General features: G+C 63.4%; 58 protein-coding genes and 2 pseudogenes (1 of these 60 only partly in view). 24 read left to right on the forward strand and 36 right to left on the reverse strand.

The genetic code is table 11. The features are described 5' to 3' along the window. Positions 1-116: 116 nt before the first annotated feature. The 15 genes from J2X92_RS00005 to J2X92_RS00075 form a co-directional block, all read right to left on the reverse strand. A complete protein-coding gene (locus J2X92_RS00005) occupies positions 117-989 on the reverse strand; it encodes an amidohydrolase family protein (RefSeq protein WP_307572457.1) in 873 nt (290 codons plus the stop codon). 4 nt (positions 990-993) lie between these two features. Next, positions 994-1,920 carry a VOC family protein gene (locus tag J2X92_RS00010; protein WP_307572458.1) on the reverse strand — a complete coding sequence of 309 codons (927 nt, stop codon included), beginning with the start codon at positions 1,918-1,920 and terminating at the stop codon, positions 994-996. A 12-nt stretch (positions 1,921-1,932) separates the two neighbouring features. Next, a complete protein-coding gene (locus tag J2X92_RS00015) occupies positions 1,933-2,829 on the reverse strand; it encodes a fumarylacetoacetate hydrolase family protein (RefSeq protein ID WP_307572459.1) in 897 nt (298 codons plus the stop codon). A gap of 7 nt (positions 2,830-2,836) precedes the next feature. After that, entirely contained in the window at positions 2,837-3,232 is a 396-nt protein-coding gene (locus J2X92_RS00020) for a RidA family protein (RefSeq protein WP_307572460.1), read from the reverse strand. A gap of 32 nt (positions 3,233-3,264) precedes the next feature. Further along, on the reverse strand, positions 3,265-4,317 hold the full coding sequence (locus J2X92_RS00025; protein WP_307572462.1) for an Ldh family oxidoreductase: 1,053 nt from the start codon (positions 4,315-4,317) through the stop codon (positions 3,265-3,267). A gap of 2 nt (positions 4,318-4,319) precedes the next feature. Continuing rightward, complete coding sequence (locus J2X92_RS00030) at positions 4,320-4,742, reverse strand: cupin domain-containing protein (protein WP_306882530.1); 423 nt, start codon at positions 4,740-4,742, stop codon at positions 4,320-4,322. Positions 4,743-4,771: 29 nt separating this feature from the next. Continuing rightward, positions 4,772-7,201 carry a xanthine dehydrogenase family protein molybdopterin-binding subunit gene (locus J2X92_RS00035; protein WP_307572464.1) on the reverse strand — a complete coding sequence of 810 codons (2,430 nt, stop codon included), beginning with the start codon at positions 7,199-7,201 and terminating at the stop codon, positions 4,772-4,774. Then, positions 7,198-7,788 carry a CoxG family protein gene (locus tag J2X92_RS00040; RefSeq protein WP_307572466.1) on the reverse strand — a complete coding sequence of 197 codons (591 nt, stop codon included), beginning with the start codon at positions 7,786-7,788 and terminating at the stop codon, positions 7,198-7,200. The genes J2X92_RS00035 and J2X92_RS00040 overlap by 4 nt, the downstream gene beginning before the upstream one ends. Then, positions 7,778-8,269, reverse strand: coding sequence for a (2Fe-2S)-binding protein (locus J2X92_RS00045; protein WP_307572468.1), 492 nt, complete (start codon positions 8,267-8,269; stop codon positions 7,778-7,780). Before J2X92_RS00045 ends, J2X92_RS00040 begins: the two co-directional genes overlap by 11 nt. After that, complete coding sequence (locus J2X92_RS00050; RefSeq protein WP_307572469.1) at positions 8,262-9,203, reverse strand: FAD binding domain-containing protein; 942 nt, start codon at positions 9,201-9,203, stop codon at positions 8,262-8,264. Before J2X92_RS00050 ends, J2X92_RS00045 begins: the two co-directional genes overlap by 8 nt. A gap of 67 nt (positions 9,204-9,270) precedes the next feature. Continuing rightward, complete coding sequence (locus tag J2X92_RS00055) at positions 9,271-10,290, reverse strand: XdhC family protein (protein ID WP_307572471.1); 1,020 nt, start codon at positions 10,288-10,290, stop codon at positions 9,271-9,273. A gap of 6 nt (positions 10,291-10,296) precedes the next feature. Beyond that, positions 10,297-11,832 carry a sugar ABC transporter ATP-binding protein gene (locus J2X92_RS00060; RefSeq protein WP_307572475.1) on the reverse strand — a complete coding sequence of 512 codons (1,536 nt, stop codon included), beginning with the start codon at positions 11,830-11,832 and terminating at the stop codon, positions 10,297-10,299. Then, on the reverse strand, positions 11,832-12,788 hold the full coding sequence (locus tag J2X92_RS00065) for an ABC transporter substrate-binding protein (protein ID WP_307572477.1): 957 nt from the start codon (positions 12,786-12,788) through the stop codon (positions 11,832-11,834). The genes J2X92_RS00060 and J2X92_RS00065 overlap by 1 nt, the downstream gene beginning before the upstream one ends. A 38-nt stretch (positions 12,789-12,826) precedes the next feature. After that, positions 12,827-13,828: an ABC transporter permease gene (locus tag J2X92_RS00070; RefSeq protein ID WP_307572479.1), complete on the reverse strand. Its 1,002-nt coding sequence runs from the start codon at positions 13,826-13,828 to the stop codon at positions 12,827-12,829. Positions 13,829-13,849: 21 nt separating this feature from the next. Beyond that, positions 13,850-15,283, reverse strand: a complete 1,434-nt coding sequence (locus tag J2X92_RS00075; protein ID WP_307572480.1) for an NAD(P)-binding domain-containing protein — start codon at positions 15,281-15,283, stop codon at positions 13,850-13,852. Between the two features lie 181 nt (positions 15,284-15,464). Here J2X92_RS00075 and J2X92_RS00080 point away from each other — a divergent pair, with 181 nt between their 5' ends. The 5 genes from J2X92_RS00080 to J2X92_RS00100 all read left to right on the forward strand — a co-directional run bounded on the left by J2X92_RS00080 (position 15,465) and on the right by J2X92_RS00100 (position 19,308). Next, a complete protein-coding gene (locus J2X92_RS00080; RefSeq protein ID WP_307572481.1) occupies positions 15,465-16,388 on the forward strand; it encodes a LysR family transcriptional regulator in 924 nt (307 codons plus the stop codon). Positions 16,389-16,597: 209 nt separating this feature from the next. Further along, on the forward strand, positions 16,598-16,927 hold the full coding sequence (locus J2X92_RS00085; protein ID WP_307572483.1) for an SRPBCC domain-containing protein: 330 nt from the start codon (positions 16,598-16,600) through the stop codon (positions 16,925-16,927). A gap of 698 nt (positions 16,928-17,625) precedes the next feature. Further along, on the forward strand, positions 17,626-18,132 hold the full coding sequence (locus tag J2X92_RS00090; RefSeq protein WP_307572484.1) for a DUF4902 domain-containing protein: 507 nt from the start codon (positions 17,626-17,628) through the stop codon (positions 18,130-18,132). A 316-nt stretch (positions 18,133-18,448) separates the two neighbouring features. Further along, the gene (locus J2X92_RS00095) at positions 18,449-18,766 is read left to right on the forward strand and encodes a hypothetical protein (RefSeq protein ID WP_307572486.1); all 318 of its coding nucleotides are present in this window, start codon (positions 18,449-18,451) and stop codon (positions 18,764-18,766) included. Further along, positions 18,766-19,308, forward strand: coding sequence for an alpha/beta hydrolase-fold protein (locus tag J2X92_RS00100; RefSeq protein WP_307572488.1), 543 nt, complete (start codon positions 18,766-18,768; stop codon positions 19,306-19,308). The genes J2X92_RS00095 and J2X92_RS00100 overlap by 1 nt, the downstream gene beginning before the upstream one ends. Positions 19,309-19,796: 488 nt before the next feature. Here J2X92_RS00100 and J2X92_RS00105 read toward each other — a convergent pair whose 3' ends face one another. Further along, positions 19,797-20,150, reverse strand: a complete 354-nt coding sequence (locus tag J2X92_RS00105; protein WP_307572490.1) for a LysR family transcriptional regulator — start codon at positions 20,148-20,150, stop codon at positions 19,797-19,799. Between the two features lie 268 nt (positions 20,151-20,418). Between J2X92_RS00105 and J2X92_RS00110 the strand changes: the two genes are divergently transcribed. After that, positions 20,419-20,781, forward strand: coding sequence for a hypothetical protein (locus tag J2X92_RS00110; protein ID WP_307572491.1), 363 nt, complete (start codon positions 20,419-20,421; stop codon positions 20,779-20,781). Between the two features lie 190 nt (positions 20,782-20,971). On the opposite strand, the gene J2X92_RS00115 is transcribed toward J2X92_RS00110, so the two are convergent. The 5 genes from J2X92_RS00115 to nbaC form a co-directional block, all read right to left on the reverse strand. Then, positions 20,972-21,739, reverse strand: a complete 768-nt coding sequence (locus J2X92_RS00115) for a pirin family protein (protein ID WP_307572492.1) — start codon at positions 21,737-21,739, stop codon at positions 20,972-20,974. 102 nt (positions 21,740-21,841) lie between these two features. Next, the gene (locus J2X92_RS00120; RefSeq protein WP_307572493.1) at positions 21,842-23,194 is read right to left on the reverse strand and encodes an amidase; all 1,353 of its coding nucleotides are present in this window, start codon (positions 23,192-23,194) and stop codon (positions 21,842-21,844) included. 17 nt (positions 23,195-23,211) lie between these two features. After that, positions 23,212-23,673, reverse strand: a complete 462-nt coding sequence (locus tag J2X92_RS00125; protein WP_307572495.1) for an OsmC family protein — start codon at positions 23,671-23,673, stop codon at positions 23,212-23,214. Positions 23,674-23,700: 27 nt separating this feature from the next. Next, complete coding sequence (locus tag J2X92_RS00130; protein ID WP_307572496.1) at positions 23,701-24,765, reverse strand: maleylacetate reductase; 1,065 nt, start codon at positions 24,763-24,765, stop codon at positions 23,701-23,703. A 22-nt stretch (positions 24,766-24,787) separates the two neighbouring features. Further along, positions 24,788-25,513 (reverse strand): 3-hydroxyanthranilate 3,4-dioxygenase, encoded by a 726-nt coding sequence (gene nbaC, locus J2X92_RS00135; RefSeq protein WP_307572497.1) that lies wholly within the window; start codon positions 25,511-25,513, stop codon positions 24,788-24,790. A 39-nt stretch (positions 25,514-25,552) separates the two neighbouring features. Here nbaC and J2X92_RS00140 point away from each other — a divergent pair, with 39 nt between their 5' ends. The 6 genes from J2X92_RS00140 to J2X92_RS00165 all read left to right on the forward strand — a co-directional run bounded on the left by J2X92_RS00140 (position 25,553) and on the right by J2X92_RS00165 (position 30,381). Next, positions 25,553-26,554: a LysR substrate-binding domain-containing protein gene (locus tag J2X92_RS00140; RefSeq protein WP_307572498.1), complete on the forward strand. Its 1,002-nt coding sequence runs from the start codon at positions 25,553-25,555 to the stop codon at positions 26,552-26,554. A 105-nt stretch (positions 26,555-26,659) separates the two neighbouring features. Then, positions 26,660-27,232 carry a cytochrome b gene (locus tag J2X92_RS00145; RefSeq protein WP_307572500.1) on the forward strand — a complete coding sequence of 191 codons (573 nt, stop codon included), beginning with the start codon at positions 26,660-26,662 and terminating at the stop codon, positions 27,230-27,232. Beyond that, a complete protein-coding gene (locus J2X92_RS00150) occupies positions 27,229-27,792 on the forward strand; it encodes a YceI family protein (protein WP_307572502.1) in 564 nt (187 codons plus the stop codon). The genes J2X92_RS00145 and J2X92_RS00150 overlap by 4 nt, the downstream gene beginning before the upstream one ends. A gap of 53 nt (positions 27,793-27,845) precedes the next feature. Continuing rightward, positions 27,846-28,421, forward strand: coding sequence for a YceI family protein (locus J2X92_RS00155; RefSeq protein WP_307572503.1), 576 nt, complete (start codon positions 27,846-27,848; stop codon positions 28,419-28,421). Between the two features lie 99 nt (positions 28,422-28,520). Then, positions 28,521-29,510: a Bug family tripartite tricarboxylate transporter substrate binding protein gene (locus tag J2X92_RS00160; protein ID WP_307572504.1), complete on the forward strand. Its 990-nt coding sequence runs from the start codon at positions 28,521-28,523 to the stop codon at positions 29,508-29,510. Positions 29,511-29,514: 4 nt separating this feature from the next. Further along, positions 29,515-30,381, forward strand: coding sequence for an alpha/beta hydrolase (locus tag J2X92_RS00165; protein ID WP_307572505.1), 867 nt, complete (start codon positions 29,515-29,517; stop codon positions 30,379-30,381). A gap of 668 nt (positions 30,382-31,049) precedes the next feature. Here the strand turns inward: J2X92_RS00165 and J2X92_RS00170 are convergent. The 3 genes and pseudogenes from J2X92_RS00170 to J2X92_RS00180 all read right to left on the reverse strand — a co-directional run. Then, positions 31,050-31,463: pseudogene (locus J2X92_RS00170) on the reverse strand (TerC family protein); the annotation flags it as partial. 72 nt (positions 31,464-31,535) lie between these two features. Next, positions 31,536-31,916 (reverse strand): hypothetical protein, encoded by a 381-nt coding sequence (locus J2X92_RS00175; protein ID WP_307572506.1) that lies wholly within the window; start codon positions 31,914-31,916, stop codon positions 31,536-31,538. Between the two features lie 95 nt (positions 31,917-32,011). After that, a complete protein-coding gene (locus J2X92_RS00180) occupies positions 32,012-33,001 on the reverse strand; it encodes a hypothetical protein (RefSeq protein ID WP_307572507.1) in 990 nt (329 codons plus the stop codon). Here J2X92_RS00180 and J2X92_RS00185 point away from each other — a divergent pair. Beyond that, positions 32,987-33,448 carry a LysR substrate-binding domain-containing protein gene (locus J2X92_RS00185; protein WP_307572508.1) on the forward strand — a complete coding sequence of 154 codons (462 nt, stop codon included), beginning with the start codon at positions 32,987-32,989 and terminating at the stop codon, positions 33,446-33,448. The two genes, J2X92_RS00180 and J2X92_RS00185, sit on opposite strands and share 15 nt — an antisense overlap. A gap of 16 nt (positions 33,449-33,464) precedes the next feature. Then, a complete protein-coding gene (locus tag J2X92_RS00190) occupies positions 33,465-34,358 on the forward strand; it encodes a LysR family transcriptional regulator (RefSeq protein WP_307572509.1) in 894 nt (297 codons plus the stop codon). Between the two features lie 37 nt (positions 34,359-34,395). Here J2X92_RS00190 and J2X92_RS00195 read toward each other — a convergent pair whose 3' ends face one another. Next, complete coding sequence (locus J2X92_RS00195; RefSeq protein ID WP_307572510.1) at positions 34,396-34,578, reverse strand: hypothetical protein; 183 nt, start codon at positions 34,576-34,578, stop codon at positions 34,396-34,398. Positions 34,579-34,637: 59 nt separating this feature from the next. Here J2X92_RS00195 and J2X92_RS00200 point away from each other — a divergent pair, with 59 nt between their 5' ends. Continuing rightward, complete coding sequence (locus tag J2X92_RS00200) at positions 34,638-34,871, forward strand: hypothetical protein (RefSeq protein ID WP_307572511.1); 234 nt, start codon at positions 34,638-34,640, stop codon at positions 34,869-34,871. Between the two features lie 91 nt (positions 34,872-34,962). Next, positions 34,963-35,142 (forward strand): hypothetical protein, encoded by a 180-nt coding sequence (locus tag J2X92_RS00205; protein WP_307572512.1) that lies wholly within the window; start codon positions 34,963-34,965, stop codon positions 35,140-35,142. A gap of 370 nt (positions 35,143-35,512) precedes the next feature. On the opposite strand, the gene J2X92_RS00210 is transcribed toward J2X92_RS00205, so the two are convergent. Next, the gene (locus J2X92_RS00210) at positions 35,513-35,767 is read right to left on the reverse strand and encodes a response regulator transcription factor (protein ID WP_307572513.1); all 255 of its coding nucleotides are present in this window, start codon (positions 35,765-35,767) and stop codon (positions 35,513-35,515) included. 84 nt (positions 35,768-35,851) lie between these two features. Between J2X92_RS00210 and J2X92_RS00215 the strand changes: the two are divergent. Then, positions 35,852-36,046, forward strand: a pseudogene (locus tag J2X92_RS00215) (IS3 family transposase); the annotation flags it as partial. A gap of 68 nt (positions 36,047-36,114) precedes the next feature. Here the strand turns inward: J2X92_RS00215 and J2X92_RS00220 are convergent. The 6 genes from J2X92_RS00220 to J2X92_RS00245 all read right to left on the reverse strand — a co-directional run bounded on the left by J2X92_RS00220 (position 36,115) and on the right by J2X92_RS00245 (position 41,138). Next, positions 36,115-36,870, reverse strand: coding sequence for an amino acid ABC transporter ATP-binding protein (locus J2X92_RS00220; protein WP_307572515.1), 756 nt, complete (start codon positions 36,868-36,870; stop codon positions 36,115-36,117). After that, positions 36,867-37,628: an amino acid ABC transporter permease gene (locus J2X92_RS00225; RefSeq protein ID WP_307572516.1), complete on the reverse strand. Its 762-nt coding sequence runs from the start codon at positions 37,626-37,628 to the stop codon at positions 36,867-36,869. Before J2X92_RS00225 ends, J2X92_RS00220 begins: the two co-directional genes overlap by 4 nt. Positions 37,629-37,631: 3 nt before the next feature. Then, positions 37,632-38,330, reverse strand: a complete 699-nt coding sequence (locus J2X92_RS00230; RefSeq protein WP_307572517.1) for an amino acid ABC transporter permease — start codon at positions 38,328-38,330, stop codon at positions 37,632-37,634. A gap of 27 nt (positions 38,331-38,357) precedes the next feature. Beyond that, positions 38,358-39,176, reverse strand: a complete 819-nt coding sequence (locus J2X92_RS00235; RefSeq protein WP_307572518.1) for an ABC transporter substrate-binding protein — start codon at positions 39,174-39,176, stop codon at positions 38,358-38,360. A 37-nt stretch (positions 39,177-39,213) separates the two neighbouring features. Continuing rightward, complete coding sequence (locus J2X92_RS00240; protein ID WP_307573803.1) at positions 39,214-40,410, reverse strand: aminotransferase class I/II-fold pyridoxal phosphate-dependent enzyme; 1,197 nt, start codon at positions 40,408-40,410, stop codon at positions 39,214-39,216. Positions 40,411-40,472: 62 nt separating this feature from the next. After that, positions 40,473-41,138 (reverse strand): RraA family protein, encoded by a 666-nt coding sequence (locus J2X92_RS00245; RefSeq protein ID WP_307572519.1) that lies wholly within the window; start codon positions 41,136-41,138, stop codon positions 40,473-40,475. A gap of 124 nt (positions 41,139-41,262) precedes the next feature. Here J2X92_RS00245 and J2X92_RS00250 point away from each other — a divergent pair, with 124 nt between their 5' ends. Continuing rightward, positions 41,263-42,192 carry a LysR family transcriptional regulator gene (locus J2X92_RS00250; protein WP_307573805.1) on the forward strand — a complete coding sequence of 310 codons (930 nt, stop codon included), beginning with the start codon at positions 41,263-41,265 and terminating at the stop codon, positions 42,190-42,192. 876 nt (positions 42,193-43,068) lie between these two features. Here the strand turns inward: J2X92_RS00250 and J2X92_RS00255 are convergent. Together J2X92_RS00255 and J2X92_RS00260 are read right to left on the reverse strand one after the other, a co-directional pair. Beyond that, positions 43,069-43,422, reverse strand: a complete 354-nt coding sequence (locus J2X92_RS00255; RefSeq protein WP_307572520.1) for a hypothetical protein — start codon at positions 43,420-43,422, stop codon at positions 43,069-43,071. A gap of 148 nt (positions 43,423-43,570) precedes the next feature. Continuing rightward, positions 43,571-43,789, reverse strand: coding sequence for a hypothetical protein (locus tag J2X92_RS00260; protein ID WP_307572521.1), 219 nt, complete (start codon positions 43,787-43,789; stop codon positions 43,571-43,573). 264 nt (positions 43,790-44,053) lie between these two features. On the opposite strand from J2X92_RS00260, the gene J2X92_RS00265 reads away from it, so the two are divergent. The 4 genes from J2X92_RS00265 to J2X92_RS00280 all read left to right on the forward strand — a co-directional run bounded on the left by J2X92_RS00265 (position 44,054) and on the right by J2X92_RS00280 (position 47,842). After that, positions 44,054-45,094 (forward strand): L,D-transpeptidase family protein, encoded by a 1,041-nt coding sequence (locus tag J2X92_RS00265; RefSeq protein WP_307572522.1) that lies wholly within the window; start codon positions 44,054-44,056, stop codon positions 45,092-45,094. Positions 45,095-45,126: 32 nt separating this feature from the next. Beyond that, entirely contained in the window at positions 45,127-45,645 is a 519-nt protein-coding gene (locus J2X92_RS00270) for a M23 family metallopeptidase (protein WP_307572523.1), read from the forward strand. A gap of 156 nt (positions 45,646-45,801) precedes the next feature. Continuing rightward, a complete protein-coding gene (locus tag J2X92_RS00275; protein WP_307572524.1) occupies positions 45,802-47,205 on the forward strand; it encodes a HipA domain-containing protein in 1,404 nt (467 codons plus the stop codon). A gap of 475 nt (positions 47,206-47,680) precedes the next feature. Continuing rightward, positions 47,681-47,842, forward strand: a complete 162-nt coding sequence (locus J2X92_RS00280) for a hypothetical protein (protein ID WP_307572525.1) — start codon at positions 47,681-47,683, stop codon at positions 47,840-47,842. A gap of 347 nt (positions 47,843-48,189) precedes the next feature. On the opposite strand, the gene J2X92_RS00285 is transcribed toward J2X92_RS00280, so the two are convergent. Continuing rightward, positions 48,190-50,586 carry a DNA polymerase II gene (locus tag J2X92_RS00285; protein WP_307572527.1) on the reverse strand — a complete coding sequence of 799 codons (2,397 nt, stop codon included), beginning with the start codon at positions 50,584-50,586 and terminating at the stop codon, positions 48,190-48,192. A gap of 282 nt (positions 50,587-50,868) precedes the next feature. Here J2X92_RS00285 and J2X92_RS00290 point away from each other — a divergent pair, with 282 nt between their 5' ends. Then, positions 50,869-51,327: a hypothetical protein gene (locus tag J2X92_RS00290; protein WP_307572528.1), complete on the forward strand. Its 459-nt coding sequence runs from the start codon at positions 50,869-50,871 to the stop codon at positions 51,325-51,327. A gap of 82 nt (positions 51,328-51,409) precedes the next feature. Here the strand turns inward: J2X92_RS00290 and J2X92_RS00295 are convergent, their stop codons facing one another. Continuing rightward, a complete protein-coding gene (locus J2X92_RS00295) occupies positions 51,410-55,012 on the reverse strand; it encodes an indolepyruvate ferredoxin oxidoreductase family protein (protein ID WP_307572529.1) in 3,603 nt (1,200 codons plus the stop codon). 92 nt (positions 55,013-55,104) lie between these two features. Here J2X92_RS00295 and J2X92_RS00300 point away from each other — a divergent pair, with 92 nt between their 5' ends. Next, positions 55,105-55,620: the 5' portion of an Lrp/AsnC family transcriptional regulator gene (locus tag J2X92_RS00300; protein WP_307572530.1), read on the forward strand. It continues 3 nt past the right edge of the window; 516 of the gene's 519 nt are visible here — the first part of the coding sequence; its start codon is at positions 55,105-55,107; the stop codon falls past the right edge of the window.

A 55,620-nucleotide genomic window follows, 5' to 3' on the forward strand; every position in this document is an offset into this window, starting at 1 on the left:
CAGGATATCCATGCTGCGTCCACTACTCATGTCAGTGGACGCAAGGGTGACGCGACGCCTCTGTCAACTCAAGAGGGTACTGAGGCCACGCTTACCCAGAAACTGTGCACGGCTTGCTATGTCATACCCATCGGAAACGGCCAGTCAGATCCAAACAGGACATGGTCGTCCCCGACGATGTCCTTGGCCATCTGAACCATAGCCGGATGGTGGGCGATCCCATCGACATAAAAGCGCCGAGCCGCCTGCATCGGGGCTTCTGCATTGAGATCAACGCCTGGGCGCGCCGTGTCGAATCCGCGCTGGAGGCGACCCACAAGAGCGGTAAACACACCGCCCGCGTGGGCAAGGCAAAAGCGAATCCCCGGATGGCGTGACGGTACGCTCTTCATTACAAGCATCGCTGCCGCCACACCAGTTTCGTATGGGTTTCCGACCAGATTTTCAAGATAGAACCGATCCAGTCTGGGGTCGCGACAGGTACCTGGATGAACGAACACAAAGCTCCCGCGAGCATCCATCCACGACCACATGAGCTCGTAGCACGCATCGGCGTAGTCAATCTTCGGGTGGCCCCCAGCCGCAAGAGCAATGCCCTCGAAGCCAGCGTCGCCGAACTCGTTCAGCATCGTTTCTATCAGGTCTGGGTGCTCCATCGGCAGATGCAACAAGGCGCCCAGACGCCCACCACTGCCAGTGCACGTCGCAAGCAGTTCCTCCGCGAGGTAGGTCACCCAAGGCAGCGCCTGGGAACTTGGCAGGTCTTGACGATACAGCGGCGGTGGGATCGAAACCAAGGCACGCGCGACGCCGCGTTGATCCATCCAGCGAACCAATTGCTGCGGCTCAAAAAGAGCGCGCATGCCCAGGCGGTGACCGTCGAGCACCATGACGTTCTCAGCCGGCCGCCACTCGACGCCCTGCATGCTCGCGAGTCTGGCGGCATTGATCGGTGCCAGGTGAGCATGCACGTCCACGAGATCAGTCATGGCTTCACCGCGCCTCGTGGTTGGCATTCATTTCCTTGCCCCAGAACTCCGGCGCCCACTGCGGCCAGATGTACGGCAAGTCGTTCCAGTCCTTTGGCGTCCAGGCCTCGCTGATCTTGTCCATGTCGGCGTAGTACTCGACCCAAGTCCCCCACGGATCGCGCGTGTAGTGGAAAAAGTTGGAGGCAAGCGCATGTCGGCCAACGCCGAAGCCTTCCTTGAAGCCGGCTTTGTGCATCTGCAGCCCCCCAAGCCCAACCTGGTCCACTGAAGACACATGGAAGCTTCCATGCTGAAGCCCGCGGTGCGTGCCATTGATCAGCCCGAAGCAATGATGGTCGCGCACTCCGCTGCCGCCCGACATGAACGACACCTTGCCGACGGCTCGGTCCGAGACGCGCAAGCCCAACGCCTGGGCAAAAAACTGCTCCGAGCGTTCCCACTCCGGCGTGAAGATCAGCAGATGGCCCAATTTGTCGGGGCGCACGGGCTGGCGCAGATCCTGCCAGAGATGCCGGTCGATCCGCGGCTCTGTTGTTACGGCCGAGAGCTCCAGCACATGGGGAACTGTGGGCACGAGGTTGATCCACGTGCCCCACGGATCCTGGAACCAGAGCCCCTGTCGCAGCTGGCCGAACGGTGGCGTTACCGTTCGCACGCCCATACCGTGCAGGTGTTCCTCGAAACGAGGAATATCCTCGGGCAACACCGCAAAGGAGAGATGCTGCAGTCGCTTTTGGCCAGCGCCTTTGACCACCACGATCTCGGACGGTGCGGAGTTCTTCAGAGCGGCATCGGTGCGCAAATGCATGACCTCGTCTTCGGTGCCGGCGTTCAGGCCAAAGGCAGTGTAGAAGGCCTCTGCGACTTGAATGTCGGGGACCTCCAGGCCGAAGCCTGCCAAGTGCTGCACACGGAGTGTTTTGTCCATACCAGAGTGACCTCAGTGGGTGTAGCTTGAAAGCGGCACGTGGCGCATGCGGTTGCGCAACTCGCCCAATCCGCTTGCCCGCACGATGACCTCGTCGCCGTCCTGCAGGAAGATAGGCGGCGTGCGCGCATTGCCGATCCCGCTCGGCGTACCCGTGAGCAGCACGTCACCCGGGTGCAGGGTCATTCCGAACGACAACTCCGACACAAGTTGGGCCACGTCGAATGCCATCTGCGAGACCGATGCCTGCTGCATGCGCTGGCCGTTCAGGTCCAGTTCGAGAGTGACTTGTGACAGGTCGACCGTGTCGCGCAGTGCGATCCACGGACCCAGCGGCATCGTCGCATCGATGCTCTTGCCTTTGAACCACTGGCCGCCATGGCGCCGTTGCAGGTCGCGCTGCGAAATGTCATTCGCCAGGCAGTAGCCGAACACGTGCTCGAGTGCCTGCTCTCTTGGAATGCTGCGGCCTGTCTTGCCGATCACAAGCGCAATCTCAGCCTCGTAATCCCACTTGGCCGAAACTGCGGCATCGAAGGCGATGTCGTCGGTCGGCCCGATCACGACATCGGGGGCCTTCGTGAAGAAGGTGGGCGCATCCGGTTTTGGCACATCTTGCCCTTCGCGCTTGCCTTCGCTCTCGTAAAAATGGTCCCAGTAGTTCCAGCCCGTGCACAGCACGTCTCGCCGGAAACGCCTGATCGGCGAGAGTACGCGGACCTTGTCCAGTGCAAACGGTGTGGCCTCCGAGCGTGACACTGCATGCCTGGCGGCCTCCAGCGTTGGGGCCCCACCCGAGATGATGGTCACCAGGTCGCCGAGTTCCGATGGCAGGAGGACTCCTCCGTTGTCATGCGTGAGGACGGCCACATGCTCGCGACCGCCCAATTCAATGGTTCCGAACTTCACGGCGATCTCAGTCTGCGAGCACAGCGATTGCGCTGATCTCGATCAGGTAGTCGGGCTTGACCATCTTGGCGACCTCGACCATCGTGGAGGCAGGCACCGGGCTCTCGAAGTACTCGCGCCGCACTTTGTGGATGATGTCGAAGTGCTCGATGTTGCGCACATAGACATCCACTCGGCAGATGTCCTTGAGACTGCCGCCGGCAGCCTCGCACGCGGCCTTGAGATTCTCGCAAACCTGACGGGTCTGAAGCTCGATATTGCCGACGCCGGTGATGGTGCCGTCCGCGGCTCGGGCCGTCATGCCCGAGATGAAAAGGAGGCGCCCTTTTGCATCGGCCACGGTGGCCTGCGAGAAGTGGCCATTGGGCTGTGCCAGCGCGGGAGAGCTGATCTGTTGTTTCATGTTGATCCTAATCGATGGTGTGCAAGATGGCTTCAGAGGTCTGCAGGTATGGCGGCTTTCCCTGCCAACGCCTGCAGTTGATCGGCCAGCGAGGTCGGCAGGCTGCAATGCGCCTGGCCTTGTGTTCGTCGTGCCCGTTCCAGATCGCCTGGCGCGTAGATGACGTCCATGCCTGGCGCCTTGCGTGAGTCTCGAATGGCGTCGGCGAACGCGCTGACAGTTGTGGCGATTCCCGTGCCTGCGCCGACGCGGCGAGCGTCGATCGCGATGAACGCATGGGCACAGTCGTAGGGAACCTCAGGGCGGCCGTAAAGCGGTTGCACTTCAGCGCCGACGGAGCCTCCGGACAGCGCGCCGCACAACAGGTCGACCGCGACCGCCAGACCGAAGCCTTTCGGTCCCGCTGCCGGCAGCAACATGCCTGCAATCGCGTCCGTTGCCGACGTCGTGGGCGCTCCTTCCGCGTTGGTCGCCCAGCCCGCCGGGATGGCATCTCCCTTGGCTTCGGCGAGTCGAATCTTTCCCATCGCCGTGGCGCTCATCGCCATGTCGACCACCAACGGCTCTCCGACGCGGGAAGGAAAGCCGATGGCCATCGGGTTGTTGCCCACCACACGCTCGGCGCCGCCCGGTGCAGGCATCAGCGGGCGCGTGTTCGACAACGCAAAACCCACCATGCCCGCCTCGGCGAACTGTCGCACCCAGTACGCCGCAGCGCCAAAGTGGAAGGCATGGCGCACAGCGACCACTGCCACGCCGTGCTCGCGCGCACGGGCCGAAGCGAGCTCGACGGCGACCCGGGCGGACACCTGGCCGAGCGTGTGCTCCGCGCTCATGACGACCAGGCCCCCGTAATCCTCCACGACGATGGGCTCGGCGCTCAGCGAGACGCTGCCAGCCCGCACCCGTTCAACGTACATCGGAACAAGCATGACCCCATGTGACGTTACGCCCTCCAGGTCAGCATTGACGAGGCTGTCGGCAATGCCTGCGGCCACAGACGGCGCGGCGCCGTTAACCACGAAGATCTGCTCCACAGTCTTCATCAACGCGGATGCCGGAACGGACACTTGGTTGTCGCTCATGATCAGTGCGCGTCTTTCTCGTCGGTGTACCAGTCCGGTGTCTGCGGGTAATGCGGGCCGTCATAGATCTCCACCACGACCGTCTCCTCGTGCGCCAGCGTAGGCCCGTGCACGTTGCCCTTGGGATTGCAGTAGAACGAGCCCGGCAGCAGCGTCACGCCAGTCATCGTGTACTCATATTTACCGCTCAGGCAGAACATGAACTGGTTCGACGCGTGGCTGTGAGGCTTGGGGATGCTGGCCCCCTTGGAAAAGCGAATGAGCGCAATAGACGCGCCACTGGCCTCATCTCGCCACAGCATCTTTTCGGCGACGCCGGCCAGGGATTTCTCGCGCCATGACATGCTGTCGGTCGCAATAAGAAGCTCCTCGAGCGCTGGAGCACCCGGGACATGGATCGAAACAGAGGCAGGGGTGGTGGACATCCAGGTTCCTTGTGTGGAGGGTTGATGGGTTAGGCGACCGTTTCCGTCGGGATTCGAACGTTGCAATGGACTGTCGTGAGGCCATCCTGCAGACCGTGCAGCAGGGCGTGCACATCGGATGGACTCACGTGCGACTCGGCAATGACCACTCCTCTTTCGGCCAGCGCATCCTGCAACGCGGCGGAGAGCGTATGCAGCGGACCGCCACCGCCCTCGCCCATGCCTTTCGCACCATTGAATGTGAAGGGAGAGGGGCTCTCCAGATTGCCGTAGGCCAGTCGCGGCATGTTCATCACTGTGATCGGGCAGTAGTCGCTGAAGGTCGAGGTCATCAGATTGCCGAACTCGTCATACCTGAAGGACTCCATCAGCGCTGCGCCGATGCCGTGCGCTGCTGCGCCGTGGACCTGGCCGGTAACGATCGAGTGGTTGATCACCTTGCCGCAGTCGTCCACCGCGGCGTACGCGAGGATGCTGATGTTGCAGGTGTCAGGATCGATCTCGACCACCGCGATATGGCACTGCGCGGCGTACGTCAACGTCAGGTTGCCGTACTTGCGCTGCAGGTCCGGCACCTCGAATGGCGGACGGTAGACGTGGCGGACATTCAGCGTGATGTCCTCGATCTCTTTGGGCAGATCCGCGGTCTGTGTATTGACGCGCATGGCGATGGCCGCGAATGACACGAAACGATCGGAGACCAGGTGAGAGATCACAGCAACGCCATCCCGCTCGCCGAAGGACAGTTCGTCGCCCGGCAGCCCAAGCAACTGCACCGCAACGCGACGCATCTCGCCCATCAGCTGTCCGATTGCCCCGTGGATGGCACCCAGGCTCGTGACCGCAAACTGGCTGGCGTAGGTACCCGAATGGGAGGTATGTGTGTTTCTCTGCGTGTCGAAACCGGGCTGGATGATCACGAAGTGGCTCGACACCTGCAGTTGCTCGGCGGCGACCTGGGCGGCGACCGTCTCGTGCCCCTGGCCCTGCGGCACGGAGCCGACAGCGACCACCACGCGGCCGTCCACGCCCAGCCTGGCATTGGCCACTTCGGAGTTGCCGGTCAGCGGCGACTTGGGATTGACGATGCGGGACTGGCCGAAGTTATTTGTGCCTGAGTCCAGGGTGGTCCCGATGCCGATGCCGATCAGCCGGCCAGCGCGTCTGCGACGAGGGAGCTCCGCCTGCCAGTGCGACCAGTCGACCAGATCCTTGGCCATCTGCATCATCTGTGGGTAGTCGCCCGAATCGTAGACACAACCGTTGGGCGTGGTCCAGGGAAACGATGGCACGTAGTTCCTCTGGCGAATCACGTCTGCGGCAATCCCCAGCTTGTGTCCGCACAGGTCGATCACGCGCTCCAGGAACCAGATGTGCTGCATGCGCGAGAACCCGCGGTTCGGACCGACTGGGCACTTGTTCGTGACCGCCTGCTGCATGTCGATGCGGATGTTGCGCAGCCGATACGGGCCTGGCACGACCTGCGCCCAAATCACGCAGCCCAGCGGCTCGTAGCGGGGGTAGGCACCGCAATCGTCCACATGGCGAGACCGGATGGCGAGGATCTCGCCGTCGCGCGTCAGTGCCACCTCGGTATCGAGGAAGGTACGCTCATTGCCGTGCGCACTGCCTTGCAGATGCTCCCGCCGCTGCTCAATCCACTTGACGGGACGGTGGCCGCACAGCTTGGACGCAAGCGCGCAGATCAGGATGTACGGATACAGGTTTTGCTTGATGCCGAAGCCACCACCGATGTCCGCGGTGCGCAGCCGTACGTCTTCGGCAGAGATGCCGAGCGGCGGCGCAATGAATTTCATCGCCACGCCAGGCTGGCTGATGTTGCAGAAGATGTCCAACCCGCCGTCAGCATTCCACGTGACCAGGGTGGCAAACGGTTCCAGCGGAGTGCTGGAGAAGCGGTGAAAGTGCAGCCGATCGATCGACACTGTCACATCGGACGCCGCGAAGGCCGCATCCACCTCACCCCACTCGAAAACATCACCATAGACGCGGTTGGTCCCCGCCGCCGCGTGCAGCACCGTCAAATCCTTCAGGGATTCGACGGCGTCGATCACTGCGTCCAGAGGTTCGTAGTCGACGCGCACCAGTTCGGCCGCATCCTCGGCGATCTCCGGCGTGACTGCGACGACCGCCGCGACAGGCTCACCCTGGAATCGCGCAACGTCCACAGCCATGCAATAGTCCTGTATCAGCGCGCCTGGCTCCGGTGCCATTTGGGGGAACGGTTGCGTCATGCGCAGCACATCTGCCCCCGTCAGCACGCGCACGACGCCTTCTACCGCTGAGGCTTCAGCGGAATCGATTCCCAGGACGCGTGCGTGCGCATAGGGTGAGCGAACCAGGCGGACGTGCAGATGGCGATCGCTCTGGTCATCGTCCACGAAGTGGCCGTGGCCACGCACCAGGCGCGAGTCTTCCCGTCGCTTGCCGCCGGTCATGCGCGGCCTCCTGCGCCGAAAGCCCGTGCGAACCAGGCGCTCAGGCGCGCCCACCAGCCCACCGACAGGTCCGGCCGGGATGACGGCGGCGCTGCAGACGCGCCTGCGGCGGGTGTTAGCGGAACCGCGCCCGCCTCGCTGTGTACCGCGCCAAGTTCTTCCTGGACGCTTGCGATCATCGCGTCGACGTTGCGGCGCGCGAGCGGCGCCAGAATCCCGCTGGCCAGCGATGCCAGCGTCCCGCGAACCGTGCTGCTGCAGCGCCAGCTCACCCGCGTTCCGGCGCCCTCGGGCACAAGGTCGAAGCTCATGTCGGAGTCGGCCATGCCCAGCGCATGCCGCATCGTGCTGCGCATCACCGCGCGCTGGTCGAAATGGCGCTCGACGAACACCACATTGGCTTCTGCTTTGCCGCGGATCTGAGGCATGCCCACGTCCAGTACCACGCGGAAGCGGTCGTCCTCAACCCCGCTCAACTCCTTGAACATCGGCAGAAGGGGGGCGAAACGCGAGGGATCGGTGAGAAAGCCATAGGCCTCCGAGACCGGTGCGGTGACATCGAAAGTTCCCGCGAGCTCAATTTTCACTGTGTGTTTCCTTGACCTGTTGCGCGGCGGCAAGCACGGCCGTCACGATGTTCTGATAGCCGGTGCAACGGCAGACGTTGCCGCTCAGGGCCTTGCGCACCGATGCCTCGTCGATCTCGCTGCCGCTCTCCAAGAGGGCGCAGGCAGCCATCAACATGCCCGGCGTACAGAAGCCGCACTGCAACGCGTGGTGCTCGGAGAAGGCTTCCTGGAGCGCGTGCAGATGACCGTCGTGTTCCAGCCCCTCGACGGTGCGCACGCTGCGCAAGTCGGCCTGCACGGCGATGACGTTGCACGACTTCACAGGATCACCATCCAGGTGCACGGTACAAGCGCCGCAGTAGGCGGTGTCGCATCCCACGTGCGTGCCGGTCAGCCCGCACTCAGTGCGCAGAAAGTGCACGAGCAGCTGGCGTGGTTCGATCTGGCGGCGCTGCACGCTGCCGTTGACGTTGATCGAGACGAATTGGCGTTCAGCCATAGTAGGTGTGCGTGGGTTGTGTCACCGCCGCGCCGCTGGCGCGCTCAGTGGCGATGCGGAACGCGCGGCGTACCAGGCCGCGCACGAGACTGCGCTTGTAGGCTTCGGAGCCCTTGTTGTCGGCCAGCGGCTCTGCCGCCTGCTCGGCCGCATCTTCCAGCCGGAGCATCACGTCGTCTGTGAGAAGAGCGCCGACGACATGGGACGGGATGTCCACCGCGATCGGTGTCATGCCCACGCATCCCAGTGCCAGGCTGGCATGCGCGATGCGGTCACCTTGCATTCGGAACATCAACGCGCAGCTGGCGGTGGGATAGGCAGCTGCAGCCCGTTTGAATGCCACAAAGGCACCGGCGCCGCGCAGTGCAACCAGGTCAATGAGCACCGCTGCGATCAGCTCTGCCGCGCCCAGCGCCGGGCTGTAGGCATCCTTCAGCAGTTCCCGCACACTCTGCACACGCTCGCCTTCGGGAGAGATGCAACGCACCCGCGCATCCAGCGCGATCAGCAGCGTGGGCCAGCAACTGCAGGGATCTGCCTCCGCGAGCGAACCGGCGATTGTGCCGAGCGAGCGCACCTGTGCGTCCGCAATGCCTCCCGCGCAATCCTTCAGCACAGCAAAGGTCCTGGCCTCGTCGGACTTCGCGACCGCCTGGTGGGTGGTCAACGCGCCGATCTCCAAGGTGTTGGCCGAGAGCTGCAGACCTTGTGCGGCGGCGACCCTCCCGATGTCGACGAGTTGCAGCGGCTTGAGCAGGCGCAACTTCATCATCGGAATCAGAGTCTGGCCGCCGGCGATCACTTTGGCGTCGGGGCCGAGGCGCGCGAGCAGCCGTGTGGCGTCTGCCAGGCTGTCCGCGCGATGGAATGCAAAGGGAGCCGGATAGATGATGATTCTCCTTGGATGAAGGCAGTGTCGGCCGCGCCTGTGCAACGATCAATGAGGGCTCCGGTCCAGCTTGTTGCGCAGAGCGCAATCCCGCCAAGCGTTGGGGGTTGGATCAGAAATCGGGGGCGTCCGTCAGCATGCCGCCGACATGGCGGCTGCTCGCCTCGGGGCCGATGGAAGTCCCGCCGAATGACGACGCGACACCGTTCTTCGTTGCAACAAGCTCAGTCATGACACTGAGCGCGATCTCGGCCGGACTCAGGCTGTCGAGGTAGAGCCCGATGGGACTTCTTAGACGATTTAGCACCTCCGGCGCCAAATGCACGGACGCTTCCAGCCTCGTACGCAATGACTCTGCGCTACGGTGGGACCCGATGGAACCGATGTACATCGCGTCCGTGTTTAGAGCCTCCAGCAGCGCGGCATCGAGTCGTGGCGCATCGAGCGCCATCGCGACCACAGCGCTGTTGCAATCGGGCATGAAGCGGCGCACCGCCTCATCCGGAGCGTTGCGCATCCAGTCGACACCAACCGCAGGTCCGTGATGCGGATCTTCATCGCAGACCGTTACCTTGAAACCGCACCTCAACGCAAGATGGGCCACATCGGCCGACAACGCGCCGCCACCGATCAACAGCAATCTGAACGCGGGGCCGAAACCGACGGTGATGCGCAATGGCTGCGCAAGGACCGGGAGATAGTCCTCGAGCGACAACTCCACGGTGCCGTCGGCGATGGAGATGTTGCGGCGCACGCGGAAACCTGCGTCGATCAAGCCGAGCATCTCGCCAAGTGACGCGGCAGATGGCGAAAACTCCAAAAGCACTTCCAGGATGCCGCCGCGAGGCCAGCCGAAGCTCTGCGCCTGCTCGCTGTCGATCTCGTGGCGACGCAGCTGTGGCGGGCTGCTGCGCGACAGCAGGTCGCTGCGCCGAACGTGTTTCAGAAGTTCGTCCTGGATGCCATTCAGGCCCGACCCCACGGTCTCTCCCGAGGCCGACATCGCCAGCAACGAGATCGGCTGCTTGGCGTCGCGGCCCCATGTACGCATCATCGTCGCCAGGAGCGCCGGTTTGTCCGCGACACGCCATGCGTGCAGGGTGCGCAGTACCTCAAGATCGGTCTCGTGCATGCTCGATCACCCCGGCGTGCTGGACGCGGCATGCGCGGGCCGCGCCGCACGCGAGGATCTGCTACCCACCACGTCACCGAGCAAGGCTTCCTTGTCGATCGGACGATGATGCTCCGCCACCACTTGCGATTGGTGCAGCACCTGCACCACGTCGCACATGCCGATGAGCTCGTCCACGTCGGACGACACCAGCAATATCGCGGCACCATCGGCGGCGGCGCGGTCGATCAACCGGTAAATGTCCAGGCGCGCGCCCACGTCCACCGCCTTGGTGGGATCGTTCATCAGTAGAACGGTCGCGCCGGACACCAGCCACTTGGCCAGCACCACTTTTTGACGGTTGCCACCTGACAACTCACCGGCAAGGGCCTGGGGCGACGATGCGCGTATGCCCAGCTGTGCAACGACCTCGTCCACGACGCGACGCACGGCGCGACGGTCGATGATGCCAAAGCGAGACAGGCGCCGCGCGTTCGGAAGCAGGATGTTGTCGGAGATGCTCAGCTGCGGCACCACGCCTTCCTTCAGGGCGTCACCCGGCACGAGTGCGATACCTGCAGCCACGCGACATCTGACCCCTGCCCCGTGCTGGACGATGCCATTCACGGTCAGCTTGCCCGGCGCCGGGCATACGCCGATCAACCGGTCCAGCAGGTTATCGGTGTCCGCGCCGACATAGGTCGGGACGCCCGTGACGCCATGGGCGCGCAGTTCCAGGGCGACCCCAGGGCCTTTCCCATCGGCCAGCAGGTCATCGGCGCGAAGACGTATGGCGGCCGCCGCAGGCCGCTCTTTCGGATAGGTCTCGCTCAGGACGCGGCCGATGATGAGTTCGACCAGTTGACCGCGGTCGACACGTTCGCGTTCCACCGTGGCAATCAGGCGTCCACCGCGCAGCACACTGATCCGGTCGGCCACCGACAGCACCTCCTCCAGGCTGTGGGCGATCAGGATCACGGCAGTACCGGCATCCTTGAGTCGGCGTACCAGCGCAAACAGCTGGTCGGCCTCCAGTTCGCCTAGCGACGCGGTAGGCTCGTCGAGCACCAGGACGGGCGCTTCGCGCGAAGTGGCTTTCGTGATCTCGACCAGTTGGCGCTCGGCCGTCGACAGCGCGGCGACCTTGGCATCCGCCAAAGCGCCAAGGCCGAAACGCTTGAGCAATTGCGTGGCGCGCGCGCGAATGGCCTGCCGCTTGAGCAGCCAGGCACGGGCACGCTTTGCCTCCACGAGGAACAGATTTTCGGCGACCGTCAGCGAATCGACCAGCTGAAAATGCTGGTGCACCATCGCCACCGTATCGCGCAGATCAGCTCCGGCACGCAGTCCCTCGGGGCCTTGCACGAGCACCTGTCCTGCCGCCGGCTTGATCATTCCCGCGAGAACCTTCATCAGGGTGGACTTCCCTGCGCCGTTTTCGCCGACCAGGGCATGCACCTCCCCTGCTCGTACGCTCAGGCTGACCTGATCCAGGGCCGTGAAGGATCCGAAGCGGACACTGATCTTGTCCAGGCGGACCACTTCAGGCACCGCGTCGGCCATCACTGCTTGACACCCAGCTTCTCCCGCAGCGCCGGCGGGATCAGGTCGAACGCTTCGCTCTGGCCCACCATGCGGTGCTGCATCGGGATGAAGCGCGGCGGCGTCTGTTTGTTCTGCAGGTAGTCAGCCACGGTGTTGGCCGCGGTCTTGCCCCACGCAACCGGATCCAGCAGCACGGTGGCTGCCATGTCGCCCGAGTGCACCGCGGCCAGTGCCGTCGGAGAGCCATTCAGGCCCATTGTCAGCACCTTGCCCTTGAGCCCGGCCGACTTGACGGCCTGTGCAGCGCCGAGCGCCAGATCATCGTTGGAAGCGTAGATCGCGACGAGGTCGCGGTGCGCCACCAGTGCGTCCTCGGCCAGCTTGATGCCGCGCTCTCGAGTCTGCTGCGACGGTTGTGCGAACACCACCTTGAAGCCCTTCGATTCGATGACCTTGCGGAAGCCGCGCTCCTGCTCCAGCATCGGCGCAGCACCTGCCGGGCCGGTGAGCATCGCGACCTTTCCGGGACTCGCATTCGCAACAAGCCACTGCCCCTTGGCAGTGCCGACGGCGACCGCGTCCATGCCCACGAAGCTCAGCCAAAGATCCGAATACTTCTGGTCCAGCGCGCGGGCGTACATGAAAATCGGAATGCCCGCGGCCTTCGCGCGCTGCACGGCTTGCACCGCGCCTTCCTCGTCAAGTGGCGCCACCAGAATTGCGTCGACCTTGGCCGCGACCAGGTCACCGATGTTGTTCACCTGCGCGGCCACGTCCGCATTGGCGGACAGCAGCAGCGGCTCAATGTCGCGCTCTTTCAGAGTAGCCGCAATAGAGCGCGCCAGCGCAACGTGGAAGGGATTGTTGGATTCAGGGCTGGAAATGCCGACGCGCAAGGGCTTGGTCTGTGCGGAGACCGGGACTGCGAGGACCAGCAGGGAAGCGGACAGCGCCGCGAGAACCGTCTTCAACATGGGAGTTCCTTTCGTACAGGAGAACCAGGGATGAAAGATCAACGAAACTTGCGATAGGCGTCCAGCGCAGCGGCAGCGGTAAGGATCACGCCGATGACGACGCCTTTCCAGTGCGGGTGGACGCCTACGATGTTCAGGCCATTGGCGAGCACTGCCAGCAGCAGGATCGCGAGCACGGAACGCCACAGCTTGCCTTCGCCGCCGCTGAGCGCGGCACCGCCCAACACCACCGCCGCAATGGCCTCCAGCTCATAAAGCATTCCGGAACTCGGCTCCCCGCCACCGGTGCGGCTGCATAGCATCACGCCGGCAATGCCGCAGGCAGCGCCCGAGATGGCAAAGGCGGCCATCTTCACTTTGGCCACGGAGATGCCCGACAAGCCCGTGGCTGTAGCGTTCCCGCCTGTGGCATAGACATAGAGGCCGAACACCGTGTGGCGCAACAGAAATCCCACGAGTGCAAAGACCACGATCGCCACCCAGGCGAGCGCCGGGATTCCCAATAGGTTGCTGGCGCCCAGGTCCGTGAACCATCCAGGGAAACTGTAGATCGGGCCGTCGGTGGCGAGTACCAGTGCGAGCCCACGGCAGACGTTCAGCGCGCCCAACGTCACGATCAGGGGCGAGACGTTGAGGTATCCGACCAGCGCGCCATTGATCACCCCCACGGCCGTGCCCACCGTCAGTCCCGTCAGCACCCCGAGTCCGACGGAGCCGGTGTGCTCCACGGCCAGCGCCGCCGCAACGCCGGACAGCGCAACCACCGCGCCAGCCGAGAGGTCGAAGCCGCCGGAGAAGATGACGACACTCGCACCGATCGTCACCACCGCCAGGATCGAGACCTGGGTGAGGACGTTCTGCACATTGGTCTGCGAGAGGAACTTCTGGTCAATGCTGAAGAATCCCAGCATCAAGACCAGGAAGACGACAGGCAGGATGAAGTGATCCCACGAGCGGGCCGATGTAGCACGTGGCGGCGGAGCAGATGGCGTTGCCGATGGTGTCGTCGTCAAGGCTGCGGCGGTGTGTGGCTGGTTCATGCTGGGAAGACTCCGAGTGGCTCAGGACAACGCGGGAACACCGGAGTGCTCCCACTCGTCGATTGGCAGGCCGGGTCGGTAGCTTTCGATCTCGGGCAGGGCATAAGCGCGCAGCGACTGGAGGTGCCACTCAGCGTCCTGCATGAAGAGGTCACCGACGAGACCGGTGACCAACCGGCGCAGTCCGAACTTCATCCCCGAGATCGACGCCGCCGACAGCCCTTGGCTGAGCGTGGCACCAAAGTTGAACGCATGGATGTTCCGCAGGTGGGGGGCGGATCCTGGATGTCGCTCCATGAATTCGTAGTGCGCGCCAAGATAGGGTGAGCGCGCCAATGCGTCGTCCTCCTCGCCCGCGACTGGCACGTAGCGGTCGGCCCACGTCGCAATGTCCGCGGCCAGCCCCGCCAGTTCGGGGCGCTTTTGCAGGTCCTGCACAAGGCCGGTGCCGAAGATCAGGAAGTCGAAGATCATGGTCCCTTGGGGCGTCTGCACATGCATGCCCTCCGAATCGAGTTCGACCGAGTGCCACGCCGTCCCGGTGTGCAGAGTGAAGTTCGCATGCTTCGTACAACGCCACAGAGTCTCCTGTGGCGGCGGTTGGTTCATCGAGGCCACCTGGCGCGTGAATGTCCAGCGGGCTGCATCGCTCAGCGTGTAGTAGTGCCCGAGGAAGCCGTGACTTTCCATCCATTTATTCGGATTCACGCGTGGCAGCGCCGGCAGGCGAATGCAGAGGTCCACCGAACGGGCACCATGCTCGAGCGCAGTGGCCGCGTTGTCGAAAGCTGACGCACCACCGCCCAGCACGCCGATGCGCGCCCCGGCCAGCCCATGAAAGTCGATTTCATTCTCAGTGTGCGCATAGCGGTCACGTGGCAGTCCCTTCGCGATCTCCGGCAAGTACCAGCTGCCGCCGCCGACCAGCCCCGTAGCCAGCACGACCTTGCGCGCCAGCAGCGCGCTGCCTCCGGCCAGCGCCAGCCGCAGGTGCTCACCCTCGGGCATGATGCGCAGCACTTCGGCGCCATTGCGAACGGGCAGCTTTAGCACGCGCCGGTACCATTGCAGATAGGCGTGCCACACCTCGGTGGGGATCTTCTCCAGTTGTTCCCAGGCGGACTCCCCGTACCGGGCGGTGTACCAGGCCTGCGGCGTGAGTAGCGGATTGCCGAAGTCAAGGCCGCTCGCCTTTTTGTGGGTCCTAAGCGTGTGCATGCGCGCAAAATGCGGCCACACCCCTTCAGAGCCCTCGTTGGCCCGGTCCAGCACGAGAATGTTGCGGACATGCTCGCGCATCAGTCCGTGCGCGGTGGCCAACCCGCTCTGGCCAGCACCGATGATGACCACGTCGTAGGCCCCGTCCACCGTCGGCGGGGGCATCCACGACCGCAGCGGAAAGTCGATGTAGGCCAGTTCAGACTCAATGCGCTTTTCAAGTTGGTCCAGAGACATCACCAATTTTTCCTTTCCCTATTGGGGAACCCGCCTATGTTCAGTTAGCGCGTCGGCAGGAACAATGACCGGCGACGACGCATCGGATGCGCTGGACGCAACAAACGAATCGATCGCGACCAAGGAATGATTCCTGCATGCATGCATGCGTCTTAAGAGAAAAGAGAGCACGGCACCCGCTATGGAAGTCAATGACAGCCGCCTGAGATACCTTTACGAAGCGGAGCGGCGTGGCACGATGCGTGCAGCGAGCGAGCACTTCAATGTTGCCCCGTCATCGGTAAGCCGGCAGATCGCCGGACTCGAGCGTGAACTCGGCGTGTCGCTGGTGGAGAAAGGCAGGCACACAGTGAAGCTGACCGAGGCCGGTCGGCTGCTGGTCGATTACTACCGTGAGCGCAACGGCAGGTACGAGAGCCTGATGACGGCACTGGACGATGTGCGCGGCATGCGCACCGGCCATGTGCGCGTCGCCGTGGGCCAGGCCCTCGTCAACTCATTGCTGGCGCGCGTTATCGATCTGTACCGCAGAGACTGGCCGGGGATACGCATCCATGTGATGGAAGTCGCCACTCAGCAAGTGATGTCGCTAATCAGCCAGGATGAAGTGCATTTTGGCTTGCTGCTGAATCCCCCGCCCGACCCACAACTGAGGGACAGGTTCCACTTCTCCCAGCCCTTGCGCGTCGTCATGCTCAAGACCCACCCGCTGGCCGCTCGAACATCCGTGACGATGAAGGACCTGCTCAGTGTTCCTCTTGTGCTGCCCACCGGCAACTTCCGGTCGCGCCAACTGTTGGAAGAGATTGCTGTGCATGAGGGTCTCGAACTTGACCCTGTCATGACGGTGTCCAGCATCCACATGCTGATCAGCTGCATCCGCTCTGGCATCGGGGTCGGATTGCTGACCAACATTTTCCTCAGCCACGAGCCGCATACCGAGGACTTGATCGCGCTCCCGATCGAGAACGCAGTGCTGAGCTCGTTCAGCGTGCATGCCATGACGCGAATCGGACGCACCCTGCCTAAAAGCGCGCAGGTTTTGCTGGATATGGTGGAACGCGCCATCCGAGAGGACACGCGACTTGGGCGGTACGAGTTCTGAGGGCTACGCTGTTGTTTCGATGACGCCGACAGCCCATTGTCTATTCAACATGCGCGGCGCGTGTTCGTTGCCACTCGTCAGTGGAGGACGCTTCCCAGATCGCAGAGCCGCGGCCCGCTCTCGCGTGCGCCAGAGAGCATGCAGGACATGGAACATAAAAAGCGCGCACAGTGCGCGTCGCATGCATATGCCGCAGCCACGCTGCGCGAATGGGCGTGCGCGTGGGCGGCAGCTACCGCCTGGAATTCGCTCACCCGAAGGCCGCGACGCCCATGGTGTTTTTCGGCAAGTACCTCGAAGTGGTGCCGCATGGCCGCCTCGTCTGGACCAACGAGGAAAGCGACGACGGCGCCATCACGACGGTCACTTTCGAGGAGAAGGACGGCAAGACGCTGCTGGTGATGAGCGAGCTCTATCCTTCGAAGCAAGCGCTTGACAGGGCCATCGAGGGAATGGACGAGGCGATGCCCGAGACGTTCCGGCAGCTGGATGAACTCCTTGCCGCTCGTGGCGTGGGCGCGGAACATGCCTCACGGTGATCTTATTTCAGCATCGACCAGGACACGCCGCGCCACTTGCTCAATGCGGTAGGCCTCACTCGAGTGGGCGTCGCTGCATTTGATCACCAGAGGGCCGGGCTTGGGTTGGCCCCAACACTGCACGGATAGGAAGGTCGACACGCGCGCGTGCAACACATGATCGTGTTCTCACCCTCGGACAGGTTCGGCATGGGACGGCCGATGCCTGCCATGCGGTGCGCATCCTCCACCACAAATATCTCCTACGGCCCCACGGCGAATGCGGGAAGCCGTCCGAGGTGTTGCAGCACTGGACCGAGTCGCTCTGTGCGAGTCCAGTAGCTTGGGACAGCGAGAGGCCGGCGCCGCCGGGCCATCAGGTCATAGAGCGCCACGTTGCCGCGGCTCCAATGAAGGCGCGGGTGCTTAGCGCGGACTGCGCGATGCTCTCGCGCTCGACCACACGCGCAATCGATCCCGCGCGCGGCGGAGACGAACATCATGGGTGACCGCGCCCGCGGAGATGGCTCTTGACCTTGGCCTTTTTTGCCCATCGGATTCGCACGAATCTGTGCTCAAGCGGCAGGTTTGGGAGCCACCGCACAACCGCCACCCCTATGAAAAGTGGCAGTTGATTCAACAGCTTGGGGAATGCAAGCTTGAGGCCAAGGCGTGCTGACCGGTAACGCGCCCAACGCCATAGGGCACAGGATCAACCCATGAACCATTCGTTCAACGATGGCCTGCTACGACTGCGGCTGCAGGGTCTGCGCAACGTCGAACTGCTGCACCTCATTTCGGGCATCGATGACGACCTCGCCGATCCAGGCGTGTCGCGCTGCGGTGCGAGCACAACGCTCTCCGGCTACACCGAGTGGATCAGCCCTCAAGAGGCCAGGCTTACGCTGGGCTGGGACTGGCAGCTGAAGGTCAGCACCGCGGCATCACGGATTGTCCGTCTGGGGCTGCCGCGCACCAACGTGCTGATCGTGCGCAGCGTGCGGGATCCGTTGCCGTGGGAGCAGAGCCTCGGCGTTCTGGCCTCCTTCATCGACGCATTCGACTGGAGCGCGCCCGCCTTCAACGCTGTCTGCGAGCGCTACGAACGCTGGCCCGCCCAAGAGGTCGCCACCGCCATGCAGCAACTTGTCACGGCGCCGTTCGCCGCGCCGCGCCTGCTATCGGCCCGCTCGCGGCGGTCGCTGGATCCGGCCTCGGCCGATTGAAAGCTTGCCGGACGGCCACGGAAGGCTATCGCCGCAGTCAACGCGGTCAGCGCCGCGCTCCCTGACGCTCCTGCCTCTGACAGCGCTGGCCGGTCTCGATGCAGGTGTGCCCACCGCGACAGCGCGGGAAAGCGGGAAAGCGGGAAAGCGGGAAAGCGGGAGAGCGGGAGAGCGGGAGAGCGGGAGAGCGGGAGAGCTTGAAAGCTTGAGAGCTTGAGAGCGGCCAGATTCGTCCGTGCGCGCATTGACCACTGACTTATCCCGCAACGATGATCTGAAGCGATGCGCGATGCATCGCTAAAAGACGGGACGTTTCATGCAATTCGGACGAAATCTTCGCGCGCTCATGTCCACATTGGGCTATGCGCTTCTGGTCGCGTTGTCGGCTTGCGGAGGCGGAGGTGGCGGCGGTGGCGCCGTCTTGCCCATACTGCCGGTAACGAGCGCGCCTGCACCACCCTCGACCGGCCGCACCGTCCACGACAGCATCAGTTCAACCCGAACCGGCGCAACCTACACGCTCGACATCTACCTGCCGCCCTCGTACGACGGCAGCTCCGCCGCATTCCCGGTCATCTACGCGATGGACGGCGACGCCAACTTCAATCCACCCGGAGGCGCTTCGACAATCTGATGGCCACCCTCGTGCGCCGGCGCGTCGAAGCGATCCTCGTGGGCATTGGCGGCACTGGACGTCGGAGCACCGACTACACCTTTCCCGGGGCTGTTCCGTACCACGACTTCTTGACGACTGAGCTGGTTCCGTTCATCGAATCGAAGTACCGCGCCGACGCTGGCAAACGCATGCTCACCGGGCTGTCGCTCAGCGGCAGCATGACGGGTCACGCGCTCTTTCTGGAGGGTGCGAGCCCCGCCCTCACCTTCTCCTACTTCCTCTCTTTCGAAGGCTCCTACGGATTCCAGCAGGGTGAGACCGATGACCTTGAACAGAAGATGTACGACGCGAAGCAAGGCAAGACGCTGCCGGCGACGTTGATCCTTGCGCGCTGCGACGCCACGACCACCTGCAACTACGCGCCGGTCGACCGCATCTACCAGAAGCTGCTCAAGCGCGCCTACACAGGGTTCACGCTCGTGGAGAACACCTATTCGACGGCACACGTGCAAACGGATCCTCCAGCCTTCGAGGATGCCATCGCCATGATCTTCAGATAGGGTCCAAGTTGTCAACGGCTTGACACGACGCATGGCCAGCATTGCGCGCATTCCATCACTCGACCCGGCCATGACATGCGTTCGATTCCCTTCTTGGTGCGGCACGCCCTCGCGCCGCTCACCGCATCCTTAGATCGGTTTTCACCGACCAAATTGCTTACTTAGTTCAACGGGTTACAGTCGAAAGCTGTGACCCGTTTTTTGTTGGGCCTGACAAATAAATAGGCCGCCTGACAAACGCACTTGTTTTTGCGGCCCCGCACACGGCTAAGAAGGCTGCTTCAGGCCCGCCAATACATCAAGATCCGTGAATTTCCAGTCGGCAAGTGATTCAAATCCCACGATAGCGTCTCCCCTCGCAGAATCGGCCAAGTCAATGATGCGGGGGTAGCAGCGCATCCTAGTCGGAAGGTCAAAGAAGATCTTCACTCGTGGCAAAAGAAGATTGACACTGTTTTGATCGACAACTACGGCAAGGCGTTCCGACTTCAGGCGGACCAAGGAGCCGGTTGGGTATATGCCGACAGTCCGAACGAAGGCCTGGAAAACTTTCTGATCACAATGCCCTTTCCATTGAACCATCTGACGTAGCGACTCTGCAGGGCTCCAGCTGCGCTTGTAGGGTCGGTCTGATGTGAATCTCCTTCCTGGGCGGAGAGACTGCCATTGACTGCAGACTCGGCATCTTTCAGGTCGGCCAGGATGTTTTTGGCCCGGCTAAGAAATTCCCGACCGGTGTCGGTGAGGTAGCGCCGGGGGGTGTTGCGCTCCGCCAGCCGCGCGCCCAAGCGCGTCTCCAAAGCGGAAAGATGTCGGCTCGCCGCAGCGTTGGACAGGTCCAATTGGGCGACGGTCTTCTTACCTTAGGAGCGGCGTTAAGGACTGATTGGCAGCGCCCCGGCTGGAAGTCAACGCCGACGGACGTCCTGGTTGCCGAGGCGGCGGAAATCCGCAAGCTCGGCCTGCCCCTGACCATGCATGTGGGCGGTCCGGCCGTGATCAGCGGCGTCGTCGCGGTGGGGTTGTCCGGACCGGACATGCTCCTGGTCCATCCTCAAGGTATGTCCGACCCTGAGCTCAGCCGCCAAGGATTCCTAGTCGAGTTTCAGTATGTCGCCGATCATCGAGATGGCGCATTCAGGCGTCAGAAACGGCCGGACCCAGTTTGCCGAACTCGACCAACTCGGCGTGCAGCTCTGCCTTTCGATCGACAGTTCCGGCGCATCTGCGAACGCGGACTTCTTTGCGGTGATGCGTGCATTGCTATGGTCGCACAAGCAACGAGCGGACACCAAGCATGGCATCACACCCAGACGCCGTTCAGTTTGCAAACATATCCGCCTCTGTAAAGGGGAGGCTATCCAGATGCGTCGGCTGACGGTAGGTCTTGCGCGCTTGCCGCGTCAGCCTAACCACATGCCTCATTTCACATTGATTCATGTGCGGACCTTCGCACTTGCGCCAGGGCTGTAGCCGGCTGACCGTGAGCCATGGACTTCCCCCGGTGTCCCGGACACATCGAATGACATGATGTGTTTAGGAGGCAAACATGCCAACGACGAGAAGAGCGTTTACGGACGGGTTCAAACGGAAGCGGTGAAGCTGCTGAATGAAGGCAACGCTCACGGACTTCTGCTGACGGCAGGCAGCTATTTCTTCGGCCTCAGAATTGCGCTTCGCCCGATCTTGGACCGGCTAACATCACGAAGTGTGCATCCTCTTTGGCAGTGACGCGGGCCGACCATGCTTCGGAACCTTTGCGTAAAACTAATGCAAAGCCTTGCGCTAAAGGAAGTGTTTTCCCCGCGACCTCGAATTGGATGGTACCGCGGACAGCGTAGAACCATCCTTCCCAAGCGCGCGGAATCGGGATAACGATGGATGCGCCCATGGCAATGTGACCATCGAAGAAGGAGAAAGGCTGAGGCAGCGCCACGGGCGAGACTACATCGAGAAATTTGCCTGCAACCACGCGCACGCGCGCGCCCTCTTGGAGGTATTGCGGGACATCAGCGGAATCGAGATGCATCGCGTAGGGCTCAACCTCTTTCTTGAGGGAGGGCAGGTCGACGAAGATTTGCAGCGCGTGCACGACGGTATCGTCAACCTCGGGTTTCTCGTTGTGCTCCGCGCCCCGGCCGGCCACCATCCAATGCAGGTCGCCAGGACGGATGGGCAAATTGTTTCCCATCGTGTCTTCGTTCATGTGCGCGCTCTGCGAGTCCTCGAACACGTAGGTGATGGCCGAGATGCCTTCGTGGCGATGCAGACCGAAGGTCTGCCTCTTCATCCAAAAGTGATCGACCATCAGCACAGGGCCCATGGGTTCACCGAAGGCGTTCGGACGAAAGCTGTAAGCGAAGAAGTGCTCGCCGATCACCAGGGGTGCCCCACGTCGAGGGGTGGAAACTGTGGATGCGAGCGAGCTCATGGGGCCCTCCCGATCGCGGCCAGCGTGTGCGGCCTCATGAGGTTGGCCGGGTGGCCTTTGGCGAAGGCTTGGACGACGTTGAGCGTAGTGATGGTGTGCATGTCAGGTCATCGCTAACAGGTGGCGTGCCAGCAGGCTCTCGACCGCCAGGGCGATCGAGAGCACCTGATGGTCAGCCATCCCGCCAGCGCCAATCATCAATCCCACCGGAGCGGTGTGGCTGACGTGGCAGGGGATCGAGACGGCGCAGCCTTCGAGCAGATTGAACAATTTTGCATTGCGCATTGCGCGCAGGTTCGTCGCATGGTAGAGCTCGTCGCACGCCTCCAGCGGCGCGAGGGCCGGCGCGACCATCGGCGTCGTGGGCATGATGAGTGCTGCGCAGTCGGCCATCGCTGTGCCGATGTGGGCGGCCCACTTCGCCCGGCCGAGTTGCAGATCCAGATGCGTACGTTCTGAAATCGCTGCACCCCCTTCGACGCGTATGCGGACCCGCGGATCGTAAGCGGCGGTGTGCGCCGCCAGCACGGGTTGGTGGTGCAGCCAGGCTTCCCGCGTATAGATGCCGCCGAAAGCCATGCTTTCGGCCAGCGTCGGCAGCGGGCGCTCGACGATGATGGCGCCCGCCTGCGAAAGCAGAGTCAGCACGCGCTCGAAACTGTGCGCAACAACGGATTCCACGCCGTCGAGGACGAAATTTGCGGGCAGTAGTAGACGCAGGCCGCGCAGATCGGCCGCGGCCAGTTCGCGCTCCGGATGGCCGGCCATGACGCTGTCCAGTGTGGCGCAGCATGTCACGCTGCGGGCGATGCTGCCGACTGAGTCCAGCGACGGCGCCAGCGGAAAGACGCCCGCGTGCGGGATCCGCTTCGCGGTCGGCTTGAAGCCGACCAGGCCGCAGAAAGCGGCAGGGATGCGGACAGACCCGCCGGTGTCGGTACCGATCGCCGCGACGGCCATGCCATCGCTGACCGATACCGCCGCGCCCGCCGACGAACCGCCGGGAATGCGGCCCGTCTCGCGGTCGTAGGGACTCAATGGCGTGCCGAAGTGCGGATTCAGGCCTAGCGCCGAGAAGGCGAATTCGGTCATGTTGGTGCGGCCCGTGAAAAGCGCGCCCGCCGCGGCCAGCCGCTGCACGACGGTGGCGTCCTGGTGGGCGGGCATGGCCCAGGCCAGGGCCCGTGAGCCTGCCTTCGTGACCTGGCCGGCCTGGTCGAAACCATCCTTCAGCGACAGGGCGATGCCTTCGAGGACGCCGGACGGCTCGCGCCTTGACCGACGCAGATCCGATAGCCGGGCCTGGTGCCGCAGTTGCGTGTTGACGCTGATGTAGGTCCGGCTGCCCTGGCCGTGCGGTGCCGCGATGGCCGACTCGATACGCTGTGCCAGCGCCACGGCGCTCAGCGTACCGCGCGCCAGCGCCGCGCGCGTGTTTGACAAGGTGTCCAGCATGGTTCGCCGTTCGACCTCTAGGCTGGCTGCGCGGCAACGCTTTGCCACTGCACGTCGAGCCGGGCCGCGGTGGCCTTCAGGAGGTTGTAGACCGGACTGCGCACGAGCGTCTCGCGCGCCGCGGCTTCCAGCACCTCGGCCGGCTCGCCGGTCGTCACAGACGCCGTGACGACCACGTAGTTGAAATACGGAAGCACGCCTGGCACGCCGAGCCGACCGCGAATGTCGATCGCGAACTCCGCGTCCAGCGCGACGCCCGTGTACGCGAAGCCCCGATCGGAGGCGACGCGGCGAAAGGTGATGGCGAGGCAACCGCAGAGTGCGCCCAATACGGCTTGCAGTGGCGACGGGCCGGTGCCGGTGCCGGCAGGCGCGGCCTCGTCGATGGCCATCTCGCCGAAATCCCCGTTGATTACCGTTCGGATGATGGCCTCGCTGTGGGCCCGCACCGACTTGCGGCGCACGATGGGGGCTTTCATTTCTTGCTCAGAAAACATGCGAAGGTCTCAGCTTGTAGGTTGTTTGCCCAGGAAGGCATCTTCCAGAAGTCCGCGGATGGCGATTTGCTCCACGGGGCGGGGACTGTAGTACGGCGATTTCATCGCGAGTTCGGCGGCTCGGTCCAGGTCTTCGCGCCGCATGCCGATCTCCTGCAGCGACGTAGGGCCACCCAGTCGCTTGACCAAGGACCACAATCCGCGGGCCGCGCCTTCCTGGCTGCCCAGAGCCCGCGCGACGCGCGCCATCGCCTGGGGCGCGGCCTCGGCGTTGTAGTCCACCGCATAGGGCAGCACGACCGTGTGCGTTTCGGCGTGCGGCAGGCCGAAACTGCCGCCCAGGGTATGGCACAGCTTGTGGTGCAGCGACATGCCGACCCCGGCGAGCGACATTCCGGCGAGCCAGGAGCCATAGAACGAGCCCTGACGCGCGTCGATATTGCCCGGGCGCTCTACCACCGCCGGCAGACTTTGCGCCAGTGCCCGGATGCTTTCCTCGGCCATCAGCGAGATGATGGGATTCGCATCCTGCGCGTACAGCGCCTCCACGCTGTGCGCCATGGCATTCATCCCGCTAGTGAGCGACAGCATGGGCGGCATCGACACAATGAGTTCCGGATCGTAGAGCACCGTTTTCGGCAGGCTTGCGGGATCGCGGTGTCCATGCTTGACACCGTTCTCTGTCATGCCGTAGACCGGCGTGACCTCCGAGCCGGAGTATGTCGTCGGGATCGCGATGATCGGCAAATGCTGGTCCACCGCCACCGCTTTGGCCAGCCCGATGGTCGAGCCACCGCCCAGCGCGATGATGCTGTCCGCGCCGCTGGAGCGGGCGAGTCCGCGCACAACCTCGGCGATTTCGATCCGCACGTGCGGCGCTTCCTGGTCGAAATGCCCCACCAGGCGCTGGCCCACCGCTGCGGCGATGGTGGCGGCCTCGTCGTGCTTGCTGGGCGTGCTGATGAGCAGGACGCGTCTGGCGCCCAGCCGCTCGAGTTCCTCGCCCGCCTTGAATAAGGCCTTGCGCTCGAAGATCACGCGCAGGGGCAAGGCGCCATAGATGAATGGATTCATACCTCGTATCGCGTTCTGCGGGTCAACGCGGCTTGTCGCAATCCCGCAGGGGATTGCCTTGTTCGTCCCAATGCGCGAAGGTGCGAGGATCGGGCAGCACCGATGCGCAGTGCTTGCAGGTGCGCTGCTCCAGGTTGTCGTTGAAGGCGAAGATGATTTCCTTGATGCCTTTCTCGATGTCGTCGCACCAGAAGTCGACCCGGTGCAGCAGGTTGCCGCAGTTCTCGCAGAACCAGGCGGCGGAATCCTTCTCGTCCGGCTTGCGCGGCAGCTCGATGACCAAACCGACGCTGCCCGGCGGGCGTCGCGGGGAATGCGGCACATGCTTGGGCAACAGGAAGAGCTCGCCCTCGTTGATGCGCTGGACCTGCGTCTGGCCGTGCTCGTCAATGTAGTTGACGAAAATGTGTCCCTTGAGCTGGAAGAAGATTTCGTCCCACGGATCGATGTGGAAATCGTTGCGCGCATTGGGGCCGCAGATGATCTGATAGACGAAGTCGGTATTCTTGAAGACTTCCTTGTTGCCGATCGCCCCTTGCACGGCGGGCATGTGCTGGTCGATCCACGCTTGTTGACTGAAGGCAGGTTTGACGTTGCCGGGAGAGGGATACATATTCGAGATACTCCAAGATAGAACCGGAAGCAGCTTCCTCCATGGAAAAAGCTCCCCGGTGGCGATGCGATGTGCAAATGGTGGTGCATGAAGGTTAGCGATCCGCGGCGCGTGAAGAAAGCCTGATGGCTTCAACGCACCGTTCCATATTCAGAACGCCGGAGGCCTGTTTTTTTGGACCTGCGCAGTAAAGTGCCCGACCGGGCTGCGAACGCGGGCGATGTGCAAGTTGTGCTGGCCCGCTTCAAGAAGGAATGGGCCCAGATGGAAGATCTCGACGATCTGTATTACTTTGCCTGCGTAGTTGAGAGGCGTGGATTCGCGGCGGCTTCGCGCGCGCTCGGCGTGCCCAAATCGCGCCTGTCGCGCCGCCTCTCGGAGCTGGAGCGGCGCCTGGGCGTGCGTCTGCTGCAGCGCACCTCGCGCGCCTTCGCAGTCACAGACCTGGGGGCGGAGTTCTACAAGCACTGCCAGGCCGTGGTGGCCGAGGCGAGCCGCGCGTATGCACTGGCCAACGACAGCAGGTCTGAACCGACGGGAGCCGTGCGCATTTCCTGCCCCACGGGGCTGGGACGCATGCTGGTGGTCGACATGCTGCCCGCCCTGTGCCGCAGTTATCCTCGGCTGCAGCCCGTGGTGCGCATCAGCGGGCACTTCGTCAACCTTCTCGAGGAAGGCATCGACATCGCGCTGCGCGCCAGCACTGTGCCCCTGGAGTCCTCGGGCATGGTGTGCCGCACGGTCTGCGCCATCTCCTACGTCGTGGTGGCCAGTCCCGCCTACCTTGCGCAGCGCGGCGCACCCACCAAACCGGATGACCTGCCAAGGCTGAACCATCTGGCGCGCGACTGCTCGGAACAGCCCATGTACTACCAAATGTCCGGCGCTGCGGGCAGGAAGGACATCTACGTTCAGCCTTCGCTGCGTTGTGACGACCTACTCATGCTGCGGGCCCTGGCCATCTCCGGCATCGGCATCACGACGCTGCCGACCTACCTGTGCCACGAGGCATTGGCCTCGGGCCAACTGGTCAGGGTGTTACCCGAGTGGACCGTGCCCGAGGCTACGCTCTATCTGCTGTTCCCCTCGCGCGAGGGCTTGGCCATCGCCATACGCACCTGCATCGACTACCTGCTCGCGCATCTTCCAAAGGCACTGGAGCCCGCACGGACCTAGCATCGCGCGTTCCAAAAATGGAACTCACCGGTGCAGATCACGCCACGCAGAGCCGGCGTCTGAATCCTAAGATGGGCGCATGCTAGACATCCCCTTCCTGTGCACATGAGGCCCGGCGCCACCCGATATGGTGCGGTGGCGATCACCTTTCACTGGCTCATCGCCCTGTTGATCATCGTGAATTTCGGCCTGGGCCTGTACTTCGTGCAGTTGCGCCTGAGCCCGGGCAAGCTGGCGCTGATCTCTCAGCACAAATGGATCGGCGTCACGGTGTTCGTGTTGTGCGCGGCACGTCTTCTCTGGCGATGCACGCATCCGGCGCCGGCACTCGCACCGTCGTTGCCGACATGGCAGAGGCACGCCGCCCACGCGGTACATGCCGTGCTCTACATCCTGATGGTGGCTGCACCTCTTTCGGGATGGCTCTATTCCTCGGCAGCGGGGGTGCCCACGGTCTATCTCGGCATCTCGGCGCTGCGTCTGCCGGACCTGCTGGGCAAGGACGCGGCGATCGCCGCCACACTGAAGCTGGTCCACCGAGTCATCAACTACAGCCTGGCCACGCTAGTCGTGGCCCATCTGGCCGCCGCGCTGAAGCACCAACTCGTCGATCGAGATGGCACGCTGGCCCGCATGCTTCCGTTTTTCAAAACCTCTTCCGTGATGGGAAAAACATGATTCGCGCCACCTTTGCACTTGCTCTAACCACCGTGGTGACGTTGGGAGCGCATGCCGCGCCGGCAGCGCGCGCAGTTGACTACGGGAAAAGCCGCATCACGGTGATCACCCGTCAGCTGAACGTGCCGCTGGAGGGAGAGTTTCGCCGCTTCAACGCGCAGGTCTTGTGGGATGCCAGTGCGCCGCAGACCAGCCAGGCCCAACTCGATATCGACGTGAGTAGCCTCGATTTCGGAGAGAAGACCATGAACGACGAGGCAACCGCCAAATCCTTCTTCGACGCGCGCACGCATCCCAATGCGCGTTTCGTCTCGAAGCAGGTCAAGGCGGCGGGGGCTGGACGTTATGACGTCGCCGGCACCCTCACCATCAAGGGCGTGAGCAAGGACATCACGGTGCCCATGGCGCTCAAGCAGGAAGGTGGCAGCGAGCTCCTCGAGGGCGCGACCACGATTCGCAGGCTCGACTACCGCATCGGAGAGGGCGAGTGGGCGGACACGGCCACGCTTGCCGATGCGGTCGGCATCAAATTTCGCTTAGTGCTGGGCGCCGCACGCTAGAAAAATCACCGGCCTTCATCTTCCCCCTACAACTCCGACAAACGAGGATCGTCATGCAGCTCAAACATTGGATCGTCTTGGTCGCCTCCGGACTCATCGCCGCCGCGGCTTCGGCCCAGTCCTACACCCTGGATCCGGAACACACGTATCCGCACTGGTCGGTCAATCATTTCGGGCTCACCACCTTCCAGGGGAAGTTCACGCGCACCAGCGGGAAGGTGCGGCTCGATCCGGCCGGGCAGACGGGCAACATCGAGATCACCATCGATCCAGCGTCGACGCTCTCCGGCGCAGCCCGCCTCGACAAGATGATGCTTGGCGAGGACTTCTTCAACGTCGAGAAGTTTCCTACCGCCGTCTTCAAATCGACGGCCCTGCGCTGGAATGGCAATCAACTCGCTTCCGTCGACGGCCAACTGGCGATGGTCGGCCAGACCCGTCCCGTCATGCTGACTGTGACGTCGATGCGTTGCACCATGCACTTCCGGCTGAAGCGCGAGGTGTGCGGCATCGAGGCGCGCACCATGCTCAATCGCGAAGAGTGGGGCCTGGGTTCGCGGTTCCCAGTCTCCGTGGTTGGCAACGACATCGCACTCTACATCCAGGCCGAAGGCGTTCGGGACGACTGAGCCGTGACGCCCGCAGCCGGCAGCCGGCATGCCCGCCAACGCTCGGCTTGCGCCTGGACCGGACGTGAGCATATTTCGACCCACTCCACAGGAAATAGCATGAAAACGATATCCGTCAGCCGACACCTGCTGGGCGCCGCCGCCGCAGTGACCTTCGCCGCATCGAGTGCCGGCGCGCAGACCCCTGCGTCGCCATGGCCGAACCAACCGGTGCGCATGATTCTGCCCGTGCCCGCGGGATCTGCGCCCGATGTGCTGGCCCGTCTCGTCGGCGTCAAGCTCACCGAGAAGTGGGGGCAGTCTGTGATCGTCGACAATCGCCCCGGCGGCAGCGGGGTGATCGGCATGAACGCCCTTCTCAGCGGCCCGACCGATGGCAGCACTTTCGGCTTCGTGCAAGGATCCGCCATTTCGGTGGCGCCCAGTACCATCAAAGGCGTCGCCTACGATTTCGACCGAGATTTTGTGCCGGTGACCCTGGCGGCGGTCGCGCCTTTCGTGCTGTCTGTGCCGACCAACTCACCTTACAAGACGCTGGCCGACTTCATTGCAGCCGCCAAGTCCAAACCCGAGAGTATCGAAGTGGCCGACACCGGCCGCGGTACTCTCCCGCATCTGGTCACGGCCAAACTCGGCCTGCTCACCGGTGCGCAGTTCCTCGAAGTCCATTACCCGGGCGGCGCACAATCGATGCACGCCACCCTCGGCGGCCAGACTAAGATGGTGATCGACACCTACAACGTGGTGGCCGGCAACGTGCAGGGAGGCAAGCTGCGCGTTCTGGCCTCCACCGGCGACCGCGCCTACCCGGGACTGGAGCAGGTGCCCCTGGCGAACCAGACCGCCCCGGGCGCGGTGGCCTACGGCTGGTTCGCGATCATCGCCAAGAAAGGCGTGCCTCCGGCGGTGCTGGTCAAGTTCAACAAGGACCTCAACGAAGTGCTGAACCTGCCCGAGGTGGTCGCCAAGTCGCAGGAGCTCGGCGTGTATCCGCGCCCCGGCACACCGGAGCAGCTCACCAAATACATCGCCGAGGACCGCAAGAACTGGCAGCACGTGCTGGACGCACGCGACATCAAGCCGGACTGATGAAGTGTCCAGAAGCCATGGCAACCATGCCGGAAATCATCCTGTGACTTCCGCCCCTATTCAGCCGCGCCGCCTGGTGTTTCACGGGCGCGATCACGTCCCCATCACGGGGGATTTCTATGCGCCCAGCCAACACGGCGATGCCGGTGCCCCGGCGCTGGTGGCCGTGCACGGTGGCGGATGGAAGCTCGGAACGGCCGACTTCTACCGCCACTGGGGTTCCTATCTGGCCGAGAACGGTATCGCAATGCTGGCCATCAATTACCGGCTCGTGGAGTCGTCGAAGCATCTGCATCCGACGGGGCTGGATGACGTCTGCAGCGCCCTGGACTTTCTCTCGACCAATGCCGCCGGGCTGGGCGTGGATGCCCAGCGCATCGGGCTGATGGGGGACTCGGCGGGCGCCCACCTCGCAGCGCTGGCCGCGCTGTCGAAATCGGAGCAGGGCGCACCCGGCCACCATGGCGTGCCCGTGCGGGTGATGGTCGGCGTCTACGGTGTGTACGACATGCTGGCGCAATGGGAGCACGACCAACTGGCCCGCCCCGAAGACCAGATCACCGAAGCTGTTCTGGGTGTGAGTCCGCTGGTAGACAAAATGCGCTTCTACCAGGCTTCACCACTGACGTACACCACCACGCGGGCCCGCGGCACGGCCTTCCTGATCAGTTGGGGTATGGAGGACGATACGGTCGACTGCAACCAGTCGCGCCGCTTTGTCACGGCCCTTAAGCAAGCCGGCTGCTTTGTGCGGACGCTGCCGGTGCCGGGCGCCCCGCATTTCTGGATATCCGAGCCTTTGTCCGATCCACATGGCTACGCGGCTCGGCTAGCGCCTGTACTGCTCCGCTTTCTCGACGAACGACTGTAGCCCGCTCTGTAGACTTTTAGAGGAGCGGCAAGCAGCGTCAAGTTGCCGGTGTGAGCTGTGCGGCGTCAGCGTGCACGAATTCGAGAACTGCCATCCAGCACGTCAACTCAGAGAAGAGGACTAAGTCAGTTTCGATGTGATTCCATCGGGTCAAAACTGCTTAAGACTGGATTGGATGTCCATACGTGAGCCCCAGCTCCCATGCCCACGCCAAAGATGTGACTGGGCTAGTGTCCTTATCCCACCGGGGCTGTAAGCCTCGTGGTTCCGGCCCCTCCGGGCGATGGCTCCGATGTGCTTGCGCGCCTGCTGGCACAGGAGCTGAGCCGCAGTATGGGCCAGCCTTTCACAGTCGAGGGCGTCCCGGAAAAATTTTGCAACCTTGTCGGTCCTTCGAGCTGGGAAGCCGCATGAATAGCAAGCGGATATGAGACCGGGGAACAACTTCTTGAAAATGAGCAAAAAGCTTGAAAGCTAGCGGGCTATGGCGGATCATTGGATCGGTTTCACACGACCAGTATTGACGGGGGTTAGCAGCTTGATGGTTGCTAACCCCTTTGTCATTTCTGAGGCGGAGGTTCCAGCCCACAGCACATGCAGCGTGCGGCGTGCGGCGTGCAGCGTGCGCATGGCACTGCCGTGTGGGTGCATGGCGCATGCCCAGCCTTTCAGTCCCCCGGTATGTGAGGCGGGCGCAGTTCAACCGGCTTGGCCGACTTCTTGCGCATCCTGATGTTGAGCATCTCCACTGCCACGGAGAACGCCATGGCGAAGCACACGTAGCCCTTGGGCACATGATGGTCGAAGCCTTCCGCGACCAGAACCACGCCCACCACCACCAGGAAGGACAGTGCCAGCATCTTGATGGTGGGATGGTTGGAGACGAAGCGGCCGATCGGACCCGCGAACAGCATCATCAGGAGCACGGAGACGATCACCGCGGCAATCATGACCCGCACGTCGTCCACTATCCCGACGGCCGTGATGATCGAGTCCAGCGAGAACACGAGATCGATCACCATGATCTGGAGCAGGACGGAGGCGAAGGTGGCCTTGACGGCACTGGACTTCTGCTCGTGCCCGCCTTGATCTGGCGGATGCAACTCCTCCTCGGGAAAGACGCGCCCAGGCTCAGCGGACAGCCGGACAATCAATCAAGGAGGCGCAGGGTGAGAGCCGCCGAGGCGATCACCAAGTTTCTGCGCGCCCTGCGCCAATGCCTCCAGTTCCCGCCGGCATCCCTCATTTTCCGCGAGCGCGCGCTCGAGCTGGCGGGCATAGGCATCGGTCAGCGCCATCCAGCGCCGAAAAATCGTTTCCAAGCGCTCCCTTGGAACATGCGATCCCTTGCGTGTACCGCAAGTCTTGCGCACCGGCGCATATCGTTGCTTACAGGTAGCGAGTAGGTTGTGCGACTGATTGCGTAAACCATAGTGGCCAAACATCGTTGAGATACCACGAGTCCGGCACGCCATCGCGATGCAGATGAGGTCGTGGGTGTACTTCGGGATCGCCGGAACAGCAGCGGATCGCACGAGGCGGCTCAGCCGTAGTCTTCGAACGCGCATTGCGAGGTGTCGATGCGAGGCGGAGGCCGTCGGCGCTCTCGCCTGACGCCGCGCTTGTGGGTTCAGGCGGTTAGCCCGGCCTTGCGCAGGCCCGCCACAAACTGCGCAAGAGGCGCGGGGCTGCTGTAGGGCAGGACGCGCAGCGTGAGTTCGATTGCATATTCGGGATGGATGTCCATTAGTTCGCTCCAGATCTGTTGCGCCTCCTCATGGCGACCGGTGTGACCGTAGAGCGAGGCTAGGTAGGCACGGGTAACGTCCGAACCCGGCATGTGGATTAGGCGACGCTTAAAGCTCGCTTCGGCTTCTGCATATCGCGCAATGACGAATTGAGCCCGCCCCTGCGCATGCAGCCAAAGGCTGAACTGCGGGTCGAGGCGCAACGCCTTCGCGAGCGATTCGATCGCCTCCTCGTGGCGCCCGGCGAAATCCAGGATGACGCCGAGCGTCCCATAGCTCTGGGAGGAGTTCGGGTCGAGCGCGACCGAGCGACGTGCGGCGCTCTCGGCCCCGTCCAACCTGCGCAGCCACATCAGCGCGTTGGAAAGCGCATGGTGTGCCATGGGCTCAAGGGGGTCGCACTCGCACGCCTTGCCTACCAACGCCAGGTTCTCTTGCAGATCGTCGGCTGTCCGGCCATTCCAGGCGTTGGCGTATTCGATGCCGCAGGCGATCGCCAGGTAGGCACAGCCCAGCGCCATGCTCGGGTCGATCGCCAGTGCGCGCTCTAGCATCTCTCGCGTCTCGGCCAGCGCCGGCGCCGTGAACTGAACGATGCAGCTCTTGGCGCGAATCAGGTAGTCGTAGGCCTCGCCGTTGACCTTGCCGCGTTCCTGCCGGCGGGCTTCCTCGTTGCCGGTGAGCCTGACCTCGAGCGTCTCGACGATCTTGCGAGTGACCTCGTCCTGCACCAGGAAGATGTCCTCGATCTCACGGTCATAGCGGTCGGCCCGGATGTGCCCGCCCGACTCGGCATCGATGAGCTGCACGTTGATACGCACTCTCATGCCGGCGCGGCGCGTCGCTATGACGCTGGTGTGCGTTTCGGCCAAGAGCTGGCGCTGGACATGATTTCAGTGCGAATCGGCCCTGATGTTCGCAACATGGTGGTGGGGTCGAAGTCCTACTTCGCGGGACGGTCAACGCCTAGAACGCCACGCGATCTCACCGAGCACGTCTGCATCAATCTACGCACGTCCACCTATGGAAGCCTCTACGAATGGGAGTTCGTCAAGGGCAAGCGCGCCACGAACGCACGGGTGGATGGAACGGTCACCTTCAACAATGCCTACGACATCTTCGAGGCGGCCAAGGCCGGCTTCGGTCTTGCCTACCTGCCGGAGGAGATGGTTCGCCCTCAGCTGTTGAAGGGACAGCTCATTTCCGTGCTGGAGGACTGGTGCCCGGTGTGGCCGGGATTCCACCTCTACTATCCCAATAGACGCCAGCCTTCGCGTGCGATGACCCTGCTGGTCGAAGCTTTGCGTTACAGAGCCTAGCTTCGGAGCAGCTTGCATGTCTGGTGAGAGCTTTCGCGACATCCTGGCCTTTCTTGCTGTTGCGCGCGAGCGAAGCTTTACCCGCGCAGCGGCACAACTGGGCGTTTCTCAGTCTGCACTCAGCCACACCATTCGCACATTGGAAACGAGGCTGGGCTTGCGTCTGCTGACCCGCACGACCCGCAGTGTGTCGCCGACGGAGGCAGGTGAGCGTCTTATCCAAAGAGTGGCTCCTCGATTCGAGGCCATCACCGAGGAATTGGCCGTATTCGACGAACTTCGCGACAAGCCCGCGGGGACCGTGCGCATCACAGCCTCCGATTTCGCGGCGAACACGATTCTCTGGCCCAAGCTCTCCAAGCTCCAACCGAAATATCCCGACGTCAAGATCGAGGTGGCCATCGAACCGGGACTGACCGACATCGTGGCGGAACGCTTTGATGCAGGGGTGCGTTTCGGCGACCAGATCGCCAAGGACATGACGGCAGTCCGGATTTCGCCGGACATCCGCATGGCAATCGTCGGTGCGCCGTCCTACCTGAAAAGGCACCCCCCGCCCAAGTCCCCGTCCGACCTGACTGAGCACGAGTGCATCAACATGCGCATCTCAATGCGCGACGGCGTGGAGGCATGGAAACTCAAGAAGGGCAAACGCAATCTGCAAGTCCGGGTTGAGGGTTCGTGGACATTCAACGGCATCTACCCGGTGGTGGCGGCCGCACTGTCCGGATTTGGCTTGGCATACATGCCGGAAGAACTGGCACGCCCCCATATCAAGAGCGGTCGGCTTCAAGCCGTGCTCGGGGACTGGTGCCCGACCGTCCCTGGGCTCCATATCTTCTTCGCCAGTCGGCGGCGATCGTCGTCCGCACTATCGCTGATCGTCGAGGCACTGCGCCACCGGCGCTAGTTGCATGCACGCCATGTCGAGTTCCGCTGCCGCACCATCACGCGGTGATGGGCCGCAGCCAGTCGATGGCCGCCAGATCCGGCGGCATCGCTCGCAGTCGCTCGTCGTGCCACAGATCGCGCGCGACCTCCTCCAGTTCGAGCGGATCCACCGTGTGCCACTGCTGCTGAAGCCGGTGCGCACAGGCGGCGATCCAGAGGGCGGCAGGCACGTCTTCCATGGGCCAATTATGGCAACACACTGTATGCTTGTACAGTACCAAAGTGTGAAGACCCGACCATGCCTGAGCCTCCCATTGAAGAAGAGATCGCCGAGATGGCGCGGCGGGCCGGTGAACTCGCCCAGGGTGAGCCGCTCCGCCCGACGCTGCTGGTGTTCGCCGACCTGGTGTCCGGCCGATGCGCCAGGATCGGCGACGCGTACGGCGACTGGGACCGGAACGCGGGAGATCACATTCGCGCCGTGATGCACGCCATCCCCGGGCTGCTGCCGAAGCCCCGGCCGGATGCTTGAGGCCGCCCATGCGAGTGAAGATGAAACCGCGCTACCGCGGCGGCCGCCGCTGAGCAGGCGGGAGTTTGTGGATCAGCCCTGGCTATGCGGCATGCTGACGCTGCGCACCATCGAAGGACGGCTGCAGCTTGGTCTGTGGGAGTCCGTGCCAGGCTATGCGACCGGTCAGCTGGGCCTCCTGTGGCGCCCTGAATTGGCCGCCTGTGCCTTTGACACCATCAGCTTTGCGGGGGTGGAACGGGTGGGAGGACGCTGGTGCTACCAGGTCTAGTATTGCGAGACCCACAGCCTGCCCGGCCCGCTCTCCCTGCAACTGCTACAGAACGCCGCGGAAATGAACCTTGACCCAAGCTGAGCTTTTTCATCCGACAGAGGCCGCCCCGGCGCAGACCGCGTTACCGGAGGCACCGGAGGAAGATGCGCCGTTTCATTTCGAAGGCATCGCGCGGGAGCCGCGGACCCCCTACATCGTGCCCTCGCGTACTACGTCTCCGAATTCAAACTCACCGATCCCGAAGGCATCAAGCACCAGAGTGCGCGTGCGCCGTGATCGGCGCGGTTGCTGCTCCTTGTGCCCATCGGCGTAGACCAAGACGCCGTCAGTGACTGGCCTCAAGTTAGCCTTCGCGCGCGAAAGCTCATCAGGCCGCCAGCGGAATCTCCTGCGGTCCCGTGCGTGCACCGGCGCGGCGGCCGAGCAGCGCCGCAAACAGCTCTCGACGCGTGCTGACGCCGATCTTCTCGCAAGCGCGCGTGCGGTAGGTCATTACCGTGGTGGGCCGGATCGTCAGCTCGTCGGCGATGCGCTCGGTGGTTGCGCCGTCGAGGATGCGCTGCACCACCTCGCGCTCGCGCAGCGTGAGGCATGGGTAGAGGTCGGCGAGCTCATTCGTCACCGCGCCGCGATAGGCCGACAGCTCTTCGCGATCGAGCGCGTAGTGCCGACTCGCGCATGCCGCCAGCAGCGGCGCGAGGCCGATCGGGCGTGCGAAGGCTTCTTCGGCCGGCTGAAAGCGGAAATGTTCTACCCTCGGGACTGGACGGCCACGACCATTGAGCAATTCATCGAGGTAGTTGATTCCTACATCCGTTGGTACAACGAGAAGCGGATCAAGATATCCCCTGGCTCTCGCGGCCCCATCGAATACCGACAAAGTCTCGGACTCGCGACATAAAACCAGTCCAAGCTTTTATCCGCACCCCCTTGGTTCACAGCGAACCGTGGGTCGGGTTCCTGCCGCCGCTAGTGCGAGCGCAGATCCGCCAGAAACTTTTGTGCACGTTCACTGCGTGGATTGGAGAAGAACTCACCAGGGAGACCGGTTTCGACCAAGCAGCCTTGGTCCATGAACCAGACGCGGTCTGCCACTTCGCGCGCGAAGTTCATCTCATGGGTCACGCACATCATCGTCATGCCGTCGCGTGCCAGCGATTTCATCACCTGCAGCACTTCGCCGACCATCTCGGGATCGAGCGCGCTCGTCGGTTCATCAAACAGCATGGCCGGCGGATCCATGGCGAGCGCCCGCGCGATCGCCACGCGCTGCTGTTGCCCGCCCGACAACTGACCCGGAAATGCGTCGGCCTTCGAAGCCAGACCCACGCGATCGAGCAATTCAAGCGCGCGGGCTCGCGCTTGCGCCCGCTTTTGCTTGCGAACGGTCACGGGGCCCAACATGATGTTCTGGGAGACAGACAGATGCGGAAACAGGTTGAAGCTCTGAAACACGAAGCCAACCTGGCTTCGAAACATGTTGACGTTGATCGACGGCGCATACACGTCTTGGCCATCGAAACGGATGGTCCCGCCCTGAATGTTCTCCAAGCGATTGACAGTGCGTATCAGCGTCGATTTGCCGGAACCCGAGGGTCCGCACACGACGACGACCTCTCCCTTGCGCACCTCGGCACTGATGTCATTCAAAGCGCGGTACTCGCCATACCACTTGTTCACAAGGTCGAAGGCAATGAGAGGGGTTGGGCTGGACGACATGTTCATGCGGCTTGCTTTGGAACGGGGGGCTGGTTTGCGACGATCGCGGAGCTGGTCGTTATCCGAAGGGTGCCATCGCGCCGATCAGAGATTCGGCGCTCCAGGAATCGTGCCAGCCGCGTCAGCGAGAAGCACAGGCAAAAGTAGATCGCCGCAAGAATGAAGTACACCTGAAACGGCTGAGTCATTAGCGAACTGTTGATCTGGTTGGCCGCAAACGTCACTTCGTTCACGCTGATCACATAGCCGAGCGAGGTCTCCTTGATAGTGGAAACAAACTGGCTGACCAGCGCCGGCACCATGTTGTAGAGCGCCTGCGGGAGGACAACCTTCGTCATCGTCTGCGTGTAGCTCAGACCCATGGCGCGCGCCGCTTCGGTCTGTCCGCCGGGTAGCCCCTCGATGCCGGCACGGACGATCTCTGCCAAGTAGGCGGCCTGGTAGATCACCAACGTGATGACCATCGTCGTGAAGCCGCTGACGGTACGACCGGTCAGCACAGGTACGAAGAAGTAGACCCAGAAAATGAACATGAGCAGGGGCACACCACGCACCCCGTAGATCACGGCCGCAGCAGGCATGCGCAGCCAGCGGAACGGACTGATGCGCGCCAACGCGATAGCGACGCCGAGGGGGAAGGCGAGCAGCAATCCCAGCACGGAGAGAGCCAGGGTGATCGCCAGCCCTCCCAGTGGCCCGTTCGGGTACTGGCCGACAAGAAGCAGGGTGCCGTAGTCGCGCAAGATGAGGAGAACGCTGTCCACGGCTTACCTCGTCCGGATGCGGTAGCGGCTCTCGAGGCCGGCTCCCGCCATCATGATCAGAAGGGAAACGCCCAGGTAGATCACTGTCGAGAGCAGATATACCTCGATGGTCTTGAACGACTGGCTCTCGATTTCCCGTGTTGCATAAGTCAACTCCGCCACACCGATGGTCATGGCGAGGCTGGTGTTCTTGAACAGCAACACCGAGTGGCTCACCAAGGCGGGCAGCGCAATTCGAAGTGCCTGCGGTAGCACCACCAGGCGCGAGGCTTGCAAGTAGGAAAGACCCATCGCGCGCGCCGCTTCCAGTTGCGACTTCGGAATCGACCGGATGCCGCCACGCAAGCCTTCGGAGACATAGGCTGCCATGCACAGGCCGATGGCGATGAACGCCAGCAGGAACTCACTGTTGTGTCCATTGAGCCACTGCTGTGCCGCACGTGGCAGAAGCGCCGGCATGCCGAAGTACCAGAGGAAGATCTGCACGAGCATGGGGACGTTCTGGTGGTACTCGACGTAGCTCGCCACGAAGGCCTTTGCCAAGCGGCTGTCTGCCATGCGCACCACCGCCAGTACCGTGCCCAGCACGATGGCAAACAGCCATGCCGCCAGCGTGAGCTCAAACATCGTGAGCACGCCGTGCCATATCCACTGCGGATATTCGCCTCGCGCCAGGACCGAGAAGTCGAGCTTGCTACCCATGGCATGAGCCCTGTTGCATCGTACCGATCAGCCCTTGATCGGCTCGATCTTGAAGCCGCGCTGCATCTTGTAGGGAGTTCCGGTGCCCAGCCACTTGTTGAAGATCTGCAATGCTTCGCCGGATTTTTCCATCGCTTCCAGGGTGGAGTTCACATGCTTGATAAAGCCCACCTCTTCCCTGCGCATGCCGATGCCCCAAGGCTCCAGCACCAGGGAGGGTTCGAGCATGACGATGGGAACGGTGCTTTCGGATTGCTGGCGGAATTTCACGAGATTGAGTTCGGACACGGCGAAGCCATCGGCCTTGCCCTGCTGCATGGCGAGAAAGGCATTCGGCGGATCCTGGAAGGTGATGGTGGTTGCGCCCGGAATCACCTTGCGCACCAGCATCTCCGAGCTGGAGCCTTTGACCGCGCTGACTCGCTTGCCCGTCAGATCCTTGACAGAGGTGAACCCACTGTCCTTGCGCGCAGCAACCTTCTGCTCGCTGGCAAAGTACTGATTGCTGAAGGCGATCTGCTCGGCGCGCTCCGCGCTCCACCCCAGATTGGCGATCACGGCGTCCACGCGCCCCTGCTGCAACTCGGGGATGCGAGCTGCCACGGAAATGAGCTTCAGCTCCAGCTTGACTCCCAGCGACTTGGACAGTGCCTTGCAGAAGTCCACGTCGTAGCCTTCGACTTCGCGCGTCTGGGCATTGGAGAAGCTGAACGGCTCGGCCGTACCCAAGGTGCCGCAGACGAAGGTTCCCTTTGCCTTGATATCGGCGAGCTGGTCGGCGCGTGCCAGGTTGGCCAGCAATGCCAGGCAGGCACCGGCAATGAGGATCGATGCAGTCTTTTTCATGGGACGACTCCAGGAAGTTGAACGAAACGGAAAACCGTCAGGAAAGATCGCGCACGGCGTCTTGCAGGAAGCTGCAGCCTTGCTCGATCACATCGATACCGGTGGCAAAGGACATGCGCAGATGGTTGGGCATGCCGTAAGAAGTGCCGTCGATGGTGGCCACACTGGCGTGCTCCAGAAAGTAATGCACCACGTCGATATCAGAAGAAAGAACGCTCCCCTCCGGCGTGGCCCGCCCGATCAATCCGGTCACGCTGGGAAAGACATAGAACGCTCCGTCCGGTGGGGCGCACTCGAGGCCCGGTACCTCCCGCAGCAACTGCACCATGCGGTCTCTGCGTTCGCTGAACAAGGCAGCGGCTTGGCCAACCGAGTCCTGCGAGCCTTCGAGTGCGACCACCGCGGCAGCCTGGCCCATCGAGCTCGGACAGGAGGTGCTTTGCGACAGCAGCATGGTGATGGCCTTGATCAACGGCACGGGACCGGCGCCGTAGCCGATGCGCCACCCCGTCATGGCATAGGCTTTCGAGACGCCGTTGATCACCAGCGTGCGCTCGGCCAATTCGGGCGTCGCACTCAAGGGAGACACGTGTGCGGCATTGCCGTAGACGAAGTGTTCGTAAATCTCATCGGTCATCAGCCAGACATGCGGGTGCCGCTTCAGGACCTCGCCGAGCGCCACCAGTTCGTCGCGGGTGTAGACCGCGCCCGTAGGATTGTTGGGCGTGTTGAGGACCAGCCACCTCGTCCGAGGGGTGATGGCTGCGCCCAGGGCCGCTGGCGTGAGCTTGAACCCCCCGCTCTGGGAGCTCGGTACCACGACAGCTGTTCCGCCGTGCAGCGCCACCATGTCGGGATAGGAAACCCAATACGGCGCGGGCACGATCACCTCATCGCCCGCGTTCAGCGTCGCGGCGAAGGCGTTGTAGATGATGTGCTTTGCCCCATTGCCAACGGCGATGTTCTCCGGCTTGAACGCCAGCGCGTTCTCGCGTTGCAGCTTGTCGGCGATGGCTCGTCGCAGGGCGGGCGTACCGTTGGATGCCGTGTAGCGCGTCTGCCCGGCCAAGAGGGCCGCCACCCCGCCGTCGACGATGTGGCGCGGCGTCGGGAAGTCGGGCTCGCCGATAGTGAAGTCGACGATGCGACGGCCAGCCGCGCGCATCGCATCGACGCGGGTCTTGGCGGCCATGCTGGGCGAAGGTTTGACGCCGACAAGTCGTTGGGCCAACAAGGTGTGCACAGAAGTCTCCTGATAATTTGAACGAACGGGGCGTGGCGTGGCGGCCGTGGTATTCAGAGCCCGTGAGGCGCAAATGCCTTGGTGAGCCACGATTGCTCGACCTTCCCGTTCGCGATCTCCGTCTTGATCGCGGCTTCGAAGCGGGCAGTCTGTTCGATCGCGTCCAATACCCGCGCAGCCTCGTTCTGCGAGAAAGTCACGATCCCATCGTCATCGGCCACCACAAGGTCGCCAGGTTGCACGATCTGCCCGCCCAGGCTCACCGGCACATTGACGGCGCCGGGCCCGTTCTTGTAGGGCCCCCGGTGAATAGCGGCACGTGCATAGCACGGGAAGTCGGCCTCGCGAAAGGCCGCTGAATCACGGATGGCGCCATCGAGAACGATGCCGGTGCAGCCGCGCTGCTGCGCGTAAAGCATGATGAGTTCGCCCACCAGTGCGTTGGTGGTGTCTCCGCCGCCATCGATGACCAGAACATGGCCTGGAGTAGCCATCATCAGGGCCTTGTAGATCAGCAGGTTGTCGCCCGGACGGGTCTTGACGGTGATCGCCGTTCCCACCAGTTTCTTGTGCCGGTGAAAGCGTTGCAGGCCGACGATGCCGCTCAGGCGCTGCAGGTTGTCGCTGATGTGCGGGGTGGCCACGTCCCGAAAGGCAGCCAGCAGATTTGCCGGTGCAACTGGCGGTGCGGGGTGAACGGCAAAACTGGAAGCAACCATGACATACGCCTCAACATCAATCTGATGGCGTAATTGTGAAAGTTGCCTAAAATTTCAAAAAGCGAAATTTTTCGCGCAGTTCAGTTGAACAAAAGGAAACCGTTCAGGGTTTTACCGGGCCATGATGACCTTCAAGCAGCTGGAGGCTCTTTACTGGGTCGTGCAGCTGGGCGGCTTCTCCCAAGCCGCCCAAAAACTGCACACATCGACATCTGCAGTGTCGAAACGGGTGCACGAGTTGGAAGCAAGCTTCGACCTGGAGCTTTTCGACCGATCTCAGCGCACGGCGCGCCTGACCGAAAAAGGCGAGGAAATGTTCGTGTTGGCCAAGAAGCTTCTTGAGCATCGGGACGCCGCCATCGACCAGATCGGCAAGTCGGAAGTTATTGAACGCCGCGTACGCATTGGTGTGACCGAGTTCACCGCCATGACCTGGTTGCACCGGCTGGTGGACGCTATCCAGCGCTACTACCCCAAGGTCACGATCGAGCCTGACGTGGACACGAGTGGCAATCTCAAGGAGAAACTTCTGACGGACGAACTGGACCTGGTGCTGGTTCCCGACGTGTTCGCGGAAGCGCACCTGCCGAGCCATGTGGTTGGCGAGTTCTCAAGTGTCTGGATGTGCAAGCCGGGGTTTGTCGAGCCGGGAAAGACCTTCCGGCTGCATGAATTGGCATCACGCCGACTGTTGCTTCAGGGCAGTAGGTCCGGCGCAGGCATGGCTCACAACAGCTGGATGAAGTCGCTGGGCGTTCAGCCGTCCAACGTGATCATCGTCAACAACCTCGTAGCCATGATCGGTCTCACCGCATCGGGTCTCGGCATCGGCTGCATGCCGGAGAAGTGCCTGGCCCCTATGGTGACCAACGGATCATTGATGGTCGTTCCGTGCACGCCGGCGCCCCCAGTGATGAAGTACGTCGCAATGTACAAAGGAGATCAACGAAGTACGTTGATCTCTTCGATCGTGATGCTGTCTCAGGAATGCTGCGACTTCAGTCGAATGTTCGAGATTTCTTCTCCTGGGCCCTCTGCCGATCCTGTCGGATGAGGGGCGAAGATCATGGGCCGTCGACGCCCCGGTTGGACGAGCCAACGGAACGCGTGCAAAGCGGTTGACGCGAAAGCCACGGCCCGAAATTTGGGTACGTCTCCAGGGTTTCTCCTCACCGAATCCACCCCCTTTTTTCCCCGCCGCCGCGGCGCTCGCTCTGACAATCGCCAGCGAGAGCTCAACAGACAGGTATTCGGGCTTGCTGAAAGTGGGGAAAAGATATGAGGTCTGTTTTTCTAGCCATTGCTATCGGTGGCTCCGTGCCAGCGCTTGCTCAAACTCCGGCGATTCTCTTGGAGGCTTGCAATGCGACGGAGCCTGCAAGCAAGCGACTCGAGTGCCTAAGGGCTGCCGCTGGACGTCCTGCTCCGCCCACGGCCTATAGCGGAACGCCTTCGGCCCCACACGCAGCCCCGTCTACATCCCTCCCCCACATCGCGAACGCGTACAAGCAGACCGCGCCACGCACCACCAGCCAAACTTGCTACACCGGGCCGCGAGGCGGCACCTACACGATCACGGCCAGCGGTCGGAAGAATTACAGCGGTTGCTAGGACAACCCCATGATGAGATTCGCGACGACGGTTGCGAGCCTAATATTGACGGTGGCTGCACCGACGCTCAGGGCCAACCCCGCTCACGACCAACTCACAGGAATGTCGATCACCCATCGCGCCTCCGCACTTGCTTCCCTTCTGCGCACGAGCGATGAAACGTGTCTGTCGGCCAAGCGCACCTTCTATCAGGGCAGCGACCCCGAAAGCGCGATCCCCGGCTCCGGCGTTCATCCGAGCTTGGCAGCCCGAAGCCGAAGCCGAAAACGGGGCCGCTCTTTTTCGCTTTTACGCCCACTTTGTGTTTCGGGGCGCTGCTTTAGGCAGCGCTGCGCCGCGTTCGGTGGGTCGCTCGCGCCAATGCCACTTCCAGCCGAGAAATCCTCATGGCCACTGCCCGAATTTCTCCAGCAAGCGTGTGCGATTCCAAGTCACCCGTGTTCACAGCTGCTCGAAGGGATTTTTGCAGCTTTGCTAGCTCGGCTGGGTCGTTGGCCTGCAGAAGCTTGGCAGCAGCATCGATCGTTTTGTCTGTGGCATTGCTCAAACTGCGCATTGCCGAACGGAGATCTGTGTCTCGCTTCAACATCGCCTCTTTGACCGTGAGCTCAGCCGGCGCTTTCCGATTCGCTTCGTTGGTGCGCTCGACTCGGTCTTCAATGCTTTTACCCATGGGCTTTTGTAAGGGCGGGGGCCACTCAGCGCTGCTGTGAAGCAGCAATGGGCGGACGGCAGAATGAGAATGTGACCACACTACCGTTCGGCGCGACTGCCAGATGTCAGACAAGAAGCGACCATCGCGTGAGGTGGCCTGCTCGCACTTACTCGAAGCTAGGCAGCCCAAACCCGAAGCCGAAGTCCGGCCCGCTCTTCTTCGCCTTCGCGCTCACTGCCTCTTCCTCGCGCGGCCCGACGTCGAGGTCATCGACCATCTTCTGCAGCTCGATCAGGCGCGCAGTTTTTATCCGACGAACACAATTTGCGAGAGCGACATCTGGCGAACGGATTGGTGAGAAGAAACTCGCGACGAAACTGTTCACTCGGAAATCCCACTTCGTTCTAAATCAACGACTTAGCGCCGATTCCCAATAAACGCATTTCTGCACATAGACCTCGAACTCCACCGCCCGGGGTTCCGACCTTACGCGGGCTTGGTGAAGCTGACGGGGCCACGCTGGACTGGGATGGCGCGCGGCTCGGATGAACGCGGTGCAGTCCGAGGCTTGATGTCTGTTTGAGACTACAGGTCGCAAGCGTCGCCCACTCTACGGTCCGGCGGACTTCACTCCGTGCCGCGCGCTCCAATGATGATTTCTTCTCGTCGAATCTTGTTCCGCAATGCGGCCTGTCTTGCTGTCAGCGTCACAGGCGCCACGTCGTGGCTTGCCCATGCGGGAGCGAAAAACGACCCGAAGAATCGGTCCGGCATATCGGGCCCCGCTGCGCTCGACAGGCTCAATGCAGCCGAGGAAACACCGGTGCTCGCGCAAGGCTCGCGCGGGGCCGCGGTCATGCGAGCGCAGATCCTGCTCGATCGCGCGTGGTTCTCGCCCGGCGAAATCGACGGCGGTTTCGGCGCCAACATGCGCCGCGTGGTGAAGGCCTACCAGCAGGCAAATGGTCTTGAGCAGAGCGGCAAGGTCGATGCTGCGACGTGGACCTCGCTAAAGGCCGACACTGCGCCATTGTTCGCCATCTATGCAATCACCGAGAAGGACGCGGCGGGTCCCTTTGCGGCGACGCCGCGGGCGATGGCCGAGCGAGCCAAGATGAAAACGTCCGGCTATGAGAATCTGAAGGAAGCCCTTTCGGAGAAACACCACATGTCTCCCAAGGCCTTGCTCGCCCTGAATGCCGGTGCCAAATTCGAGGCGCGTGAGGAAATCGTGGTTGTCAACATCACGAGCACGGCAGATGCCAGTGTCGTCAAGGCCGCTGCGTCGATCGAGATCGACAAGAGCGATCACATGCTGTTCGTGCTCGACGAGTCGGGCAAGCCGCTCGCCGGCTTTCCTATCAGCATCGGCGGGCCTCTGGACCCGCTGCCCTTGGGCAAGATGAAAATCATCAACGAAGTGAAGGACCCCACCTTCACGTACGATCCGGCGATCCTGAAGAAGGCGCCGGCCGGCGCGGCGAAGGTCGATATCCCCGCTGGTCCAAACAACCCGATCGGCAACGTCTGGATGGGGCTGTCGAAGCCGCACTGGGGCATCCACGGCACCCCGGCGCCTGAACGCGTGGGTACTGCGACAACCAATGGTTGCATCCACCTGACCAACTGGGATGCGGCACGCTTGTCGCAGCTGGCAAAAGCGGGCTTCGCAGTCAACGTGAAAGCCTGAAAAGACTGCCGATGCACGTGTCTCGAAGGCAAATGGCGATGGCTGTGGCTTGCCTCGCCGTGCCAGGCTGGGCGATTGCAGAGGCTTGTGACGACAGTGCCTGGCCAGCGACACTCGCCGCCCGCGCGCTGCAGTTTCCAGTCGACGGCATCCGGCCCGAAACCGTCCGGGACACGTTCCTGGACGGACGCCTCGGCCGCCGCCATGAGGCGCTCGACATCATGGCCCCGCGCGGGACGCCCGTGCGCGCCGTGGAAGACGGCAAGCTGGTCAAACTGTTCGAAAGCAAGCCAGGCGGACTCACCGTCTATCAATTCGACCCGGCAGGCCAACTTGTCTATTACTACGCGCACCTGGACCGCTATGCGGAAGGCCTGCATGAAGGCATGCAGCTTCGGGGTGGCGACCTGATCGGATATGTCGGCACGACCGGCAACGCCGCGCCCGACGCGCCACACTTGCATTTCGCGGTATTTGTGCTCGGTCCGGAAAAGCAATGGTGGAAGGGCGAAGCGCTGAACCCCTATTGCGCGTGGCGCGCCGCCCGATGACCAGGCCTCGCGTAGACGCGATCGCCTGCCACGCCGTCGCCCCGCTCGGCCGCCGCGATTGCGGCTAGTGCGCCCGCAGCGGGACCGCAGGCAAGCGCCGACAATCTTGCGGTGTAGTAGACTTGTGGTTCATCGAACTATTCATTCAATTATTCAATGAGCGGCGCAAACCTGTTGCCGGGGACTCGAGACTCCGACAGAAAGACGCTCGTCCGTCACGCTCTTTCCCAAGGACCGCGGCCCGTTGACGAATTGCTTGCTGTTCTGCAAGTGAGTCAGGCGACCTTCTCACGGACTATTCAGGAATTTGGTGGCGAAGTAATTCGGTTCCGGGAGCCTGGCGTGCGCACGCCGCGCTACGCACTCGTCCGCACCGAACCCGTGCCCACCCCTCAGCCCATCTTCCGGGTGAGCGAGGACGGTCGGGTCGCCGAGATTGGCGCTGTCAACTTTCTCCGGGGAGGCACCTGGGTCGATCTGGGCGGTCCAGACAGCCGCTTGCACGAAGGGCTGCCGCCGGCCATGGCCTTCGCTGCGCCTTCCGGCTACCTCGGCGCACGGATCGCGAAGGTGGTGGCCAGAGAGATTGGCGTGCCCTTCTCCCTTCGCGACTGGTCCGACGATCACCGGGTGAAGTTCCTCTGCTCGGTCGGCTCGGATGTGGCTGGCTCACTCATGTGGGGCGCCAGCTCGTTCGCGGCCCACATGGCGTCGCGGCAGGTCCCGCCGATTGCGACCGCCGACATTCCTCGGGCCTACCAGGATTTGGCGAACGCGACGAGCCAGACGGGCATCGGCAGCAGCGCGGGGGGCGAAGAGCCCAAGTTCACGTGCGAGACAGAGGCGAAGGGGCATCTCATTGTGAAGTTCGCACGCGCCGGGACCCGCTCCTCGGAGATGCTCATCCTGGAGGAATTGGCGTTGCGCGCGCTCGGCGAGTCCGGGATGCCAGCGGCTCCGGCTTGCTACTTCGAGATGGAAGAGTACGGCTTCCTGGAGGTCGAGCGCTTCGACCGCATCGGGCGGTTCGGCCGCCGGGGAATGATCTCCGCAGGGGCGATCGATGACGAGCTGTTCGGGATGCGGGACAACTGGCCATCGTTCGCGCAGCGCTGCGAGGAAGCGGGAATGATCGGGCCTGGCTCCGTGCGGCGGATCCTCGTGCTGACCGCCTTCTCAGAGCTGATCGGCAATGGCGATCGGCACTTTGAGAATCTCTCGCTCATGACCGACGAGCGCGGGCGGCCTACCGAGGTATCGCCGGCCTACGACATGCTCCCCATGATGTATGCGCCCGTCGGCGGCGGCATCGAGCCGCCCTTGCGGCTCGTCACGCCATCGTTTCAGTCGCTGGGGGCCAGGCCTGACGTCTGGGAGCAGGCGTTCGACGCGGCACACCGCTTCTGGACAGCTGCCGCAGCGGACCCGCGGCTCTCATCGGAGATGCGCGAAATCGGCGCGAGGAACGCTCAACACATTGGTGAGGTCGTGGCCCCGCTGCTACCCGTGCCGGAGGTCCCTGGCCGAGATTCAGCAGGCGATACGAAGCAGCCGCATTGAGCAGTGCTGCGTTCTGCGCGGCGCCGGGGGCTCAATGAACCGGTTGCAGCCCTTAGTTCGAGGTGGCAAGGCTGGACCCCCGGCACGGGCAAGACCAAGCGAGCCACGTGAAGAGGGATGCCACGACACGGTGCCGATGTCGGTCCGATCGCCCATCGCTTGCTACCCTCTTGACCATGCTCATCAAACCCTTGTGCGGCGCAGCGCTATTCGCGTGTCTTCTGTTCCTGCTGGGAAGCGTCACACAATCCCCGGACCCGTGTGCGGCCACGCAAGACTTCGTATACCCCCTCGCCGCGCCTTTGTTGATCCTGGGATCCATCGCGTGGCTGGGTGTGTCCAGCTGGTGCATTCCCTTTTCCGGGCGCTGGACAATTCGCCTTGGCTACACCGTCCTAATGCGGTCGTTTCGGTGGTGCTGGCAGTTGGCCTTTTGATGGGCGCGTTGCTTGTCGTTATGAGATACGAACACCTGATGCCGTTTCTGCTGGAACGCGATTGCTATGGGGATGCCACCCCCTCGATGCTGGGCATGACCGTGGCGGGCGCGATCGCGATGTTTCTTGGATTGTTGAGCGTCGACCGTGCGGCGACGGCCCTGCAAAGCCGTCATCGCAGGTCCGTCGGAGCACGTTGAACCACACGCGTCCAACCATGGCTCGATCAAGGGTGGCTCATACCAGGACCCCAGGTATCGTTTCACGCGACTACCGCACAGACTTCACGCCGGCTTCACTCGCCTCGCGCACACTGCCTCTCGACAGCGGTCGGCGCCGGTAGAGGCAAGGGGAGAAAAGCAATTGCTCAGGGAAACGCCTCGATGCCGACCGCTGTCACCTTTGTATGAGCCACGCGCGCCGGGCGCGATCCCAGCGGGAACGGACCGGAGCGGGCCCGGCAACGCTTCACCGGGGATGCCGCAGATCGCGGCCAGTCATCTTCGCCCTGCCTGGCGACGGAGCCATTGAGAACCTATTTACCCGGCTAGAAGAGCCCGCGTTGTGAAGTCGTCAGGGCCATGAAATTTTCTCCGAGGGGCTGAAGAATGGCATCGGCAATCGGCTGGAGCTGCCGGGTGAGGTAGTGTTCGTAGTCGATGGGCGAATGGCGGGTTTCCAGCGGCTCCGGCCCGTTTCGTGTCATGACGTATTCGATCCAGCCGCCCTTCTGGTATTGCATGGGCCGGCCGACCCGGCCGTTGTGTTCGTCGGCCATGCGGGCGGCCCGGACCTGCGGCGGCACGTTGACCAAGTAGGCGTCGAGCCGATGGCGCAGGCGCTTGCGGTAGATGAGCAGTGCATCCTTGTCGCCAGCCAGCGTCGACCTCGCATAGTTGGTCACGAACGGCTTGTAGGGCTCGCCCTGAAAGATGCGTGAAAGCAGGCCCTCCTGGAACTGCCGCGCCAGCGGCGTCCAGTCGCTGCGCGCCATCTCCAGTCCGCGGTACACCATCGCCTCCTTGCCCGTGGCATCGGCACCGAGCCCCGCGTAGCGCTTCTTGCTGCCGACCTCCGAGCCGCGAATGGTGGGCATGAAGAACTTCTTGTAGTGGGTGTCGACCTCGATTTCGAGAAAACTCTCCAGGCCCTGCGCCTCCCGCAGCCCGCGGGCCCACCAGTCGTTGATGTCGGCGGCCAGGCTGGCCGCGACGGCATGCGCCGCCTCGTTGGTGTGGGGGCTCTTGAGCCATACGAAGATGGAATCGGTATCGCCGTAGATGGCCTCGTAGCCACGCTCCTCCACGAACTCGCGCGTGCGTTTCATCATCTCGTGCCCGCGCAGGGTCACGGCGGACACCAGCGCGGGATTGAAGAACCGGCACTCGGCCGCCCCCAGCACGCCGGCGAAGGAGTTCATGAGCAGCTTCAGCGCCTGGGACAGCGGCTCGTTCTCCGTCCGCTTGGCCTCGTCCCGGGCGCGCCAGAGCGTGGTCACGATCGCGGGCAGGCAATGTCTGTCGCGCGAGAAGACGGTCCCCTGCGGCCCATGGACGCGCAGGGCCGGGTCGCCAGCCTCCGAGCCCTCGACCAGGCCCACCGGGTCGACCAGGAAGGTCCGGATGATCGAGGGATAGAGGCTCTTGTAGTCCAGCACCACGACCGAGTCGTAAAACCCCGGCTTCGAGTCCATGACGTAGCCGCCGGGGTAGGCCTTGCTCGGAATCTCGCCCACGTTGGGCGCCACGTAGCCCAGGCGGTGCATCCGCGGCATGTAATGGTGGCTGAACGCGGCGATGGAACCGCCGAAATGATCGGCCTGCAGGCCGGTGGTCTGGGCCCGCTCCATCACGAACTGCAGCAGCTTCGTCTTGTCGAAGATGCGCAGGACCAGTTCGCAGTCCTTGATGTTGTAGATCGCGAGCGCGGGCTTGTCTTCCTGGTAGCGCCGTTCGATCTCCGCCATCTTGTCGTATGCGTCGCCAATAGCCTTGCCTTCGCCGAGCAGCGCTTGCGAGACGGTCTCGAGGCTGAAGGACGGGAAGCTCCACACGGCGGCCTTGAGTGCGTCGATGCCGTCGATGACGACTCGCCCCGGTGTGGGCGCGAACAGATAGCCCTGCTTGCCCGGATGGGTTCGCCACTCGATGGGGCGGCGCTCTCGTCCCAGAAGGAGTTGCACGCCGCAGTTGTCGGCCGTCTTCTGCAGCACGCGCAGGTCGAACTGGATGACGTTCCAGCCGATGACGACGTCGGGGTCGTTGCGCTCGAGCCAGTCGTTGAGCTTCTCGAGCATGACTTGGCGCGACGGGCAGTAGATCAGCGAAAAGGCCATGGGCTCATCCGATTCAGATGGCGCGTCCGATGGCGGCTCGTGTGGCGGCTCGCCCAGCATGAAGACGACACGCTCCGCCATGCCATCCAGCGCGATGGAATAGAGCGCTTCGTTCTGGCTCGTCTCGATGTCCAGCGACACGACCTTCAGCACGGGCCGGAATTCGGGCGCGGGCTTGAGCTTGCAGTCGACGATGGTGGCGCGCTCTGAACGCCCTCCTTCCACCCGCACGCCCGCGGTGATGAAGCGTTCCATCAGGTAGCGGTCGTGCGGCCGCACGTCGGCCTCGAGCAGGGGAATGCCCTGCGCGTCGAGGGCGCGTGCCAGCCGACCGAGCTGGCGGAAGTGCTTCGCATAGACACCGAGGACAGCTTCCCGACGAAAGGTCTTGAGCGCGAGCGCACGCAGCTGCACGCCCGGCATGACCGCGAGCTGTGCTTCGACCGCCGCCCTGTGCCGGGTGGCGACGAACGCAACGCTGGTCCGCGCGGTCAGGACCACTTTCCTCGGCCCCGCGTCGGTAGCCAGCCAGTACTCGATCTCCGTTCCGGCGGGCGCATCTCGCCAGTGGCGCGTGAGGATAAAGCCCTTGAGTTCAGTGGATGTCACGGGAGCTTAGAAAGTCGGATCGAGCGGGAAGGCGGACTTGGGGGCAGGTGATTTTCACCTGACCGTGTGCAGCTGCTATCTGCAGGGGACGATTGCCCGATCGACGCGCTCGCCACGAGCCGGCGCGAGCATTTCGGAAGCCTCTGGCCAGTCGAAGGTGCAGAGCCCGCGAGACTCGCGGGGCACTCTCAGGGTTTGCGTTGACGAGATATGGGTCAAACCCTGTTCCGGAGAACAGTAAGAACTACGTAATATTCCGCCCGCACCCCAACCAAGATACTCATGCTCAACGTCGACCTGCCCGCGCCCGCTGCGACCGTTCGCAGCCTTCTTGCCAGCCGCGGGATCGTTCCGGCGCTGGCCTTGCTCAACGATAGGACGTCCTATCGGTTCACGGCGATCTACAAATTGAACGGCGACGTGATGCGTGCGGCGCATGCCTTCGACCGCGACTCTGAATACCGCACCTGGTTGAAGGTGGTGCCTCTGGGCAAGAGCTTCTGCCAGCACGCGCTCGAGCACGGCGAGTTCATGACCAGCCATGCCTCCGGAGATCAGCGCCTGACGAACCGACCTTATGTCGGCATGGTCGAGTCGTACTACGGTCGGCTGCTGACGCGAGGATGCGGCACGCCTTATGGCACCTTCATCCATTTCGACTTGGAGTCGCGCAGCATTCCTACAGAGGAAATTAGCTTCCTGCGCGAGGTGATTCCGCAGTTCATTGACTACTTGGATTGAACAGGCGACAACAAGGGCCCACCAAACGAGCGCCCGGTGTTGAAGGCAAATCCGGCAGCCGCGCCCTGGGGCGCAGCTTCGATCACTGTGACACGACCGCAATCCCCTTGAACTGCCCCGCCTTCGCATGCTTGTCGGGCCGGGGATAGCGCTGCGGCGAGAAGCGGTGCAGCAGGTGCGCCTCGCGCTCGGTGGCAAGCACAAGGTTGGCCAGCTTCACATGCCCGAAGCCGCGGATCGAGAGCGGCAGCGCCGCGAGTTGCGCGGCGAGCTGCTGGTTGGCGCAGGAGAGATCGGCAGTCAACTCATCGAGCCGCTGGTCGAACTGGGCGATGAGTGCGCGCTCCATCCGGCGCTCCTGCGTGTAGCCGAACAGGTCGAAGCCCGTGCCGCGCAGGCGCTTGCCGTGCGCCAGCCACTTCATCGCCGGCAGCATCCACGCGCCCAGGCGGATCTTGGCGGGCGCCCGACCGTGCGCGGCGCGAGAGAGCAGCGGCGGCGCCATGTGGAATTCGAGCTTGAGGTCGCCTTCGAACTGGTCCTTGAGGTTCTGCAGGAACGCGCCGTCGGTGTAGAGGCGCGCGACCTCGTACTCATCTTTGTAGCTCATGAGCTTCAACAGGCTGCGCGCCGCGTTGCGTGTGAAGGGCAGGCTCGCGTCGCCGCCCGGCAGCGCAGACTCGGCCGCCTGCAGCGCGCGGATGCGCTGCTCGAAGCGCGCAGCCCATGCGGCGTTCTGGTAGCCAGTGAGATGGCGGCGCGCATCGGCGACGAGCGCGTCCAGCGGCCGCTCGTCGGCCTGCTGCGCCTGCGGGTCCATCGGCGTCGCTCGCAGTTGGTCGAGCGCCGCAGGGGCGCCCGCTGCAAGCCGGCCCAGCGAGAACGCCGACTGGTTGGCGGCCACGGCCACGCCGTTGAGTTCGATCGCATGCATCAGCGCCTCCAGGCTCAGCGGCACGAGGCCGCGCTGCCAGGCATAGCCGGTCGCGACGATGTTCGCGGCCAGCGTGTCGCCGAGGAACTCTTCGGCCAGGCTCTGTGCGTCGAAGGTCTCGACCTGTTCCTCGCCCGCGACGAAGCGCATCTTCTCGAGCAGCAGGTCCACATGCAGCTCGGCATCGGGGTTGCGCAGGGACTCGGCCACCGGAATCTCGTGGATGTTCGCGAGCACGCGCGTGCGCCCGTGCCGCACGGTCTGCAGCGCGTCGGACGAGGCGCCCACCACCACGTCGCACGCGAGGATGGCGTCGGCCTGCTGCGTGTCGATGCGCACCTGGTTCAGTCGCTCTGGTGTGTCGGCCAGCCGCACGAAACTCAGCACCGAGCCGCCCTTTTGCGCGAAGCCCATGAAATCGAGCACGCTGGCCGCCTTGCCTTCGAGGTGCGCGGCCATCGCGATGACCGCGCCGACCGTCACCACGCCGGTGCCGCCCACGCCGGTCACCAGCAGGTCGTACGGGCCGGTCCACGCGTGCGGCGCCGGATGCGGCAGTGCGGCCACGCGGTGCAGGAAGGCATCGCGCCCGGCCGCGAGCGCCCCGCTCTTGCGGCGCAGCTTGCCGCCGCTGACGCCCACGAAGCTGGGGCAGAAGCCCTTGGCGCAGGAGTAGTCCTTGTTGCAGCTGGTCTGGTCGATCTTGCGCTTGCGGCCCATGGACGTCTCGTGCGGCAGCACCGCCACGCAGTTGCTCTGCACGGTGCAGTCGCCGCAGCCTTCGCACACGGCCTCGTTGATGAACAGGCGCTTGGGCGGATCGGCCAGCTCGCCCTTCTTGCGTCGGCGGCGCTTCTCGGCGGCGCAGGTCTGCTCGTAGATCAGCACGGTCACGCCGGGCATTTCGCGCAGGCGCCGCTGCACCTCGTCGAGCGCGGCGCGGTCGTGGAACTCGGTGCCGTGCGGAAAGCGGTTCTTGATGGCGTCGTACTTGCCGATGGCGTCGCTCACGACAACCACCTTGGTGACGCCTTCCGACTCCACCTGCCGCGCGATCGCGTCCACGCTGATGACCCCGTCCACCGGCTGCCCGCCGGTCATCGCGACCGCGTCGTTGAACAAGATTTTGTAGGTGAGCGTGGCCTTGGCGGCGACGGCCTGGCGGATCGCCAGGTAGCCCGAGTGGTAGTAGGTGCCGTCGCCTAGGTTCTGGAAAACATGTGGCGTCTTCGTGAACATCGCGTGCGAAATCCAGTCGACACCCTCGCCGCCCATCTGGATGAGGCCCGCGGTGCTGCGGTCCATCCAGTTGGCCATGAAGTGGCAGCCGATGCCCGCGCGCGCGGTCGATCCCTCGGGCACCTTGGTGCTGGTGTTGTGCGGGCAGCCGGCGCAGAAATACGGCAGGCGCTTGACGGCATCGCTCGCATTGCCCAGCAGCTCGGGCGGCGTGAAGTCGCGCACATGCTGCAGATGGTCGCCCAGTTCGTGGTTGTCGGGAAAGTGCACGGCCAGCCAGTGCGCGACCAGTTCGATGAGGCGCGAAGGGCGCAGCTCCCCCAGGGCCGACACCAGCGGCAGGCCCGCGCGATCGTGCTTGCCCACGAGCACGGGGCGCGCATCGGCGGGCGCGTTGTAGAAGATGTCGCGCAGCTGTGTCTCAACCACCGCCCCCTTCTCTTCCACGACGAGGATCTCTTCGAGCCCACGCGCGAAGTCCTTGATACGCGTCTGCTCGACCGGAAAGCTCAGCCCCACCTTGTAGAGCCGCACGCCGGCGCGCGCGAGCTGCGCGGGCGAGAGTTCCAGGCGCCGCAGCACCTCCATCAGGTCGTGGTGCGCCTTGCCGCAGGTGACGATGCCCACCTTGGCGTGCCGGCTCACGATGACGTGGCGGTCGATGCTGTTGCGCTGCGTGAATGCGGCCACGGCCGCGAGCTTGTCCTCCAGCCGCGATTCGATGCGCAGCGACGGCAGGTCGGGCCATCGGTAGTGCAATCCGTCCGCCGGCGGGCGGTGACCGGTGGCGGCGCGCACGGCATCGGCGTCTTCCCAGGCGGCAACGCGCGCGTTCACCGCGTCGAGGTCCACGGTGCCGGCGCTCTCGACGATCTCGGACAGCGCCGCCATGCCGACCCACGCGCCCGAATAGCGCGAGAGCTCGTAGCCGTACAGGCCGAACTCCAGGTACTCGGCCACGCTCGCGGGCTGCATCACGGGCATGCGCCATGCCATGAAGGCGTGGTCGCTCTGGTGCGGCATCGACGACGACACGCAGCCGTGGTCGTCGCCAGCCACCACCAACACGCCGCCGCGCGGCGACGAGCCGTAGGCATTGCCGTGCTTGAGCGCGTCGCCCGCGCGGTCCACGCCCGGCCCCTTGCCGTACCACATCGCATAGACGCCGTCGACCGTGCGCTCGGGGTCGGACTCCACGCGCTGCGTGCCGAGCACCTGCGTGGCCGCGAGCTCCTCGTTTACCGCGGGCACGAAGCGGATGCCGGTCTTCTTGAAGCGTTCGCCGGCTTTCCAGATGGCCTGATCGACCATGCCCAGTGGCGAGCCGCGGTATCCGCTGACGAAGCCCTGCGTGTGCAGGCCGCGCGCCGCGTCGCGCTGTTTCTGCATCGCCAGGATGCGGATCAGCGCCTGCGTGCCGGTGAGGAAGACTGCGCCGGCATCGGCCCAAAGGTTGTCGGAAAGCTGGTAGTCGGGCCGCCGGAGCGCGGTCGTCTTGTGGGGTGCGTTCATGCCCGGAATTGTTCCGCCGCCCCCCGAGTAAGTGTTTCTTCAATACACTCGCGCAGACCCTTGTTTGAAGAAGAATCCTCTCGGAAACCTCTATGAACGTTGATTCTGTTTCTCTTGACGAGCATTGCCTCAAGATTCTTTCTGCACTGCAGCACGACGGGCGGCAAACCGTGCAGCAGATTTCCGAGGCCGTCGGGCTCTCGCCCACGCCCTGCTGGAAGCGCATCAAGGAGATGGAGGCCGCCGGCGTGATCCGCGGCTACACCACGCGGGTCGACCCTGAACTGGTGGGCCTGCACGTCTCGGCCGTGGCCGAGGTGAACCTCGACCGCCACAGCGAGGCGATGGTGCAGCGCTTCGAGGAGGTGGTGGCCGCGAGCCCGCAGATCATCCGCTGCGTGTCGGCCACTGGGCCCGCGGACTACATCCTCCACGTGACCGTGCCGGACATGAAGCACTACGAGCGCTTCCTGCACGAGGTGCTCTTCAGCCTGCCGGGCGTGACGCACGTGCGCTCGAGCATCGTCCTGCGCGAGATCAAGTCGGAGGTGGCGCTGCCGCTCGGCCACCTGCTCGGCGCGAAGACGGGGCCGTCGCCTTCGCGGCGC

It is taken from the genome of Variovorax paradoxus (assembly GCF_030811855.1).
Taxonomy (GTDB): domain Bacteria; phylum Pseudomonadota; class Gammaproteobacteria; order Burkholderiales; family Burkholderiaceae_C; genus Variovorax; species Variovorax paradoxus_L.

Bases quoted from the DNA above. Each gene is read 5' to 3' on its own strand.
- J2X92_RS00030 (WP_306882530.1), bottom strand. From the start codon at position 4,742: ATGTCCACCACCCCTGCCTCTGTTTCGATCCATGTCCCGGGTGCTCCA.
- J2X92_RS00110 (WP_307572491.1), top strand. From the start codon at position 20,419: ATGTCGCCGATCATCGAGATGGCGCATTCAGGCGTCAGAAACGGCCGG.
- J2X92_RS00255 (WP_307572520.1), bottom strand. From the start codon at position 43,422: ATGGGTAAAAGCATTGAAGACCGAGTCGAGCGCACCAACGAAGCGAAT.
- J2X92_RS00265 (WP_307572522.1), top strand. From the start codon at position 44,054: ATGATGATTTCTTCTCGTCGAATCTTGTTCCGCAATGCGGCCTGTCTT.
- J2X92_RS00010 (WP_307572458.1), bottom strand. From the start codon at position 1,920: ATGGACAAAACACTCCGTGTGCAGCACTTGGCAGGCTTCGGCCTGGAG.
- J2X92_RS00230 (WP_307572517.1), bottom strand. From the start codon at position 38,330: ATGGGTAGCAAGCTCGACTTCTCGGTCCTGGCGCGAGGCGAATATCCG.
- J2X92_RS00090 (WP_307572484.1), top strand. From the start codon at position 17,626: ATGAACCATTCGTTCAACGATGGCCTGCTACGACTGCGGCTGCAGGGT.
- J2X92_RS00195 (WP_307572510.1), bottom strand. From the start codon at position 34,578: ATGGAAGACGTGCCTGCCGCCCTCTGGATCGCCGCCTGTGCGCACCGG.
- J2X92_RS00160 (WP_307572504.1), top strand. From the start codon at position 28,521: ATGAAAACGATATCCGTCAGCCGACACCTGCTGGGCGCCGCCGCCGCA.
- J2X92_RS00145 (WP_307572500.1), top strand. From the start codon at position 26,660: ATGAGGCCCGGCGCCACCCGATATGGTGCGGTGGCGATCACCTTTCAC.
- J2X92_RS00085 (WP_307572483.1), top strand. From the start codon at position 16,598: ATGGGCGTGCGCGTGGGCGGCAGCTACCGCCTGGAATTCGCTCACCCG.
- J2X92_RS00280 (WP_307572525.1), top strand. From the start codon at position 47,681: ATGCCGTTTCTGCTGGAACGCGATTGCTATGGGGATGCCACCCCCTCG.
- J2X92_RS00275 (WP_307572524.1), top strand. From the start codon at position 45,802: ATGAGCGGCGCAAACCTGTTGCCGGGGACTCGAGACTCCGACAGAAAG.
- J2X92_RS00005 (WP_307572457.1), bottom strand. From the start codon at position 989: ATGACTGATCTCGTGGACGTGCATGCTCACCTGGCACCGATCAATGCC.
- J2X92_RS00025 (WP_307572462.1), bottom strand. From the start codon at position 4,317: ATGAGCGACAACCAAGTGTCCGTTCCGGCATCCGCGTTGATGAAGACT.
- J2X92_RS00125 (WP_307572495.1), bottom strand. From the start codon at position 23,673: ATGAAAGCCCCCATCGTGCGCCGCAAGTCGGTGCGGGCCCACAGCGAG.
- J2X92_RS00270 (WP_307572523.1), top strand. From the start codon at position 45,127: ATGGCGATGGCTGTGGCTTGCCTCGCCGTGCCAGGCTGGGCGATTGCA.
- J2X92_RS00070 (WP_307572479.1), bottom strand. From the start codon at position 13,828: ATGAACCAGCCACACACCGCCGCAGCCTTGACGACGACACCATCGGCA.
- J2X92_RS00120 (WP_307572493.1), bottom strand. From the start codon at position 23,194: ATGCTGGACACCTTGTCAAACACGCGCGCGGCGCTGGCGCGCGGTACG.
- J2X92_RS00060 (WP_307572475.1), bottom strand. From the start codon at position 11,832: ATGGCCGACGCGGTGCCTGAAGTGGTCCGCCTGGACAAGATCAGTGTC.
- J2X92_RS00190 (WP_307572509.1), top strand. From the start codon at position 33,465: ATGTCTGGTGAGAGCTTTCGCGACATCCTGGCCTTTCTTGCTGTTGCG.
- J2X92_RS00075 (WP_307572480.1), bottom strand. From the start codon at position 15,283: ATGTCTCTGGACCAACTTGAAAAGCGCATTGAGTCTGAACTGGCCTAC.
- J2X92_RS00155 (WP_307572503.1), top strand. From the start codon at position 27,846: ATGCAGCTCAAACATTGGATCGTCTTGGTCGCCTCCGGACTCATCGCC.
- J2X92_RS00055 (WP_307572471.1), bottom strand. From the start codon at position 10,290: ATGCACGAGACCGATCTTGAGGTACTGCGCACCCTGCACGCATGGCGT.
- J2X92_RS00095 (WP_307572486.1), top strand. From the start codon at position 18,449: ATGCAATTCGGACGAAATCTTCGCGCGCTCATGTCCACATTGGGCTAT.
- J2X92_RS00220 (WP_307572515.1), bottom strand. From the start codon at position 36,870: ATGAACATGTCGTCCAGCCCAACCCCTCTCATTGCCTTCGACCTTGTG.
- J2X92_RS00150 (WP_307572502.1), top strand. From the start codon at position 27,229: ATGATTCGCGCCACCTTTGCACTTGCTCTAACCACCGTGGTGACGTTG.
- J2X92_RS00065 (WP_307572477.1), bottom strand. From the start codon at position 12,788: ATGTTGAAGACGGTTCTCGCGGCGCTGTCCGCTTCCCTGCTGGTCCTC.
- J2X92_RS00100 (WP_307572488.1), top strand. From the start codon at position 18,766: ATGGCCACCCTCGTGCGCCGGCGCGTCGAAGCGATCCTCGTGGGCATT.
- J2X92_RS00290 (WP_307572528.1), top strand. From the start codon at position 50,869: ATGCTCAACGTCGACCTGCCCGCGCCCGCTGCGACCGTTCGCAGCCTT.
- J2X92_RS00020 (WP_307572460.1), bottom strand. From the start codon at position 3,232: ATGAAACAACAGATCAGCTCTCCCGCGCTGGCACAGCCCAATGGCCAC.
- J2X92_RS00200 (WP_307572511.1), top strand. From the start codon at position 34,638: ATGCCTGAGCCTCCCATTGAAGAAGAGATCGCCGAGATGGCGCGGCGG.
- J2X92_RS00245 (WP_307572519.1), bottom strand. From the start codon at position 41,138: ATGGTTGCTTCCAGTTTTGCCGTTCACCCCGCACCGCCAGTTGCACCG.
- J2X92_RS00045 (WP_307572468.1), bottom strand. From the start codon at position 8,269: ATGGCTGAACGCCAATTCGTCTCGATCAACGTCAACGGCAGCGTGCAG.
- J2X92_RS00035 (WP_307572464.1), bottom strand. From the start codon at position 7,201: ATGACCGGCGGCAAGCGACGGGAAGACTCGCGCCTGGTGCGTGGCCAC.
- J2X92_RS00235 (WP_307572518.1), bottom strand. From the start codon at position 39,176: ATGAAAAAGACTGCATCGATCCTCATTGCCGGTGCCTGCCTGGCATTG.
- J2X92_RS00295 (WP_307572529.1), bottom strand. From the start codon at position 55,012: ATGAACGCACCCCACAAGACGACCGCGCTCCGGCGGCCCGACTACCAG.
- J2X92_RS00115 (WP_307572492.1), bottom strand. From the start codon at position 21,739: ATGAGCTCGCTCGCATCCACAGTTTCCACCCCTCGACGTGGGGCACCC.
- J2X92_RS00130 (WP_307572496.1), bottom strand. From the start codon at position 24,765: ATGAATCCATTCATCTATGGCGCCTTGCCCCTGCGCGTGATCTTCGAG.
- J2X92_RS00250 (WP_307573805.1), top strand. From the start codon at position 41,263: ATGACCTTCAAGCAGCTGGAGGCTCTTTACTGGGTCGTGCAGCTGGGC.
- J2X92_RS00205 (WP_307572512.1), top strand. From the start codon at position 34,963: ATGCTGACGCTGCGCACCATCGAAGGACGGCTGCAGCTTGGTCTGTGG.
- J2X92_RS00080 (WP_307572481.1), top strand. From the start codon at position 15,465: ATGGAAGTCAATGACAGCCGCCTGAGATACCTTTACGAAGCGGAGCGG.